Genomic DNA, 55,857 nt, shown 5'->3' with positions numbered 1-55,857 from the left:
AATGTGCTGATTCTAAAGCTTTGCGGTTTGAATAAATGCCGCCCACCAAAGAGCGCCGGATGCCTCCTTGCGCAGGGTCTGTTTATCGCCAATGATAAACGCCTGGGGCAATCGGCTACCGAGGGCTAGGCGGTGGTCTTTGCGACTGGTTGGGGCTGGGTGCTATCCGCGGCCTCACCGGTGGGAGGACACGAAAGTGACCAACCACAATCCGGAGAAGGCCGGTCGCATCGCCGATCCGGCCAGAATCGCGCACACCTCGCAGCCTGGGGCCGCAGGAACGGTCGCCCCTGAATTTGCGCTCTCCCCCGACCCGCTCCTCAGCCTGCAACCTGACGGCACGATTCTCAGCGTCAACCAGCGTGCTGCCGAGATGTTCAGTTGCCATGGCCGGCTGATGATCGGTGCCCATATTGGCGCCTTTCTGGAAGGTTTGCCTGACACTGACGCCAAGCCCTCCATTGCCCGCCTGATGGAAGCCCTCAGCACCGGCGACGGAACACCCATCGAGACGGTGGCGCACAAGCTCAGTGGCGACAGTGTGCCCGTTGAAATCACCACGGCCCTGCATCACCAGGGCGACCAACCGATCATCATCGCCGCGATCCGTGACATCACCCACAGAAAGCAGAACGAGCGTGTATTGACCAAGGCAAAGGAGCAGGCTGAACGTGCCAACGTCGCCAAGCTCGATTTCCTCGGCCAGCTCTCGCACGAACTGCGCACACCGTTGGCCGCCATCATCGGCTTCGGAGAGGTCATGCGCGACGAGATGTTCGGGCCTATGGGGGTAAAACTTTATCAGACCTATGCCGCCGACATCTGCAAGAGCGGCCGGCAGTTGGCCGACGTGGTTGAACGGATCATCGACGTGACCCGGCTGGAAGGCCGCATGGCGGTCGCCCATACGCGCACGGCCGACCTCGCTGAAATTGTCGATCGCGTCCTCGCTACGCATGCCGCCGCCGCTGCGATACAGGGCGTTCGCCTCACCCACAATCTGCGGCGCGGCAGCATTCCCGTCGTGCTGGACGATGAAACGCTTGAAAAGATGATCGGCCATGTCGTCGAGAATGCCATCAAGCACAATCGCTTCGGCGGCAAGGTCGAGATCGCCGGCGCCGTGCAGGCCGCCAGGGAAAGCGATGCCGCGCAGGTTCTCCTCACGGTGACCGACAACGGCCCCGGGTTCCAGACGGATCAACTGCGCCAGTTGCAGAACTCGATCGATTCCAATCAGCACCAGAACAGCGGCGGCTTGTCCCTCTGCGGTGCCTTCCTGCACCTCATCGGTGGCAAGCTGTCGATCAGCAGCGCTCCCAATCTGGGGACGACGGCCACGCTTCAGTTTCCGCAGCGCTATGACGGCCGCTGGCGCCCCTGAAATGAAAAACCCCGCTGCCGGAAGCAGCGGGGTTCCCCACAGGACTTGTCGGAAAGTCTGGCTTAGGCCACTTCGGCCTTCGGCGACTGGTCGGTGATCGCGGCGTTCTTTTCCGCGGCCGCCTGCAGTTCCTTGTCGCGGGATGCCGCAACCTGCTTCAGGCGCGCCATCACCGAGCCTGTGCCGGCCGGGATCAAGCGACCGACGATGACGTTTTCCTTGAGACCGATCAGCGTGTCGACGCGGCCCGAAACCGAGGCTTCGGTGAGGACACGGGTGGTCTCCTGGAACGACGCCGCCGAGATGAACGAACGGGTCTGCAGGCTGGCCTTGGTGATGCCGAGCAGCACCGGCTTCGCGGTGGCGAGGCGGCCGCCTTCCTTGAGGACCTTCTCGTTCTCGATCTCCAGTTCCGTGCGGTCGATCTGCTCGCCGGCAAGGAACGTGGTGTCGCCCGGATCGCCCACTTCGACCTTCTGCAGCATCTGACGAACGATCACTTCGATGTGCTTGTCGTTGATCTTCACGCCCTGCAGACGATAGACCTCCTGGATCTCGTTGATGAGATAGGAAGCCAGCGCTTCGATGCCCAGCACGTTGAGAATGTCGTGCGGCACGGGGCTGCCGTCCATGAGAAGATCGCCCTTCTGGACGTAATCGCCTTCCTGGACCGAGATGTGCTTGCCCTTCGGGATCAAATACTCTACCGGCTCGACGCTGGCATCATCCGACACGACGACGATGCGGCGCTTGGCCTTGTAGTCCTTGCCGAATTCGACGCGACCGGCGCTTTCGCTGATGATCGCGTAATCCTTGGGCTTGCGGGCCTCGAAGAGTTCGGCGACACGCGGCAGACCGCCGGTGATGTCACGCGTCTTCGAGCTCTCGCGCGGGATACGGGCCAGCACGTCACCGGCGCGGACATGCGCACCGTTCTCGACCGACAGAATGGCGTCGACCGACATGAAGTAGCGAGCTTCCACGCCGTTCGGCAGGGTCACCACATTGCCCTTGTCGTCGCGTAGCGTCACGCGCGGACGCAGGTCCGCACCACGCGGCTGCTGCTTCCAGTCGACGACGACGCGGCTGGAAATACCGGTCGTTTCGTCGAGCACTTCGCGCATCGACAGGCCTTCGACCAGGTCGATGTAGTTCACGATGCCTTCTTTTTCGGTGATGATCGGCAGCGTGTAGGGATCCCATTCCGCGAGCTTCTGGCCCTTGGTCACCTTGGCGCCGTGATCCTGGATCAGCTTGGCGCCATAGGGCACGCGGTGACGCGCGCGTTCGCGACCCTGATCGTCGACCAGGACGATTTCGCAGTTACGGCCCATGACGACGGGGATGCCGTCGCTGTTCATGACGATGTTGCGGTTCTTCACCTGCACTTCGCCATTATAGGTCGCTTCAATCGCCGACTGTTCGGCACCACGCTGTGCCGCACCGCCGATGTGGAAGGTACGCATGGTAAGCTGCGTACCCGGCTCACCGATCGACTGCGCGGCGATGACGCCGATGGCTTCGCCGATATTGACCGGCGTACCGCGGGCGAGGTCGCGGCCATAGCAGGCGGCGCACACGCTGGTCTTGGTATCGCAGGTCAACACCGAGCGGATTTTCACAGTGTCGACACCGGCGCGTTCGATTTCGTCCGCCATCGGCTCGTCGATGAGGACGCCGCGGGCGGCAATGACACGACCCGAGAGCGGATCCTTCACGTCGGCCGCGACGGTGCGGCCGAGGATGCGCTCGGACAGCGCCGCGATCGTTTCGCCGCCTTCGACCACCGCCTTCACGGTGAGGCCGTTTTCGGTGCCGCAATCGAGTTCGGTGATGATGGCGTCCTGGGCGACGTCGACCAGACGACGCGTCAGGTAACCGGAGTTCGCCGTCTTCAACGCGGTGTCGGCCAGACCCTTACGGGCGCCGTGGGTCGAGTTGAAGTACTCGAGCACCGAGAGGCCTTCCTTGAAGTTCGCGATGATCGGCGTTTCGATGATTTCGCCCGACGGCTTGGCCATCAGGCCGCGCATGCCGGCGAGCTGCTTGATCTGGGCGGCAGAGCCACGGGCGCCGGAATGGGCCATCATGAACACCGAGTTGATGCCCTTGCCGGTCGATTCCTTGGACATGACTTTCATCATTTCCTCGGCCACGCGCTCGGTGCAGTTCGACCAGACGTCGACGACCTTGTTGTACTTTTCACCCTGGGTGATGAGACCGTCCTGATACTGCTGCTCGTATTCCTTCACCTTCTGCTGGGCATCGGCGACGAGCTTCTTCTTCGCTTCGGGGATGATCATGTCATCCTTGCCGAAGGAGATGCCGGCCTTGCAAGCCTGGGCAAAGCCGAGACCCATAATGCGGTCGGCGAAAATGACCGTCTCTTTCTGGCCGCAATGACGATAGACGGAGTCGATCACGTTGGTGATCTCCTTCTTCGTCAACACGCGGTTGATGAGCGCAAACGGCAGGTTCGGATGGCGCGGCAGCACTTCCGACAGGATCATACGGCCAGGCGTCGTCTGCACGATGCGCACGACCGGCGCACCTTTCTCGTCGACGGTCTTCAAGCGCGCCTTGATCGGCGTATGCAGGGTGATGACCTTGGCTTCCAACGCGTGCTGGATTTCGCCGATATCGGCAAACGCCATGCCTTCGCCGGGTTCCCCCTTGCCTTCCATCGTCAGGTAATAGAGGCCCAGAACGATATCCTGGCTGGGGACGATGATCGGCTTGCCGTTGGCAGGGCTGAGGATGTTGTTGGTCGACATCATCAGCACGCGCGCTTCGAGCTGGCTTTCCAGCGACAGCGGCACGTGGACCGCCATCTGGTCACCGTCGAAGTCGGCGTTGAAGGCGGTGCAGACCAGCGGATGCAGCTGGATGGCCTTGCCTTCGATCAGCACCGGCTCGAAAGCCTGGATGCCGAGGCGGTGCAGCGTCGGCGCGCGGTTGAGCATCACCGGATGCTCGCGAATGACCTCTTCAAGGATATCCCAGACCTCGGGACGTTCCTTTTCGACCATGCGCTTGGCGGCCTTGATGGTCGAGGCCATGCCGTAGATCTCGAGCTTCGAATAGATGAACGGCTTGAACAGTTCGAGCGCCATCTTCTTCGGCAGGCCGCATTGATGCAGCTTCAGTTCAGGACCGACGACGATGACCGAACGGCCGGAATAGTCGACGCGCTTGCCGAGCAGGTTCTGACGGAAGCGGCCCTGCTTGCCCTTCAGCATGTCGGAGAGCGACTTCAGCGGGCGCTTGTTGGCGCCGGTGATGACGCGGCCGCGACGGCCGTTGTCAAAGAGAGCGTCGACCGCTTCCTGCAGCATGCGCTTTTCGTTGCGCACGATGATGTCCGGCGCCTTCAGCTCGATGAGGCGCTTCAGGCGGTTGTTGCGGTTGATGACGCGACGATAGAGATCGTTGAGATCCGAGGTCGCAAAGCGGCCGCCGTCGAGCGGCACCAGCGGACGCAGTTCCGGCGGAATGACCGGAATAACGTCCATGATCATCCACTCAGGCTTCGAACCGGATTCGAGGAAGGCGTCGACCAGTTTGAGGCGCTTCACCAGCTTCTTGCGCTTGGCCTCCGACGCGGTTTCACGCAGCTCGACCTTCATCGTCTCGCGCTCGTCGGCGAGATCGAGCGAGGAGAGCATGCCCTTCAGGGCTTCGGCGCCGATACCGGCCTGGAACGCGTCCTGGCCGTATTCATCCTGGGCGTCGAGATACTGTTCCTCATTGAGCAGCTGATGCTGCTTCAAGGGCGTCAGGCCCGGCTCGATGACGACGTAGTTTTCGAAATAGAGAATGCGCTCGAGATCCTTCAGCGTCATATCGAGCAGCAGGCCGATACGGCTGGGGAGCGATTTCAGGAACCAGATATGCGCCACGGGCGAAGCCAGCTCGATGTGGCCCATGCGCTCGCGCCGGACCTTCGAGAGCGTCACTTCCACGCCGCACTTTTCGCAGACGATGCCGCGATACTTCATGCGCTTGTACTTGCCGCACAAGCATTCGTAATCCTTGATCGGACCGAAAATGCGGGCGCAGAACAGGCCGTCGCGCTCCGGCTTGAAAGTCCGGTAGTTGATGGTTTCCGGCTTCTTGATCTCGCCGAACGACCACGAGCGGATCCGCTCCGGGCTCGCGATCGAGATGCGGATATTGTCGAAGGTCTGCGGGCCCTGGGGCTGTCCGAAAACGCTCATCAGCTCTTGATTCATTGCCATCTCCTTCCGCTGCTCTCCCGGCGGGCATCACCCGCCGGGATCAAGCAGCTATCCGATTTAGTAGTCGTTCTGCGTCAATTCGACATTGAGGCCGAGCGAGCGGAGTTCCTTCACGAGGACGTTGAAGCTCTCCGGGATGCCGGACTCGAAATTGTCGTCGCCACGAACGATGGCTTCGTAGGTCTTGGTACGACCGGAAACGTCGTCGGACTTCACCGTCAGCATTTCCTGCAGCGTGTAGGCGGCGCCATAGGCTTCGAGGGCCCAGACTTCCATTTCGCCGAAGCGCTGGCCGCCGAACTGCGCCTTGCCGCCCAGCGGTTGCTGGGTCACGAGGCTGTACGGACCGATCGAACGCGCGTGAATCTTGTCGTCGACCAAGTGGTGGAGCTTCAGCATGTAGATGTAGCCCACGGTCACCTTGCGCTCGAACACGTCGCCCGTGCGGCCGTCGATCAGCGTCACCTGGCCGGAGCTCGAAAGCCCCGCCTTGGTCAGCATCTCGACGATGTCCTCTTCGCGCGCGCCGTCAAAGACGGGCGTTGCGATGTGGACGCCACCGCGCAGGTTGCCGGCGAGTTCCATCAGCTGGTCGTCGGGCAGTTCCATGACTTCGGACTTGTAGGTCTTCTCGCCATAGATGTCCTTCACGGCCTTGCGGAGTTCCGCGTATTTGCCGTTTGAGCGCACCTGGTCGACCATCTCGCCGACCTGACGGCCGAGATTGGCGCAGGCCCAGCCGAGATGGGTCTCGAGGATCTGACCGACGTTCATGCGCGACGGCACGCCCAGCGGGTTGAGGACGATGTCGACCGGACGGCCGTCTTCCAGATAGGGCATGTCTTCGCAAGGAACGATGCGCGAGACGACACCCTTGTTGCCGTGACGGCCGGCCATCTTGTCGCCCGGCTGCAGCTTGCGCTTCACCGCGACGAACACCTTCACCATCTTCATGACGCCCGGCGACAGCTCGTCACCGCGCTGCAGCTTCTCGACCTTGTTTTCGAAACGCTTCTCGAGGGCCGAGACGCTCTCGTTGAACTGCTTCTTCAAGGCCTCGATCTCGGCCATGCGCTTGTCGTTCTTGATGCCGATCTGGCGCCACTGGCCCGGCGTGAACTCCGAGAGCACCTTGTCGGTGATCTTGGTGTCGGCCTTGAGCGTCTTCGGCCCACCGGCCGCGAGCTGGTTGACCAAAAGTTCCTTCAGGCGGCTGTAGAAGTTCCGCTCCAGGATCGCCTTTTCGTCATCGCGGTCCTTGGCAAGACGTTCGATTTCGGCGCGCTCGATGGCGAGCGCACGTTCGTCCTTGTCGACGCCGCGACGCGAGAAGACACGCACTTCGACGATCGTGCCGGAGACTCCCGGCGGCAGGCGCATCGAGGTATCGCGCACGTCCGAGGCCTTTTCGCCGAAGATGGCGCGCAGCAGCTTTTCTTCCGGCGTCATCGGGCTTTCGCCCTTCGGCGTCACCTTGCCGACCAGGATGTCGCCCGGCTTCACCTCGGCACCGATATAGACGATACCGGCTTCGTCGAGGTTCTTGAGCGCTTCTTCACCGACGTTCGGAATGTCGCGGGTGATTTCTTCCTGGCCCAGCTTCGTGTCGCGGGCCATGCATTCGAATTCTTCGATATGGATCGAGGTGAACACGTCGTCGGAGACGATGCGTTCCGAGATCAGGATCGAATCTTCGAAGTTGTAGCCGTTCCACGGCATGAACGCGACCAGCACGTTGCGGCCCAACGCCAACTCGCCGAGCTCGGTCGACGGACCGTCGGCGATGATGTCGCCCTTCTCGATGATGTCGCCGACACGCACCAGCGGGCGCTGGTTGATGCAGGTGTTCTGGTTCGAGCGCTGGAACTTCAGCAGGTTGTAGATGTCGACACCCGGCACCGCCGAATCCGTCTCGCCGGTGGCGCGGATGACGATACGCGTCGCATCGATCTGGTCGACGATGCCGGCGCGCTTGGCGGCGATGGCGACGCCGGAATCGCGTGCCACGGTGCCTTCCATGCCGGTACCGACCAGCGGCGATTCCGCGCGCAGGAGCGGCACGGCCTGACGCTGCATGTTCGAGCCCATGAGCGCGCGGTTGGCGTCATCGTTCTCAAGGAACGGGATGAGCGCCGCGGCGACCGAAACGAGCTGCTTCGGGCTCACGTCGATGAAGTGGATGTCCTCACGACGCGACATGATGAAGTCGCCGCCGCGACGGCAGGAGATGAGGTCGTCGACCAGGCGGCCCTTCGCGTCGAATTGCGCGTTGGCCTGGGCGATCGTGTACTTTCCCTCTTCCATGGCCGAGAGGTAGATCACCTCGTCGGTGACATGGCCCTTCTCCACGCGCCGATACGGGCTTTCGATGAAGCCGTACTGGTTGACGCGGGCGAAGGTCGCCAGGCTGTTGATGAGACCGATATTCGGACCTTCCGGCGTTTCGATCGGGCAGATGCGGCCGTAATGCGTCGGGTGCACGTCGCGCACCTCGAAGCCGGCGCGCTCACGCGTGAGACCACCCGGCCCAAGGGCCGACAGGCGGCGCTTGTGGGTGATTTCCGAAAGCGGGTTGGTCTGATCCATGAACTGGCTGAGCTGCGACGAGCCGAAGAACTCGCGCACCGCAGCGGCAGCGGGCTTGGCGTTGATGAGGTCATGCGGCATGACCGTGTCGATCTCAACCGAGCTCATGCGCTCGCGGATCGCGCGTTCCATGCGCAGCAGGCCCAGACGATACTGGTTCTCCAGCAATTCGCCGACCGAACGCACGCGGCGATTGCCGAGATGGTCGATATCGTCGATTTCGCCACGGCCGTCCTTCAGGTCATGCATGACCGAAAGGATGGCGAGGATGTCTTCCTTGCGGAGAACGCGGACAGTGTCGTCGGCGCCGGCTGGATCGAACTGCTCCTTCGACAGGACCGAAAGACGCGAGTTCATCTTCACGCGGCCAACCGAGGAAAGGTCGTAGCGCTCAAGATCGAAGAACAGGCCGCGGAACAGGGCTTCCGCCGTATCCAGGGTCGGCGGCTCGCCGGGGCGCATGACGCGGTAGATGTCGATGAGCGCTTCTTCGCGGCTCGAATTCTTGTCCGCCTTCAGCGTGTTGCGGATATAGGGGCCGACATTGACATGGTCGATGTTGAGCGTGGCCAATTCCTTGGCGCCGGTCTCTTCGAGCGTCGCCAGCGTCGCCTGGCTGATTTCGTCGCCGGCTTCGATGAGGATTTCGCCCGTCTCTTCATTGACGACGTCGAGGGCCGAGAAGCGGCCGATGATTTCCTCGGGCTGCACCAGCATGTCCTTGAGACCGGCTTCCTGCAGCTTCTTGGCGAGGCGCGGCGTCATCTTGGTGCCGGCTTCGGCGACGACCTTGCCGGTCTTGGCGTCGACCAGATCGGCCACCAGCTTGATGCCCTTGGTGCGCTCGATATCGAACGGCGTGGTCCAGCCCTTCTTGGTCTTCGAGAAGACGACCTGGCTGTAGAAGAAAGCGAGGACCTCTTCGGTCGACATGCCGCCGAAGCGACGATCGTCTTCCGTGAGCTGTTCGCCCTTCTTCACTTTGGCGTCGACAGTCTTGTTCCACAGCGCCAGCAGCAGCGTCGTCGCCGGCAGCTTGCGGCGGCGATCGATGCGCACATAGACCAGATCCTTGGCGTCGAATTCGAAATCGAGCCACGAACCGCGATACGGGATGACGCGCGCGGCAAACAGATACTTGCCGCTGCTATGCGTCTTGCCCTTGTCGTGGTCGAAGAACACGCCGGGGCTGCGGTGCATCTGGGAAACGACGACGCGCTCGGTGCCGGCAACGACAAAGGTGCCGCTATGCGTCATGAGCGGCATGTCGCCCATGTACACATCCTGCTCCTTGATGTCGCGGATGGAGCGGGCGCCGGTTTCCTCGTCATGATCCCAGACGACGAGACGCAGGGTCACCTTCAGCGGCGCGGCAAAAGTCATCCCGCGCTGCTGGCATTCCTCGACGTCGTATTTCGGCTCTTCCAGCTCGTAACGAACGAACTGCAGTTCGGCCTTCTCGGAGAAATCCCGGATCGGGAAGACCGACCGGAATACTTCCTGAAGGCCGGAATTCTGACGCTTTTCCGCAGTCACGCCGACTTGGAGAAACTGATCATAGGAGCTCTTCTGCACCTCGATCAGATTCGGCATGGTGGTGACCTCGGCGATACGGCCAAAGGTCTTGCGGATGCGCTTGCGGCCGGTGAACGACTTCGACATTGACATCCCTCGTCTCAAACTGTGGGGCCAGCGAACAGTGGAAACCCCGCTGCTCGCTCAAATCTCTACCGCCCGTTCCTCTCTTCGGAACTTTCGCCGATCGATCGCATTGAACCGATCCCGGGCGCGGTGGCGGTCACCGCTGCGATCATCTTCGCCGACCCTGGAAGCCGGCGGGCGCCGATCACGAGACGCCCGAAATGGCCGTATCTCTGGAGGCGCGGAAGCGCCGAGCCTTGCGGCCGGCGCTCCCCCACCCCAGAAATCGGCTAACCGAGCTTACTTCAGCTCGACCTTGGCGCCGGCAGCTTCGAGCTTCTTCTTCAGCTCTTCGGCTTCGGCCTTGCCAACGCCTTCCTTCACCGCCTTCGGTGCACCTTCGACGAGGTCCTTGGCTTCCTTCAGGCCGAGACCGGTGATGGCGCGCACTTCCTTGATCACGTTGATCTTGTTGGCGCCGCCATCGACGAGCACGACGTTGAATTCGGTCTTTTCCTCGGCGGCCGGGGCGGCAGCGCCACCAGCGGCAGCAACGGCCACCGGGGCCGCGGCGGAAACGCCCCAAGCTTCTTCGAGCTTCTTCGAAAGCTCAGCAGCTTCGAGCACGGTGAGCTTCGAGAGCTCGTCAACCAGCTTCTGCAAATCAGCCATTTTATTCTCCTAGGCTTAAGTCTTGTTGGGTTCGAACTTCAGTATTGGGTCGCGGATCGGCCTATCAGGCCTCACCCTTCCGGGCGTAAGCGCCAAGAACGCGCGCCAGCTGGCCAGCAGGGGCTCCAGTGACGACGGCCAAACGGGTGGCCGGGGTCTGCAGCATGCCGACGAGTTTCGCACGCAGCTCATCCAGCGACGGCAGGGAGGCCAAGGCCTTGATCCCATCGGCGCCCAAAGTCTGGGTGCCCATCGAGCCCCCGACGATGCTGAGCTTGTCGTTTGTCTTGGCGTACAGCACGGCGACCTTTGCGGCCGCGATCGGATCCGCCGAATAGGCGATGGCCGTCGGGCCCTTGAGGAATTTCCCCAGGTCTTCGTGCTTGGTACCCTTCAGAGCGAGCTGTGCTAGCCGATTTTTGGCGACTTTAAAGCCGGCTCCGGCCGCCCGCATCTTGCGACGCAGGTCAGACACTTCGGCGACGCTCAAGCCGTTCTGCTGGGTAACAACCACCAGATTTGCGGTGTTGAGTGTCTCCTGGAGTTCCGTGACCAGCTTCTCTTTGCCAGATCGGTCCACGTTTCGTCTCCGATTACTAATGACCCCTTGCTCCATCCCCCAATAGTCCGAGGGGGGAACGCGGGACCGGTTACAATTGGACCTTCCGACCCATCTCATCAGTCCTCAATGAAGAGGACGCCCAAGACAGAACCGGAAGCTCCGGTTGACCTGTCCCAGAAGTTCGATCCGAACGAGACACATGCCACATGGGCACCTGCCGGAATTCGGTTCGCCTCTGTCTATTGCAGGCGAAAGGCGGAGCGACCTTCCATTAGTCCCCTACGCCCAGGGGACCTGCAGTCTCGGACAGGGAGATGAACGATTGCTCGTTCATCCTTCAGCGGGGCTCCGGACGAACCGGAGCCCCGCCGAAACTCTGATTACTCGGCTGCCACCAGATTGGCGACGTCGAGCTTCATGCCCGGGCCCATGGTCGAAGCCAGCGACACCTTCTTAATGTAGGTGCCCTTGGCGCCCGCGGGCTTGGCTTTGTTGATCGCGCTGACGAACGCCTTCACGTTGGCAACCAGATCGGCTTCCGAGAAGCTGACCTTGCCGACGCCGGCATGGACGAGACCGGCCTTTTCGGCGCGGAACTCGACCTGGCCGCCCTTGGCCGCTTTCACGGCTTCGGCGACGTCGTTGGTGACAGTGCCGAGCTTCGGGTTCGGCATCAGGCCGCGCGGACCCAGGACCTTACCGAGCTTGCCGACCGTAACCATCATGTCGGGCGTCGCGATGACGCGGTCGAAATCCATCTTGCCGGCCTGGACCTGCTCAGCCAGATCGTCGGCGCCGACCAGATCGGCACCGGCCTTCTTGGCCGCTTCGGCCTTGTCGCCCTTGGCGAACACGGCGACGCGGACGGTCTTGCCCGTGCCGGCCGGGAGCGAAACGACGCCACGGACGTTCTGGTCCGCATGCTTCGGATCGATGCCGAGGTTCATGGCGATTTCGATCGTCTCGTCGAACTTCGTCTTGGCGCGCGCCTTGATCTCCTTCACTGCTTCCTGCAGCGAATAGAACTTGTTCGCGTCGAGACCTTCATAAGCCTTTTTAATGCGCTTGCCGGTCATGATTATTCCTCCACAACCTGCAGGCCCATCGAACGGGCGGAACCGCGGATCATTTCCGCCGCCGCGTCGATGTCATGCGCATTGAGATCGGCCATCTTCTGCTTGGCGATCTCGCGGCACTGGGTCATCGTCACCTTGCCGACGAAGGCGCCGATGCCGGTCGTCTTCGAGCCCTTGTCGATCTTCGCGGCCTTCTTCAGGAAGTAGCTGGCCGGCGGGGTCTTGGTGACGAACGTGAACGAACGGTCGCTGAACGCGGTGATGACCACCGGAATCGGCATGCCCGCTTCCAACTGCTGGGTCGCCGCGTTGAACTCCTTGCAGAACTGCATGATGTTCAAGCCGCGCTGACCAAGTGCAGGACCGACGGGCGGCGACGGATTCGCCTTACCGGCCGGGATCTGCAGCTTAATGTAGCCTTCGATCTTCTTTGCCATGATGAAACCTCGTAATGGGAACCTTCACCCGGTCCCTTGGGGTTTTGTGGTCCGGCCCTGGCTGGCCTCCCACACTCTCAATCCGGCGAAACCGTCACCGGGCGGATAGACAGGCGATCGGGTCGTTAGACCTTTTCGACCTGCGAATACTCAAGCTCGACCGGCGTCGCGCGACCAAAGATTGAAACCGCCACTTTCAGGCGGCCCTTTTCTTCGTCGACTTCCTCGACATGGCCGGTGAAGGAGGTGAACGGACCGTCGTTGACGCGGACCTGCTCGCCCACTTCGAAAATGATTGCGCGCTTCGGGCGCTCGATGCCCTCCTGCACCTGATGCAGGATGCGCTGCGCTTCGGCTTCCGAGATCGGGCTGGGCTTGCCCTTGCCGCCGAGGAAACCAGTGACCTTCGGCGTGTTCATGATCAAGTGCCAGGACTCGTCGGTGAGTTCCATGCGCACCAGGACGTAGCCCGGGAAGAACTTGCGCTCGGCATTCACCTTCGAACCGCGGCGGACTTCGACCACTTCCTCGGTCGGCACCAGCACGTCGGTGATCAGCTCCGCCATGTCCTTCTGCTTGGCCTGTTCGCGGATCGACTCAGCGATCTTGCGCTCAAAGCCGGAATAGACATGGACCACGTACCAACGATGCGCCATGCGCTTTAGCTCCCCAGACCCAGGACCGAGGTGATGCTCCATGAAAGGATGGCATCAACCGCGAGGAAGAAGACGGAAGCCACGGCTACCATCACGAACACCATCGAGGTGGTGATGGTGGTTTCCTTGCGGCTCGGCCAGGTGACTTTCGCCACCTCTGCCCGGACCTGCCGGAAGAACTCCATCGGACTTGTCTTCGCCATCGTTCCGGAACCTGAAATCAGCTTCAAAAAATAACGCGTCGCAGTGGGTGGCAGGGGCAGCAGGGATCGAACCCGCAACCTTCGGTTTTGGAGACCGACGCTCTACCAGTTGAGCTATGCCCCTATTCACTCACTACTAAACCAAACAACTTGCCGGCCCTTGTAACGCCGATCCGGCGACCGCTTGCAGCAGCCGCCGGAGCAGCATTTCCGGGCCTATGGAAGCGGCTATGAAAGCCGCCCCACTCTATCGGGCCTTACTCGACGATCTTGGCGACGACGCCGGCGCCGACGGTACGACCGCCTTCGCGGATGGCGAAGCGCAGGCCTTCATCCATGGCGATCGGGGCGATCAGATTGACCACCATCGAGATGTTGTCGCCGGGCATCACCATTTCGGTGCCTTCCGGCAACTCGACCGTGCCCGTCACGTCCGTCGTGCGGAAGTAGAACTGCGGGCGATAGTTGGAGAAGAACGGCGTGTGACGGCCACCCTCTTCCTTGGTCAGAATGTAGGCTTCCGCCTTGAACTTGGTGTGCGGGGTGATCGAGCCGGGTTTGGCCAGAACCTGGCCGCGCTCGACGTCCTCGCGCTTGGTGCCGCGCAGCAGCGCACCGATGTTGTCACCCGCCTCGCCGCTATCCAGCAGCTTGCGGAACATTTCAACGCCGGTCACCGTCGTCTTCACCGTGGCTTTGAGACCGACGATCTCGACTTCCTCGCCGACCTTCACGATGCCGCGCTCGACGCGACCCGTGACCACCGTGCCGCGACCCGAGATCGAGAACACGTCTTCGATCGGCATCAGGAACGGACGATCCTTCGGACGCTCCGGCTGCGGGATGTATTCGTCAACCGCCGCCATCAGCTTCAGGATCGCGTCATGGCCGAGTTCCGGCTGCTTGTTCTCCAGCGCGCACAGGGCCGAACCGCGGATGATCGGAATCTTGTCGCCCGGGAAATCGTACTTCGACAGCAGCTCGCGCACTTCCAGCTCAACGAGGTCGAGCAGCTCGGCGTCGTCCACCATGTCGCACTTGTTCATGAACACCACCAGCGCCGGCACGCCGACCTGGCGGGCCAGCAGGATGTGCTCGCGCGTCTGCGGCATCGGGCCGTCAGCGGCCGAAACCACCAGAATGGCGCCGTCCATCTGCGCCGCACCCGTGATCATGTTCTTCACGTAGTCGGCATGGCCCGGGCAATCGACGTGGGCGTAGTGGCGGTTCTTCGTCTCGTACTCAACGTGAGCCGTCGAGATCGTGATGCCGCGCGCACGCTCTTCCGGCGCCTTGTCGATCTGGTCGTAGGCCGTGAACGTCGCACCGCCCGTCTCCGCCAGAACCTTCGTGATCGCCGCCGTCAGCGACGTCTTGCCGTGGTCAACGTGGCCGATCGTGCCAACGTTGCAGTGCGGCTTGTTACGCTCAAATTTAGCCTTCGCCATGTCCGTACAATCCTAAGAACCAGAATTGAAATCGTTTCTTCTAAACTCTTCACCTGCCGCGGACCGACCGAAGCAATCGATCCGCCGCGAATCCTTTGGAGCGGGTGACGGGAATCGAACCCGCGTAGCCAGCTTGGAAGGCTGGAGCTCTACCATTGAGCTACACCCGCCCGGTCACCTCGCATCCGTCGCATCGCCACCCGTGAAACACCTGCCGGACCTGGCAAATGCCCATAGGGGAGCTTGGTGGAAGGGGTAGGATTCGAACCTACGTAGGCCGAAGCCAACGGGTTTACAGCCCGTCCCCTTTAGCCACTCGGGCACCCTTCCATCGCGCTCGACTCCGCCTGAGCGGAGACGCGGACTTATGAGCATTTAACCGACCGTGTCAACTTGAAATCACAGCAAAAACTCCCGTTCGCGCCGATTTCGATTCCGGCCCGAAGGGAGTTAGGGTAAAGCTCCGTCTATCGACATAATCATAGAGTCCGCCATGTCCCCGCGCAAGCCATCAAAGCCCCCACAGAAGCACCGGGAAAAGTCCGACGATCGCGGACAACGGCATTTTCAGGGATCGGCGACGAATCAGGGTCGCAATCGCCAAGCCGGCGGTCCGCGCGCTGAAACAAAATTACCATCGCCCGCCGCCGGGGGTGGTCCGGGTGGCTATTGGCTGTTCGGGCATCATGCAGTGGAAGAGGCACTTAAGAACCCGCGCCGGCAAATTCACCGGGTCGTGGCCGCCGGCGACGCAGCTGCGTCATTAGGACGCAATGTCGCCGTGGAGGCCGTCGAGCGCGATTTCATCGACAAACTGGTCGGCCGCGACGTCGTCCACCAGGGCATCGCCGCCCGCGTTTCGCCCCTTCCCGAGACCGACATCTACGAAATCTGCGACCTCGGCCGCAATCGCGAGCAGGCGACGGTGGTGGTGCTGGACCAGGTCACAGATCCGCACAATGTCGGCGCCATCCTGCGCTCGGCCGCGGCTTTTGGTGCCATCGGCATCATCCTCACTGAACGGCATGCGGCCCCCGAAAGCGGCATCCTTGCCAAATCGGCCTCAGGCGCCCTGGAACATGTGCCGCTGGTGCGCGTTACCAACCTCGCCCGCGCCATGGAGGAGTTGAAGGAAGCGGGTTTCTGGTGCATCGGCCTCGCCTCCGAAGCCAAGCAGACACTTTCTTCCATAAAATCAGGCGGTAAGGTAGCACTCTGCCTCGGTGCCGAAGGGGCTGGCCTGCGCCGCCTGACGCGGGAGCATTGCGATCTGCTGGTGCGTCTGCCGACGTCGGGGCCGATCGATCACCTCAATGTGTCGAACGCGGCGGCGATTTCGCTATATGAATTGGCCCGCTGATTTCTCAAGGAATTTCAATGCGCTTCTCCCCCGGCCTCCTGGCCCTCCTGCTCTCGGCGGGCATCGCTTTTGCCCAGAACACCCCCGATTTCCGCGGCGCCTATTTCAACCGGCTCGACCAGCGCAAGACCGGCGGCTTTACACTGGCTGATCTGCAGCGCATTTCCGCCAAGGAATTCAAGCGCATAGATGACAACAAGGATGGCGGCCTGTCGCTCGAGGAATACACCTTCGGCATCCCCTCCGAGCGTCAGGATGCGATCGATTTCTTCACCGCCCGCTTCCAGCGGTCCGACTATAATGGCGACGGCAAGGTCGACTTCACCGAGGATCAGGCCTATTGCGTCGACCTCGTCACCGAGGCGGATACGAACAAGGACGGCATCGTCAGCCGTGACGAGTTCATGGCGGAAGTGAGCAAATAACCGTCGCTATAGAGACACTTTGAGTCTCCGAAAAGGGGTCGTAACCCCCCTTGAATCCCTCCGAAAATACCCCTTATAAGATCTATTGCGAGTTATTCTTACTTGCACCCGCGTCTTCAACAAAGGGTCATCATGCACCAGCTCAGCACCTCTGCCCTCACCCGCCGCGCTTTCGGCGCCCTCTCCTTGGCCGCCATTGCCACCCCCTTCGTGAAACGCACGCACGCTGCCGGAGGTGAGGTGAACATCTACAGCGCCCGCCACTACCCGGCCGACGAGACCCTTTATGCGCTGTTCACCGAGGCGACGGGGATCAAGATCAACATCATCCAGGGCACGGCAGAGGAACTGATGGAGCGCGTGAAGCTGGAGGGTGAGAGCTCGCCAGCCGATGTCTTCGTCACGGTCGATGCCGGCAATCTGTGGCGGGCCCAGGAAGCGGGCGTGTTCCAGCCCACCAAATCGGCGCTGCTCGACGAGAAGATCCCGGCGCACTTCCACGAGCCCGCGGGCCATTGGTTCGGCTTTTCCACCCGCGCCCGCGTCTTCGTCTTCGACAAGACCAAGGTGCGACCTGAGGAGATGAGCAGCTATGAGGATCTCGCCGATCCGAAATGGCGCGGCCGCATCCTCGTGCGCTCGTCCAACAACATCTACAACCAGTCGCTGCTGGCCTCGATCATCGAGCATGACGGGCCTGAGAAGGCGGAGGCCTGGGCCAAGGGCCTGGTCGCCAATTTCGCTCGTAAACCTGAGGGCGGCGACACCGACCAGATCAAGGCGCTGATCGCCGGCGAAGGCGATATCGCCATCAGCAATACCTATTATTTCGCGCGCATGCTGAACGACAAGGACGAGGCGGTGCGCAAGAGCCTCGAGAACCTCGCCGTCTTCTTCCCCAACCAGGCCGATCGTGGCACGCATGTGAATGTCTCGGGCGCCGGCATCGCCGCCTTCGCCCCCAACCGCGACAATGCCCTGGCCTATCTCGAATTCATGGCGTCGCCGCAGGCGCAGGAAATCTTCTCCGGCGCCAATTACGAATACCCGGTGGTGGCCGGCTCAAAAGTCTCCGACACGGTGGCAAGCTGGGGCGATTTCAAACGGGATGAAGTCAACGTCTCGGCGCTGGGGCGCAACAATGCCGCCGCGGTGATGATCATGGACCGCGCGGGCTGGCGCTGAACTCTAGCTATCAAAACGAAAAAGGCCGCCGGTCATTCCGGCGGCCTCATTCAATTCTGGATCGCGCGTCGATCAGACGGTGATGTCGAGACGCTTGGCGCTGGTGCCGCTGACGTCGCCGGATTCCGTGCTTTCCTCGACCACTTCGGTCTTCTTGAGGTCGGCCTCTTCGGCGACACGGTTGTTCTGGCGCTGCACTGCGTTTGTGCTCGCCGTCTGACTGCTCTGCTGTACGCCGGAGAACCGAGCTGCCTCAACACCGGCAGCGACGGCACCGATCTGGCTGATGGCCATGGCCCAGCCTCCTGGTTCGTTAGAGTTACAGGGAAGATTGGACTTCCGGGCGCCAAGCGCAAGCACAATCAGTTACGAATTTAATAGAGTTTTAGGTAATTTTATGACTCGCCTCGTCGACGCCCCTCGACCGTCCTGATTTCGCGGGATATTCTGAAAACCTCGCATCGCGGCTCGGGAACGATATCCGATGGAACTCACACAATCGTCGAATGAAGCGGGCGCAAAAAATCTGGCACTTCTCACGGCCGACCAATGCCAGGATTTCTGGCGGGACGGTTATCTGCTGGTGAAAAACGCGCTGACGCCCAGCGAACTCAAGGCCCTGCAGCAGGAATTCGACGGCTGGGTGGCCGACAGCCGGCAGCATGACAAGCCCTGGGGCGTCATCGCCGACGGTCGCCCGCGCTTCGACCTGGAACCGGGGCACACGGCCGAGCGCCCTGCCCTGCGCCGCGTCAACTCGCCCACGGAAATCTCGGCGCACTACGATCATGTTATGGCGGAGAGCCGCATCCCGGCACTGGTCGCCGACCTCATCGGGCCCAACGTCAAATTCCATCACGCCAAGATCAATTCAAAGCTGCCGGGCGCTGCCACTTTGGTGAAATGGCACCAGGATTTTCCCTTCACGCCGCACAGCAATGACGACCTCGTCACCGCCCTCATCTTTGTCGACGAGGTCACCGCCGAGAACGGCCCGCTTGAGGTATTGCCAAGCTCGCATAAGGGGCCACTTTACGATTTGTGGCACGATGGCCGTTTCACCGGCGCGGTCGACCAGAAGCTCGAAGCCGAATTGCGCGCCAAGTCCGTGCACTGCATCGGCCCAGCCGGCAGCGTCTGCTTCATGCATACGCGCCTGCTGCATGGCTCCGCGCCAAATCGATCGCAACAAGCTCGCACCCTCTTCATCTGCGTCTATTCGGCCGAGGATTCCATTCCGCTTTCGCCCAACCCATTGCCCAGCAGCCATGAGGGGCGCGTCGTGCACGGCAAACGCACCGGCCGCGTGCGCTGCGTCGGCAATGAACTGCCGCTGCCGCAATTGCCCAAACAAGCTTCCTTCTTCGCCCAGCAAGCCGCGACCTATGACGGCTGAGCTTTCACAGGATCACAGGTTCCCATGACAGATGCTGACGATGCCACCCTGCGCCGCATCCTGGAGCGGACCAAGATCATCGCCCTGGTCGGGGCCAGCCCGAAACCGGAGCGGCCGAGCCATGGTGTGATGCGCTTTCTGCAGCGCTTCGGCTACCGCGTCATTCCGGTCAACCCGGGCCTTGCAGGGCAGATCCTGAACGGCGAGCGCGTCTATGCCCGTGTCGCCGACATTCCGGAAGCCAAGGCCGGGCAGATCGATCTGGTCGACATCTTCCGCAATTCCGATGCCGCGCTCGAACCCACGCGCGAGGCGATCGCGGTAGGCGCCAAGACGGTCTGGATGCAATTAGGCGTCGTCAACGAACCCGCCGCCGCTGAAGCCCGTGCGGCCGGTCTCGACGTGGTGATGGATCACTGCCCGGCTATCGAGATTCCCAGATTGGGAATTACAGCAAAAGCAGGCTGAAGCCTCGACCCGAGGCGCACCGATGCCGCGAGCTTCGCGGCACGAGCCGGCAATCCCATCCATCTTTCAAGCCAGCAGCCAGCCGCCAATTAGCACGCGGTCCTGGATCAGGGTTGAACGTTGGTATAGACAAGCCCGCCGCCACCGCCATCCTTGGCGCTGGCCATTGATTGCGTTATGGTTGTTGCATTCGGGGATGAGTTGTTGAGGGAAGTAATGACGCGGGTAACAAGTACCGCCAGCGCCGCCGAGCGGCCGAGCGATATCGAACTTGGCTGGCTGGCGAAGGGGCTGAAACAGCCCGGCGGCAAGCTGCCGCTGTTCGACGAATGGGGCCAGAAGGTCAACGAGCGCACGATCCGCGCCTGCATCGACCATGGCTGGGCCGAACCCTGGTTCACCAATCCCCTCAAGCCTGACTGGCTGGTCTGCAAACTGACCGATGCCGGCCGCCGCGCAGTCGAAGCGAAGAATCACTAGCATAAGTCTGAGGCCCTAGCGGGTCCGTTCGGATCGCGCCTATGATCCTGGAAGCCGCTTCTCGGTGGCCCGTTGCCGCCGGTGAGTGACGCCCCTTAGATCGCTGACGATGAGCGCAGCAGATCCAGATGCAGGGGATCGTCGAGGCGGTTGAAGAGACTGCCATCCTGGGCTGCGGCACTGATGCGCTCTGCGGCCGCCGATTTTCTTTCGTCACCATCGGCCCCTTCCTCACGACCGACCGGCAGGGCCGCGAGGGTTACCAGCATCAAGGGCGACAGCAGGCTGCCGACCTTGCCCAGACCGCTGCTGCCCGACGCGTCGGCCAAGACCGTATCGCTGGGACGGGCGTTCGCGACCGTGCGGAAATTACCGAAGAAGGCGGCGTTGGGGCTGACCGGCAGCGAGGTTGCCAGGGCGACGATCGCGTTGCTGTCGCTATCATTGACGGCGACAAGGGTATCGTTCGTAACGGCAGTGGGCGTCGAATTGCCTTCGAGCGAGGCGTAGGCTGCCATATCCGCATCCATCGACGCCGCGAACTTGTCGTAGATTTCAGAGACCGTCTTGGCACGGCCACCCTCGGTATAGAAGACGTTCCGGTTCGCGGCCGCCGCCTTGGGGAACAGGCCGGCGCCGGTGCGCTCGGGGCTTTCTTCCATCGTGCGCAGGAATTTGAGCGCGCCGCTGAGCCCCAGAAAATGGGCCATGTAGAGGTCGGTGCCGTTGACATCGCGCCCGAGCTTTTCTTCGAGCTTGGCCTTGTTGTCGGCGGCATGTTCGGCGGCCATGGCGGCGGCGAAGGTCGGGTCGCGGCGAAGCTCGAGGATCTCCTTGCGCAAGGCCGGGTCGGTTACCGTGAAATGACCATCGGAGCGGCGCGTGATTTCGGCGGCGAGGTCGCCTTTGCCATATTCCGCGCCATGATTCTTCACGACCCCCAGCCAGGTCTGCTCGACGAACTGATAGAGGCCGGCGGCCGATGACGTCTTGGCCTGGGCGGCGGGATCGAAGCTGCTTTCGCGGTTGGCCTGGGCCATCAGGTAGGAGAACTCGACCCCGGTCGAAAGGCTCGCCTGCTGAATGCCGGCAAGAACGTCGGAGCGGATTGAGAGGTCTTGGCCGGTAGCGTTGGTGACAGTCACAAGGGGCGTCATGGCATCACCTGCCACGTATCGGGGCGGAAATAGCCGAAGACGGCCCCGGAAAGTACCGGCGAACGCCGACCCGCACAGGTCTGCGACACGGCATTTCTTGCCGAGCTAGCACCTGATATGTCCGCCATCCGAGCCATCAGAACAGTGCTTTCCCATCCAAAAGGGGGATTTGTCGCTTTCCTAAGCCACATCTGAGCAATCGGCGTGCCAAGTGAATCGGCCGGGCTAATCGAACCACCCGACCATTCCGTGGGCCCGGGAAGCTTGTCCCTGCTCGCAGGGCGGGGTTAACATTATGCCTGCCCAACCTCCGCAAGAAAAAATGCCTGACGAGGTGCCGTGAACCCGGAAGACTTCCATCGCATCGTCTTCGAGAGCGCGGATATCGGCATCTATATGACTGCCCATAGCGGCCGGCTGCTGTCCGTCAACGCGGCGCTTGCGGCGATGTTCGGTTATGCCTCCCCCGATGCCATGCTGGCGGCGGTCGGTTCCGACGCGGCGCCGCTCTATGCCGATCCCGGTCAGCGGGCGCGGCTGCTGGAGAAGATGAAAGTCACGGGGCATCTCAGCAACGACATCAGCGAAATGGTCCGGCCCGACGGCGGGCATCTGTGGATATCGGAATCCGCCTCAATGCATGCGGAAGGTACGCAGCCGCCCGTCATGATCGGCACCGTCATCGACATCACGGCCTTGGTCAACTCAGAAAAAGCCCTGCGCGCGGCCGAGGAGCGCTATCGCGGCCTGTTCGAGAATGCGCTCGACGGCACCTACATCACCAGCCTCGACGGGCACATGATCAGCGCCAACCAGGCATTGGCCAGGATCAACGGCTATGACACGCCCGAGGAACTGATCAACGCGGTCAACGATATCGCGGTCGAATGGTATGTCGATCCCAGCCGGCGCGATGCGTTCGTACACGCCGTCGAACGCGACGGTATCGTGCGCAACTTCGAATCCGAAATCTATCGCCACAAGACGCGCGAGCGCATCTGGATATCCGAGAACGCCCGCGTGGTGCGCGATGCCAAAGGACTGCCGCAGCATTACGAGGGCACGGTCGAAGACATCACAGAACGTAAGAATTTCGAGCGGCAGCTGATGATGGCGCGGCGCGAAGCCGAAACGTCGAACCGGGCAAAGACGGAATTTCTGGCCAGCATGAGCCATGAGCTGCGCACGCCGCTTAATGCCATCATGGGCTTTTCCGAGCTCATCGCGCTGATGACGCGCGATGGTCAGGGCCAGCCGCGCATCAATGAATATGCACAGGATATCCACGCCAGCGCGCGCATCCTCTTTCGGCTGATCGAAGAGATCCTCGACTACTCGAAGCTTGAATCTGGCAAGGCCACCATCGAGGAGGATGAGGTCAATCTGGGGGAGATCGTGCGGCAATGCGCCACCATGATCGCGACGCGCGCCGCCAAGGGTCAGGTGACCCTATCGCTCGATCTGCCGGCGGACCTGCCGCGCGTGCGGGGCGACTACCGCCGGCTGCTGCAGATCGTCCTCAATCTGCTGACCAATGCCGTGAAGTTCACACCGCCCGGGGGCGGTATTGCCGTGAGCGCGGCGCTGGAAGCAGACGGTGGGCTCAGCCTCACCGTGACCGATACCGGGATCGGGATCCCCGCCAAGGATCTGGAACGCGTGTTCGAGCCCTTCGTCCAGGTCAACCGGTCGGCCTTCCACCAGCAGGAGGGAACGGGGCTGGGCCTGGCCATCTGCCGCAGCCTGATCGAGCTGCATCAGGGGCGAATCGAGATCCGGAGCCAGCCCAGCGAAGGCACGTCAGTCCGCGTATTCCTGCCACCGAACCGGATCATGGCCCGTATCGTGGCCGAGCCTGAGGGCGAAACGGCGCATCACCGGCCGGCCGTTCTGCACCAGCAAGATCAAGGGTGACGGCCGACCGGCGAACAGCCAATGGTTTCAATTTTTAGGGGATCAGCGTGCGCTCCAGGGGCCGGCATAGGGATGCAGATTGCCGGTGCAATAATCGGCATTGGTGATCATGCCATTACCGCTGCAATTCGTATCAAAGATGCGGCTTTCGGCGCAGGCTGTCAGCAGGAGCAACGCGCCGACAAGGATAAGTTGTGAATGCTTCATCATGGAAACCTCCAGCGAACCAATTTGAGTATTCCCGGCGGCCTTACCTTTGCGAGTCAGAGCCGCACAAGAACACTACCAATAAATTTCCAGTAACACCGGCCCCAACACCTGCCGCTTGCGAAAGTTGCGTTCTGGATGAAATAGTTCGCATAGCATGATAAATTAACTACATTTATGGTTCTTAGGCGAAGCGGGAACGAGGGGCGTTCCGCGCCTGCGGACCCAGAGACTAGATGGCTGGATGACCAAGATCGACATGGAGCCACCTTTCGACATTCCGGAGCCGCGCCTGCGGTCGCTGTATGACTACTGGCACAGCAAGATGCATGGCGACTCCCTGCCCGCCCGGACCGATATCGATCCGCTCGAGATGAAGCAGTGGTTGGGCAATCTGATGCTGATCGAGTTTCATGGCGACGTCTCGGACTACCAAATCCGGCTCGACGGTACCAATCTCGAGCATTATTACGGCACGCGCCGTACCGGCTTCGGGGTCGAGAAATTGACCAGTGAAGACGAACGACGGTTGCTGATGGAGCAGTACAGCGCCGTGCTCGATGCCAAGCAGCCGGCCTATTACGAAGCGGATTTCACCAACAGCGACGGCGTCTATTCGCGCCAGGCCAAGCTGATCCTGCCGCTCTCGGCTGACAAGGAGCGCGTCGACATGGTGCTGGTGGGGATCTATTTCCGTTCCACCGAGCAGGGCGATTTCGCCTAAGCGCCGCTGCTAACCGCGAACGATGTAGTCCCGCAACGATTCAGCTTCCCGCTCGGCATCTTCAACGCGGCGCTTAACCACGTCGCCGATTGAGATCATGCCGATGATCCGGCCATTGCTGCGCACGGGCAGATGGCGAAAGCGCCGCTGGGTCATCAACGCCATGGTGCTGGCCACGGAATCCTCGGGGCTACAGCAGACCACCGATGTCGTCATGAGGGTCGATACCGTGCGGCCCAGAACCCCAGCGCCTTCGCGGGCGATCTGCCGAACGATGTCACGTTCCGAAACGATGCCGACCATTTCGCCACTCCCGGCCAGGACGGGCACCGCGCCGATATTCTCGCGCGTCAGGATTGCGGCCACATCGGCGAGGCTGTCGCTATCTTTGACGGAGATCAGCCGATCCGGCTTTTGCTTGAGGATGCTCGCAACTGTCATCGCAGCCACCTCTCTTTCAGACTGAAGGATCAGTCACTGGATAAGAGCGTAGCGTGGTTTACCGATAACGCAATATTTTTGCGCAAGCTAGATGACGCGCGGCAGTCAGTCCTAGGGGCGCTTACCCCAGACCCGTCTTCTTGCCACCCTCGACGGTTTCGTCCTCTGCGACAGGGTCCTCGTCGCCCGCATCCGCAGCGTCGCCCTCGTCGATGTCGATCTCATCTTCGTCGTCGTCATCGCCGGAATCGTCGTCGGAATCGTCGTCCTCATCCGCTTCAGCTTCATCCGCGTCTTCGTCGGATTCTTCGTCTTCGTCCTCGTCATCCTCGTCGAGGTCATCTTCGTCTTCGTCATCCTCGGCGGCGGGATCGATCGCTTCTTCGTGTTCTTCCGCAGGTGCGAAGACGCCGGTCGCCTCCTCGTCCCCTTCGGCGCGGGCGAGCAGTTCGGCCTCATAAGCGTCATCGGCCAGGCGTTCTTCGACCAAGGCCTCATTCGGCGCCGGTTCCTCGGCTTCTTCCTCGTCGGCAATGGGCTCCGGCTCGCCCCGCAGTTCGATGGCGGCGGCTTCTTCTTCGTCGGCGGCGCCATCAGGCGGCAGGACCTGCGTGCCCTGGGTGCCCAGAGTGGAGATGGCCGAGCGGGAATCGAGAAGGCCCGCGGCGCGCAATTCTTCCATGCCGGGCAAGGCTTCGCAGCTTTCCAGGCTGAAATGTTCCAGGAAGCCGGTGGTGGTGCCCCAGGTGACCGGACGGCCCGGCGTCTCGCGCCGACCGGTCGGCTTGATCCAATCGGCTTCGAGCAGTGAGTCCAGCGTGCCTTTCGAAATGGCGACGCCCCGGATCTCTTCGATCTCGGCGCGGGTCACCGGCTGGTGATAGGCGATGATGGCCAGGGTCTCGACAGCGGCGCGGGTCAGCTTGCGCACCACCTTGCGCTCGATCGACATGCGGTGCGACAGATCCGGCGCCGTACGGAACGCCCAGCGCCCTTCAAACTGCATGAGGTTCACGCCGCGATTGGCATAATGGGCCTGAAGTTCCGCCAGCAGCCCCTTGACGTCGGCATCGTCCGGCAGGCGTTGCGCCATCACTTTTTCGGTCAGCGGTTCCGAGGCAGCGAACAGGACGGCTTCCAGGAAGCGCAGGGTCTCGAATCTATCTTCACTCATGATGACGTCACTTCACTGGGGGATAGGCTGGCGGACGGGTCGGCCCGCTTCATGTAGATGGGGCCGAACAGACCGTCCTGGCGCAGGTTGATGATGCCGGAGCGCGCCAGTTCCAACGAGGCCGCGAAGGTCGCGGCTACGGCCGCGCGCCGCTGCAGCGGCTGCTTCAGGCCATCAGGCAGGAAGTTCTGCAGGATGGTCCAGTCCAGCGTGTGGCCGATGATATCGCCGATCCGCTTTAAGGCATCGTCCATGGAGAACAGGTTAAGCGGCTGGATCTGCAGCATACCTTCGCGACGACGGCCGGGATGCGTGCCGTAGGCCTTGAGAAGCTCATGCAGCGAAAGCTCGAAGACCGGAATGTCGACGATCTTCAGCGGTTCGGACATGCCGCGGGTGAAGGTGTCGCGACCGAGCTGCGGCAGGTTCATCATCGCCTGCCCGGCTTTCTGCATCGCCTCAAGGCGCTGCAGCTGGAAAGCCAGGGCGGCGGCCAGCTCGACGCCGGTCGGCTCGCCATCAGCCGGCGGCTCGGGCAACAGCAGGCGCGACTTGAGATAAGCGAGCCACGCCGCCATGACGAGATAATCCGCCGCCAGTTCCAGGCGCAGCTTGCGGGCATGATTGATGAAAGAAAGGTATTGGTCGGCAAGCTCGAGGATCGAGATCTTCTTGAGGTCGACCTTCTGCTCGCGCGCCAGGGTCAGGAGAATGTCGATCGGCCCTTCATAGCCGTCGAGGTCGAGGCGCAACTCTCCATCGTCATTGGCCGCGACCGGGGGGGCCTCATCGCCGACGGGCTCGCTCGGCGGCTCCTGGGCGGCAGCTTCCTGGGAGGGCGTCTCATCTGCGGGCACGGGGGTGTCATCGGCGACAGCAGGTGTCTCCGGCGTTTCCGTCTCGTCATCGACAATCCAAGACGCCATCAGCCCTTCAGCCCCGTCAGGGTTACAACAAGATGCAGGAGATAGTCGGAAGCCGGCCCCAAAATCCAGCTTAAAATATTGAGATCCATACCCATCTGCGTCCCGACCAGGGGCAGCAGGAAGATGAGGCCGAGAAGGATGATCATGCCGTATCGCTCGGTCCGGAAGAACGGCCGCGCCAGGCTAGGCGGCAGCAATCCGCCAAGGACCCGGCCGCCATCCAGCGGCAGCAAAGGCAACATGTTAAAAAGAGCCAGCATCACATTGAGACGCAATGAGTTTATCAGCGTCTGAACCGACCATTCGGCAAACCATTCCGGCGCCAGGACGGCCGCATGGATGAGCAGCGCCGAAATGACGGCAAGGATCATGTTGCTGGTCGGTCCGGCCAGGGCGACCAGGGCTGAATCCCGGCGGAAGTTCTTGAGGCGCCGGAAATTGACCGGCACAGGCTTCGCGTAGCCAAAGAGGAAGCCGCTGCCGGTGAGCAGCAACAGGCCAGGCAGGATTACCGTGCCGAACGGGTCGACATGCTTCAGGGGATTGAAGGTCACCCGCCCCTGCAGAAAGGCCGTGTCATCGCCCAGGCGCCAGGCGACGAAGGCATGTGAGGCCTCGTGCAACGTGATGGCCAACAGCACGGGCAGCGCCCAAGTCGTGGCGATCTGCACCAAGCTGCCGAAATCGAGTCCGTTCAAGGAAGGCTCCTGAGAGTGCCGGTTTAACAGCCGCACCCTTTTCCGCTCTTATTTCACAATTTCAAGCCATTAAGGCTGAGAGCTCAGCTTTGAGATCAGCTTGGTCGAAATCCGGATCGGCGTTGAGGCGTCGCTGGCCCTGTTCATATCGGGCAAGGCCGGCGGAAGACAAGGGCTTGGTCCCGCGCAGAACCCGCTCCATTTCCGTCATATCCCCATTGCAATGCAGGACCACGTCGCAGCCGGCTTCGAGACTGGCCTGCGCCAGTTCGTCGAGGCCACCCTTGAGCGCCTTCATCGACAGATCGTCGGAGAGCAGCAGGCCGGAGAAGCCGATCTCGCCACGGATGATCTCGGCAATCACGGTCCGACTCAGGGTTGCCGGCTGGTCCGGATCGAGGGCCGTGTAGATGATATGCGCCGTCATGGCCCAGGGAATGTCATGGAGCGCCCGGAACGGGACAAAATCGGATTCGGCCAGCGTGTCGAAATCGGTATCGACCCGCGGCAGGTCGAAATGGCTATCGACCATGGAGCGGCCGTGGCCGGGAATATGCTTGATGATCGGCATGACCCCACCGGCAAGCAGCCCTTCGGCGGCAGCCCGGCCAAGATCGGCAACCAGATAGGGGTCCGTGCCGAAAGCGCGGTCGCCAATGATGTCATGCGCGCCGACCATGCGGACGTCGACCAGAGGCGCGCAATCGACGTTGATGCCCAGCGCGCGCATCTCTCCGGCCATGAGTTCATGGTTGACGCGAACAGCCTCCGCCGCCCGAGCCCGGTCCGTTGCGGCGATGGCGCCGAACTTGTCGGCCGCCGGCGGATGGCGCCAATGCGGGGCCTTGAGCCGCGCCACGCGACCGCCTTCCTGATCGATCAGGATCGGCGCATCCGGCCGCCCGATTGTCGCGCGCAAATCGTCGGTCAGACGTTTGGCCTGCGCCGGGTCCACCAGGTTGCGCGCAAAGACAATGAAGCCCAACGGATCGGCCGCGCGGAAGAACTCCCTCTCCGCCGCGGTCAATTCAGGCCCGGCGCAGCCCAAGATTGCTGCCAAAGGCATTCGACTCTCCCAGATGTATCGCTTTAATTTGCGACGATACAGGCTTGATTTTTTTGCTTTAACTTGGCGCAGAGCTGCTTTGCGCTGGCCTTATCCTGCAGCGGGCCGGCTTGGATGCGGTAATAGACTTCGCTCGCCGTCTTGTTGAACCGCTCGACATGCAAAGTGAGCCCGCCCAGGAGTTCCGGGTTGGCTTTCTGGATGCGCGCCCATTCCTTCTGTGCCGCCGCCTCGCTTTTCACGGCCGCAAGCTGGATGCGCGCGGAACCAGTCACCGTGGGCTCCGCCGCCGGCGCCGCGGCAGGTGCGGCTTCGGCCGGGGCCTGTTCGGCGGGAGCCGCCTCAGCCGCTGCCGTCTGGGTATCGGCGGCCGGCGCGCCTTCGGCTGGCGCATTTTCAGCCGTTGCCGGTACCGCCGTTTCGGCCGCGCTAGGCACGTCGCCCGGCGCCGGAACCGTCGGGGCCGGGACCGATGGAATGGCATCGACAGCGGGGGCCGGCACCGTCGGCACAGCAGTCCCGGCATCCGCCGCGGGCGCTGTCTCAGGCGTCGCCGGCGCCTCCACTGGCGGGGTCGCCGGCTGTTCAGGCGCGGGGAGGACCGTCTCGCCCTCAGCCGGTGCACCGGTGCTCTCGCCATTGAGAATGGCGACATCCTGGTTCGGCACTTCCAACCCGCCTTCGTCGGCAGGCTTTACTTTCTCAGGCGAACTGTCGGCTGTGATGACCGGCACCGGCTCATTGCCGGGCTCGCCGCCACCGCTCCAGAACCAGAAGCCGACCAGGGCGATCACCAGGACGCCACCGGCGAGCAAGCGATTGCGAAAACGCCGGCGGCTTTTGGCAGCTTCGGCCTCGGCATCCGAAATATCAGCCAAGGGCGGCGCCCCGATGCCGGCCAGCAGATCCGGCTGTTCGGAGAGTTTCAACCCGGTCATGCGCGCAAACGGGGTGTCGACGCCCTCGCCTGCCGGCTTGCTGTGACCGAGCGCCATGCTGGGATCCGGCGCCGTCAATGTCGGCCCCACCTCGAACAACGCTTCGCCGGACGTCAAACCATGTTCGGCACCCGCCTCAGCAACCGGCTCACCGCCGGCCGCAGGGCCACCCACAGGTGTTTCGACCGGCGCCGCTGTCGCGGCTGGCGGTGTCGGCGCCAGTTCGCCACGCAGCCGGCTGAGGGCGGCGGCGACATTGGCCTGGATCTGGTCTGGGCGGGGTGGTTCCGTCGTCATCTAACGCTGTCCTTGACGCCATAAGTCGGGGGCCGGCGAAAAACGCCGAGCCAAGCTGGAATCAAACCAGCAATAGTCCGAGTCGGTCAAGCCACAGGCCGGTGATCACCCAGCTTAAAGCATAGATTTGCTTAGGATTTTTCTGAAACAAGCGCACGGTCGCCGAACAGCTTGGCATGGCATTCCAGAGCGAATTTGTCGGTCATGCCGGCGATATAGTCGGCCACCACCCGCGCGCGCGCGCGCCGGTCGCCATGATCCGCTTCCCGCGACCATTCCGGCGGCAGCAATTCCGGCTCGTCGAGATGGCGCAGGAACAGGTCGGTCACCACAGTCTTTGCCTGGGCCATGGTGCGGTTGATGCGCTCATGCCGGTACATGCGCTGGAAGAGGAACTTCTTGAGGCCGATGTCATTGCCACGCATCGCATCTGAGAAAGCGATGACCGGCTCCGTGCGGCGACGCAGATCGGCCACGCTTGAGAGATTACCGGCCGAGATCCGACGCGCGCTTTCGCTCAGCACGTCGCTGACCATCACGTTGATCATGCGCCGCACCGATTCATGGATCATCCGGGTCTGCTCAAGACCGGGATAGAGCGTCGCCACCTCGGCAAACACCGGCCCCGCCAGCGGCACATCGCGGAGGTCTTCGATCACAAACAGGCCAGCGCGCAAACCGTCATCGATGTCGTGGTTATTGTAGGCGATATCGTCGGAAAGAGCCGCTACCTGCGCCTCGGCGCTGGCAAAACCGTCAAGTTCGAGTGACCAGGCGCGGTCGAAGGCGGCGATCGTTTCCGGGACACCCTGGGCGAGGTTGCGGGCACCGGCATGGGGTCCGCGCAAGGGGCCGTTATGCTTGACGATCCCCTCCAGCATCTCCCAGGTCAGATTGAGACCGTCGAACCCGGCATAGCGACGTTCCAACGAGGTCAGGACGCGGAAGGTCTGCTCGTTATGATCGAAGCCGCCCAGCTCGACCATGCAGGCATTCAGGGCCTCTTCGCCGGCATGGCCGAAGGGCGGATGACCGAGATCGTGCGCAAGCGCCAAGGCTTCGGCCAAATCCTCGTTCAGGCCCAAGACCCGGGCGATGGTGCGCGCGATCTGCGCCACTTCCAGGCTGTGGGTCAGCCGCGTCCGGTAGTGGTCGCCCTCGTGATAAACGAAGACCTGGGTCTTGTGCTTCAGGCGCCGGAACGCCGCCGAATGCACCACCCGGTCGCGGTCGCGCTGATAGACCGAGCGCATCGGGCTCTCGGTCTCGGCGATCAGGCGGCCGCGGGTTTCGGCGGGATTGCAGGCAATAGGAGCAAACGACATGATCGGACCCTAACAGGCGCTCCAGAGCATGACTATTACAGAAATCGGCCTATCGCCTCTCGCCGGCGGGCGAAAAAACATAGTCCGTGTAAGGGCATAGATGCCAGCCATGCAATGCCGGCGTTTGACATTCGGCCACGACGCCCTAAATACTTGGGCAAGTTCCCGCACCAACCGAAGTGACAGCCATGCCCGACACCGCCGAAGCGACGCGCCAGGTTACCGTCAGCGAAAGTGCCGCCAAACGCATTGCCGCCCTGATTGCGATGGAAGGCGATGCCGATCTGATGTTGCGCTTGTCCGTTTCAGGGGGCGGCTGTTCCGGTTTCCAATATGGCTTCACCTTCGACAAATCGGTTCAGCAGGACGACCGCATCTTTGAACGCGACGGCGTCAAGGTGGTGATCGACGACACCTCGCTCGATCTCCTCACCGGATCGGAAGTGGATTTTGTCGAGGATCTGGTCGGCGCATCGTTCCAGGTACGCAACCCCAACGCCACGTCGAGTTGCGGCTGCGGCAGTTCCTTCTCCGTCTGACCTGATCCATTCCGGTGAAGATCGCAACCTTTAACGTCAACTCGCTGCGCGCGCGGCTGGCCAATGTGTTGGACTGGCTGCGCGAGGCGTCGCCGGACGTGGCCCTGCTGCAGGAAATCAAATGCACCACGGCGGAGTTTCCGCGCCTGGAAATCGAGGCGCTCGGCTACCATGCCGAGGCCTTCGGCCAGAAGACCTATAACGGCGTCGCCATCCTCTCAAAGACAAAATTCAAGGTGGAACACAGCGCCCTGCCCGGCAACGATGCCGATGAGCAGGCGCGTTACCTCGAGGCGGTGGTTGCCGTGCCGCACGGCACGCGCTGGAAGCATGTCCGCATCGCCACAATCTATCTGCCCAACGGCAATCCGGTCGAGAGTGAGAAGTATCCTTATAAGCTCGCCTGGATGGAGCGCCTCAAGCGCCATGCGGCCGAGTTGCTGAAGCTGGAGCAGCCCACCATTCTCGGCGGCGATTACAATGTCATCCCGACAGATGCCGATGTCTACGATCCGGCAGCCTGGGCCGAGGACGCCCTCGCCCGCCCACAGACTCGCGCCAAGTTCCGCGAGATTCTCAATCTCGGCTATACAGATGCCTTCCACCATCTGCATCCGGAAGGGCATCGCTATACGTTCTGGGATTATCAGGCGGGACGCTGGCAGCGCGACGAAGGCTTGCGCATCGATCATCTGCTGCTCTCACCACAGGCAGCCGATTGCCTGGTGGCTTGCGAGATCGATCGATCCCCACGCGGTCGCGAAAAACCCAGCGACCACACGCCGATCTGGTGCGAATTGAAGCTTTAGGGACGGCGCCAACCTCAACTCATCGTCATTGCCGGGCTTGACCCGGCAATCCACCGTTGCACTGGAAAGAGTGGATGCCCGGGTCAAGCCCGGGCACGACGCATAAGCAGCTTTAGAATTCGGTGACCAGCTGCGAGACTCGCTCGTGATCGGCGGGGAAATCGACTTCGCCCCACAGGCTGCCTTCGATATTGCAGGTCTCGACCTGGTGATGCTCGGCGATCTGGCCGATGGCGCGCAGATACCACCACTTCACGCCTTCCGGCGTATACATCAGCGATTCGAGCGTGTCGGTGAAGAGCTTGGGGCCATCGCCGCGGAAGAGCAGCATGCCGATCGATTCGCCATTGGTGCGCTCCGGCGGCAAGGTCTTGCCGATCTCCAGAAGACGCGTGCCCTTGAGGTGCACCTTCATGTCGTCGGAGTCATAGGACTCCTTCTTGTCGATGGTGACGGTGATCGGCGCCTGTGGGCTCGCCATCAGCTTCTGGAAGATCTTCGGCTCGATGACGGTGTCGCCATTGAGGATGACAAAGTCGGTCGCCATCTCGTGACGCGCCATCCAGCAGGAGGCGAGATTGTCGGCAAGCTTGTAGAACGGATTGTAGATGGTGCGGATCTTGAGCTTCGGGCCTTCCAGCTTCTTCAGCAGCGCCACCACATCCTGCGCATGATAGCCGACGACGACCGCGATCTCGTCGACACCGCCCTGGGTCAGCGCCCAGATCTGCCATTCGATCAGCGTCTTGTCGCCCAAGGGGAGGAGGCATTTCGGCCGCCCTTCGGTCAATGGCAACAGTCGCGAACCCTGGCCCGCGCTCAAAATGACGGCCTTCATGGAAACTCCGATAGCTTGCGTGTCCGAGCCGGTCGCCCGGGCAGGAACTTGGCGGAAAGGATGACAATTGGATTGGCGCCGGAGAATCTTGGATGTGAGCCCCGCTGTCAACCCCTGCGCGGCATTGGTGCGACAATTGGCTTCCCTGAAATTCGACGTAGAATCAGTTGTTTGAGGAGCCACGGAAAGATGAAGAAAGCTGTTGGCATCCGACCGGGGGTTCTGCTATATGCTGCCCCATCGCGCCGGGCTCGAGGGCTCTGGCAGCGTATTCCTCGATAGCTCAGTTGGTAGAGCGTCGGACTGTTAATCCGCAGGTCGCTGGTTCGAGTCCAGCTCGAGGAGCCAATTCGAACGGGCCGGAACACCCCAGGGTGCTCCGGCCCGTTTCGCTTTGGGGTCTTACGCCGGCAGAAATGGGACCATATCGATCCGCGTGTTGCGCTCCGTCACCAGCATCTGGCCAGCCGGCACCTCGTGCCAGCAGCGCTGGTCATCGTCGAGCGGCTCCGAGACGACCAGCAACTGATCGTCCTCATACCGCCAATAGAGAGAGGGCGGCGTTTCGTCGGTGGCGAAGCGGACTGCAAAGATCTCGGCACCGTTGGTGAAGACCGAGGTAAAGCGCAGCGGCTCGGCGATGTTCGCCTGCTTCATCAGTTCGACCACGGCTGCCAGCGCCTTCTGCGCCGCGCCCATCGGATCACGATCAAGGCCGAGGGATAGCATCAGATAGAAGATCAATTCGCTGTCAGTCGTGCCGAGGCGATGGACGTAATAGGCATCGTCGACCAGGGCTTCGATCTTGCGGCGGATACGATCGTAGCCGCCAACCTGGCCGTTATGCATGAACAGCCATTTGCCGTGACTGAAGGGATGGCAATTGGCCCGCGACGTCGCGGTCCCGGTCGACGCGCGCACATGCGCCAGGAACAGGCCTGAGCGTATCTGATGGGCGATCGAGCGCAGATTGGCATCGTTCCAGGCCGGGAGAATGTCCCGGTAGGTTCCGGGCACCGGGCGTTCGGCATACCAGCCGATGCCGAAGCCGTCGCCATTGGTCGTCACATGGCTGCGGCGCGCGTTGAGACTCTGATGAATGAGCGAGTTCTCCGTCTCGAAAATCACCCGGTCGAGATAGATCGGCTCGCCGCAATAGGTCAGCCAGCGGCACATGAATTCCTGTTCTCCCACAGAATGTCGATTGCCGTCAGTTCACGCGGTGCTCTCATAGTGCGGCACCTCGATCAACCGACGCGTTCCGGCGGCCACGTCGTAGATATGAAACGAATCCATGTTGCGTCCATAGAGGTGGAGGCTGACGCAGGTCTGCCGCTCAAGCGGCACACCGGTCATGTGGATGTGGTCGGGATTGGGCACGAAACTGGAAATCGCCGAGGGGCTGAGCAGGGTGACGCCGCCACGCTTCAGGGCGATGCCGGAATTGCCATGGATCTCGCCCGCGACGGACATGTAGGAGCGTTCCTCCAGCATGCCGCGGACGACGCCGACAACGCCCCAACTACCGTGATCATGAACCGGCGTCCACTGGCCCGGCAGCCAGACGAGGGAGAAGAGCGACAAATCCCCTTTCGGACAGATGTAGATGGCGTTGCGCGCATAGTGGTCGGGATCCGACCTGAAATGCTCTTCCGAGAGAAAGGTGTCGGCATCGGCGATCAGCGCATGCATCAACGGGGGAATGGCGGTGACCCTATCGTGCGGCTCGGGCTTTTCGCCGATCACGGCGTTGCACTGGGCGATGAAATTGGTCAGAGACTCATGCATGATTTACCTCGGTTAAAGCCGAGTGGCTCGCCATGGACCGGGTGCCAAACCGGGCAAAATCGGCCGCGATCCCGCCGACCGCTGCTGTCGCCCAGGACCCTTCCATGCCTAGTCCCTCCGCCAAGATGCGGCAAATCTGAAGAATTGCCCTGATTCCCGCAAGGCTATCTGTGAAATAGTTAAAGAGATATCAAAGAGATAAGGCGGAGCACCCATTTCCGGTCTCGCTGGCATGCTGCATGCTTGGCTTGGAGCAGCCAGACCACTTTTCGGGACCAATCCGATGCGCCTCTCTCATCTGCCCCTCCTCTTGCTGCTGAGTGCCGCCGCCTGCACCTCGACCGAGATGATGGCCAAACCCGACATCACCGCCAGGGTCGACCAGCCGCCGGAAGCAATGGCGAATTGCCTGGCGCAGGCGCTGGCAAATGAATTTCGCGGGGCCGCCCCGGATCTGCTCTTCTTCGGGCCAAAGGCCGAGATCAGCGTTTATGCCCCGCGCGGTGGGCTCATTGCCTTTGTCACGGTCGAGCCTCACCCCAATAACAAGGCGTTGGTGAAGTTCTACAATGGCGACCTCTATTGGCCGACCCATCAGGTGAGCGGCGTGTTCCCGGACATGGCGCGTGACAATTGGCACCGGGCCGATGCCGCCATAAAAGCCTGCGTGCCCACCACCGCCGGCATGCCGGTGGCTTCGCCGTTGCCGGCTTCCTGAGCGCCGAATTGCAGCCCCAAGGGGCCCGGTCAGGCTCATCCCCGCAGAACGTATCAACCGGGGGAGCAGCCGTGATCGGCAAAGAGATTCTGGCCGCCTTGGGCCTCTAGGTCGCCATCCTCTCTTCCGGCCAATTGCTGTTCAAGAAAGCGGCGCAGAATGCCGGCACCATCGGCATCACGCTCACAATCTCCGGCTTGGTCGTCGTCGCGCGCTAGACCGCGAGGATGCCGCCCTCCTGCAACACCGTGACTTTCAGCGCATCGTCGGCGCCGGATATGCCGTAGACCGGGATGGCCGGCAGGCTGTTGTAGACAAAGGGCGTCGAGAAATAATAGGCGGCGGTGTCGTGCAGCATCACGAAGTCGCCGGGCTCCAGCAGCGGCAGAGCCCTGGCATGAGCCACGACATCGCCGGCGAAACAGCATGGCCCGGCCACATCCTGCACCACCTTCGGGCCGGATTTCGGCCGCGCCTGCGCATCGAGGGCACTCACACGAATCTTCCACAATTCCGGCATGAAAACGGTACGCGTCGCTACCTGGGCGCCGGCATGGGTGATGGCGATAGGATGCCCGCCCTGCTCCTTCGTGTATTCGACACGGGCCAGGATGAAGCCGGCCTTGGCAAGCACTGAACGGCCGAATTCGGTGATGACACGGAATTCGCCTGAGAAGAGATCCGGCACAGCCTTGCGCAAGGCCGCGACGTAATCGGCAAAGCTCGGCGTCACCTCGTCGCTGGCGAAATTGACCGGCAGGCCGCCGCCGATATCGAGGGTCGCGATCTGCTTACGGCCCAGGCGCGCATTGATTTCATGCGCCAGGCCGAAGGTCTTGGCGATGCCCGCGGCGATGAGGTCGAGAGGACAACCTTGCGAACCGACATGCGTGTGCAGCGCATTGAGCCAGGGGCGCGCCGCGTAGGCGTCGAAGATGCGCTGGCGGTTGTCGCCGTCCTCAAGACCGATGCCGAATTTGGAACTCAAGGTCGCTGTGCTCATGGCGGCGATGGCGCCACCGCCCACCTGCGGGTTGATACGCAGGCCGATGATCGAAGCGGACTTGTTCTTGGCAAGCCACGCGTCGACCCGGGCCAGTTCCTGGAAATTGTCGATGTTGAGGGTGGCGCCATGGGACAGCGCCGCATCGATCTCCCAATTGGTTTTGGCCGGGCTGTCGAACACGATCTCGCCGCCGAGGAAGCCGGCCTTTACCGCCGCCTGATATTCGCCGGGGCTCGCCACTTCGCAGGCCATGCCCCATTTGCGCACCAAATCCAGCACGGCCGGCATGGTGTTGGCCTTGGCCGCGAAGGCATGCGTGAAGAAATTGGGAAAGGACGAACGCAGGTCATGGATCGTCGCATAAAGCGCGTCCGTGTCGATGATGCCGATCAGCGGCGCATCCTCGACCAGCAATCCATCTTGATAGGCGCGCGCGGCAATCGCGGCCTTGCGCGGCGATATGGTGTCATCCATCCCCGGTCATCCCTTGAGACGCAAATTCCAGGGCGTCATAGAGACGGCAAAGAGGAAAGAAAGGCAACCCTATTGACGTAATCGCTGCCCTGCAGCTTCGGCATGGCCCACTGGGAAAAGGTTGTTCTCAGCCGTCTATCACCGCCTGGATATGGCGGCCGAAATCAGGCCTGCCCATCAGCTTCTTGCAGCGCTCGAAGCGGTTTACCGCATAGGCCCAGAAATCATCCGCCGGGTTCTGATTGACGTGCTGGATGATGCCCCATAGCGTCCACAACAGGTCGCACATCGCCTTATAGAGCACCATGCGACCACGGTCGGTCGTCGGCACCTTTCCGCCGAAATAGGCCTCGAGCAGCACCTCGTCCTGCTCCGGGCCGAAGGCGGCCTCGACCGAGACATCGCCCAGATCCCACATCGGGTCGTTGTTGCCGGCATATTCCCAATCGATCACATGAACCATCTTCCCGGTGTCCAGAAAGTTCTCGGCCAAGGGATCGCAATGGCAGGGCGTCAGGGGCAATGACCGGACACCGAGGGCGCGACGCACACTCTCCGCGTCACGCTTCACATCATGATATCCGTCCGGCAACGGCGCCGACTTCTTCTCCAGGATGCCGAGATATTCATCGATCATCTGGAACAGCTCGAAGCGGTTGAGGAACGGCCTGCCGCAATCATGCACCTTGCGCAGCGCTTCGGCCGAACGCCGGACAGAGCCCAGATCCTTGAAACGTTCAGCATTCATCGTCTGCGCGCCTTCGATAAAGCCGGCCAGTTGCACGCCGTCGGTCTCGTCGAAGAAGATCAGCGGCGCATTGACCTCGATATCGGAGGTGACGCGGGCAGCATGCGCTTCATTCCTGCGGGATATGTATTCACTTGTTCCTTCCCCGGGAATGCGCAAGACGAACTTTCCCTTGGGCGTGCCGAGCAGATAGTTACGGTTGGTGAGGCCACCGAGTCTTTCAGTTTGCACCTCGCTCACACCCAGGCCAGCCAGCAATGGAATGCGGCGCATCGCATCGCCAATGAGCTTTTCGTCTCCCATCCTCTCCCCCTCAAGCCTTCAAGCGTTCATTCTTGGGATCATAGAGCGGCCCGTCATGACGCGTCGCCGCCGATTGTTCGGTGAAGGATTCGACGACAAATCCCTGCTGGTCGCAGAGGTTGACCGGCAGATAGGCATAGGCAACCGATTTGCCCAGCGTGTAGCTGAAATTGCCGCTGGTGGTGACGCCCACTACCTTCTCCTCTCGAATCACGGCCTCGCCGCCATAGAGGGGCAACGGCTTTTCCAGAGTGAAGGTACAGAGCCTTTGCTTGACGCCCTCCGCCTTCTGCCGTGCCAGCACCTCGCGCCCAAAGAAATCGCCCTTCTTCAGATTGACACGGAAGCCGAGCCCGGCCTCGTAGGGCGAGTAGTCCGGTGTGATGTCGGACGACCAATAGAGATAGCCCTTCTCCATGCGCAAGGAATCGATGGCACGGTAGCCGACGTCACGGATGCCGTGCGCGTCGCCAGCTTCGCGCAGCACGTCATAGACATGGGCCGCATATTCGGTGGGCACATGCAGTTCCCAACCGAGTTCGCCGACAAAGCCGATACGGATCGCCAGCACTGGCGCCGCACCCACGGTGATCTGCCGGCAAGTCGAGAAGGGAAAAGCCGCATTGGAAACATCTTCCTCCGCCACCGACGACAGCACATCACGCGACTTCGGGCCGCAAAGGTTGATCACGGCGCGGGCCGAGGTCACGTCGACAATCTGCACCGAGCCGTCGCGCGGCAGATGGCTTTCGATCCATTGCTTGTCGTGAAGGCCGAAGGCGCTGCCCGTGACAAAGTAGAAGCGGTCCGCCGCTATCCTTGAGAAAGTGAGATCGCATTCGATCCCGCCTTTTGGATTGCAGAGCTGGGTATAGATGGTGCTGCCGACCGGCTTGTCCATGTCGGAGACGGCCAGCTTCTGCAGGGCCGCGCCAGCACCCGGACCGATGATCTCATACTTGGCGAAAGATGTCTGGTCGATGAGGGCCACACCTTCGCGCACGGCCTTGTGTTCCGCCCCGACATGGGTAAACCAATTGGTCTTGGCCCGATCGAAGGCCGGTTCATCGGCGGATTTGACGCCGGCGGGTGCAAACCAATTCGGCCGTTCCCAGCCGCCGCGCGATCCGAAGACGGCTCCCCTGCCCCTCAGCGTTTCATAGAGAGGTGAACGACGAATGCCGCGCATCGTCTCATGCTCGTCGCCCGGGCGGTGCAGCTTGTAGTGATGGCCGTAAAGTTCCACCGCGCGGGGATACATGAAATGACGCGTATTGTGATGGAAATTGAAGCGCCGCACGTCAAGCGGCCACAGATTGAGGCTCGGTGAACCGTCGACGATCCATTCCGCCATCATGCGCCCCGCGCCGCCACCGGCTGCGATTCCGTAAAGGAAACCAGCCGAGACGAAGAAATTATCGAGCTCGGGCGACTTCCCCATGACGAAATCAGAATCAGCGGAATACGGAATCGGCCCGTTGATCAGCTGACGAACGCCCACAGTATTGATGATCGGCGTGCGTTTGCCACCGAGCTGCGCCAGCATTTCAAAACGTTCGAAGTTGCCCGGCAGCAATTCCTGGGCGAAATGTTTTGGAATACCGCCCGGTGCGAATGGCAAGGTATTGGGTTCGTAGCCGCCGATCACCAGACCACGGACTTCCGGTTTGTAATAGACCAGATGATCTGGGTCACGCATGGTCGGCATGCGCTTGGGCACATCCGGCAGCGGGTCGGTGATGAGATATTGATGTTCGACAGCAAAGCTTGGCACGCGGATGCCCGCCATCTCGCCGATCTCATGCCCCCACATGCCGGCGCAATTGACGACCAGATCACAGCTCCACTCGCCTTTGTCGGTCTTCACCACGCTGACGCGGCGGTTCTCGACTGTCATGCCGGTGACCCGTTCGCCGACGATGATGCGCGCACCCTTGTCCTTGGCCCCCTTCGCCAGGGCCTGGCAGACGCCTGCAGGGTCGATATACCCGTCAGAGGGGATGTAAACCGCCGAGCGCACATCCTCTGTGCTCATGATCGGGAAAAGATCCTGCGCTTCCTTGGGCGACAGCTCCAGCATCTCCAGACCGAAACTCTTGGCCATGGTGAGCGAGCGCTTGTTTTCCATCTCGCGTTCGCTGGAGCAGGCCAGGCGCAGACTGCCATACTTCTTCCAGTCGATAGACATGCCCGTCTCGGCTTCAAGCTTGTCATAGAGCTCGACCGAATGGCGCAGCATGCGCGTCACATTGCGTGAGGATCGCAACTGACCGACGAGGCCAGCGGCGTGCCATGTGGCGCCATGGGTGATGCCGCTCTTCTCCAGGATCACCACATCCTTCTTGCCCATCCGCGTCAGATGATAGGCGATGGAACAGCCGATGATACCGGCACCAATGATCAAGATTTCCGCGTGTTGCCGCCCGGTCATCGTCTTCTGTAGCTCCGTTTCAAGAGGTAAAATGGCTCAAGCTGGCTCGGCAATGAGGAGCTCGACGTCGTGGCGTTCGAGTTCATCGCCGAGCGGGCCGGTCGGCTTCTGGTCGGCCACCAGAAGATCGACATCGGCAAAACCGACCGCCGCCACCAGGCAACGCCGGCCGAATTTGCTGTGATCGGCACCGACGATGACCCGTTCGGCATGGCCCAGGACCGAGCGCGAAACGTCCGCTTCGCACAAGTGATTGTCCATGACACCGAGATTCGCATCGAGGCCGGAGGCGCTGATGATCGCCGTCTTGACCATGAATTGCTGCAGGAAGGCGATGGCTGCCGGGCCGAAAGCGGCGCTGTCATCGGCGCGCAATTCGCCGCCGGCCAGATAGACCCGGTTGCCCTCGCCTGTGCTGAGATGCTGCGCGATCGGTGCGGAATTGGTGACGATTGTCAGATTGCGGCGGCCTTTCAGCGCCTGCGCCACATAGATGTTGGTCGAACCGGTATCGAGAAAGACCGATTCCCCGTCGCTGATCTCGTCGGCGATCGCGAGCGCAATCGCCTGTTTGGCAGCCATATTGTCCAGCATGCGCCGCTGCAGCGGCTGGTCATCGCTGCGATCCCGCCAACGCACATTGCCGTGACTCTTTTCGACCAGGCCCTTGGCCGACAGCAATCGCAGATCGCGCCGGATCGTCTCGCCGGAAACATCAAGCGCCTCAGCCAGCTGCGTCACCGCGAGCAGCTGGTCGCGCCGCAGCACCTCCATGATGCGCGCCTGCCGGCTGTTCAGTCGCAGGTCGGAAAGAGCTTCGAGTTCTTTTGCCATATCTTCTTCCCGGACCTTAGCCATGGGCACTGATATTGACCAGCCCTAACCGCTGGCGAGTCTTTTGGGCGGCCGCGGCGGCGAGACGGTCGAGGATTATTCCCAGAAAGGCGACACACAGCCCGGCGACAATGCCGCGACCAGAATCCGCCTTGGTGAGGGCGATATAGACTTCCTGACCAAGGTCGCGCGTGCCGACGAGCGCCGTGATCACCAGCATGCTGAGAGCCAGCAGGATCACCTGATTGATTCCGAGCATGATTTCCGGCAGCGCCAGCGGTACCTGGACGCGCCACAGGATCTGGCGCGGTGTCGAGCCCATGGCCCGCGCCGCCTCGATCACTTGTGGTGAGACATTGCGCAGGCCGTGAGCGGTATAGCGGATCGCCGGCGTAACGGCGAACAGGATGATCGCGATCATGGCGGTGACGTCACCGACACGGAACAGCATCACGACCGGAATTAGATAGACGAAGGTCGGCAGAGTCTGAAGCGTATCGACAAGGGCCGTCGTCACCCGGTTTGCCCAATCGCTGCGCGACGACCAGGCGCCGATCGGGATGCCGATCAATGCAGCAATCACAGCGGAAATGGCGCAAAGATAGACCGAGATCGTGGCCTTCTCCCATTGCCCCACGATCAGGACGAAGGCAATCAATGATGCAATCAACAGCGCCAGTTTGCGGCCACCGAGTTGCCAACCGGCCAGGCTGAGGCCAACGAGTATGGCGAACCAGGGAGCTGCCACGAGCGCCTGCTTTACCGGGTTCATCAGATTGAGGAGCAACCAGGTCCGCACCGCTTCGATCGCATCGAAGAAGTTGATGTTGATCCATTTGATGATTTCATTGAGTGAATCGCCAAGGGTAACAACCAGACTTTTCGGCACATCGGCAAATGCAGGTACATAGACACTCAGCAAAGTGGTCAGGCAGATCCAGGCGATTCCTGCCACCAGATAGGGGTGGCGTCGTCCAAAAGGCAGTCCGACAATTTGGGGGCGCGCTTGCTGCGCCGCCGCGGCCTGACTGATGCGATCGAGACTGACAGCAATGGCCACAATAGCCATGCCAGCAACGGCGCCCTTGCCAATGTCGCCCTGCCGCAGGGCCAGCAGCACGTCGTAGCCCAACCCGCCGGCACCGATCATCGAAGCGATAATCACCATGTTCAGGGTCATCATGATGACCTGATTGACGCCGACCATCAGAAGCGCACGGGAACTGGGAATCATGATTCGCCAGAGCTTCTGTCGTGGCGAGCAGCCGGCCATGTTGCCGAAATCGAGCACTTCCTCCGGCACAGCCCCCAAGGCGAGGACCGTGGCACGGACCATCGGCGGCGAAGCAAAGATGACAGTGGCGACCAGTGCCGGCACCGGGCCGGATCCGAACAGCAGCAGGACGGGCACCAGATAGGCAAAGGAGGGCATCGTCTGCATGAGATCAAGCGAGGGCTGGATGATCCACATCGCCAATCTCTTGTGCCGGAAAGCCAGAATGCCGAAGCCGAGCCCCAGCGCCACCGCGATCGGCACACAGACGATCACGGATGCGAGCGTCAACATCGCGCCGTTCCATTGGCCGAACAGAGCGATGTAGAGGAAGCAGCCGAAGGCCGTCAGTGCCGTGCGCGCCCCGCCATAGGCATAGCCGATCAGGGTGACGGCGCCGATGATTCCCACCCAGGAGAGGCGCGGAAACAACACGGCATCATTTGGCGCCAGCACGCCTTTGGCCAGAACGGCAATGGCTGCTCTCAGCGGAACGTCGAGGATCGCAGCAAGGCCGCGCGTGATGAACTGGATATGTGCGACAAGCCATTTGGACCCGATGCCGATCCATTTGGTCAGCCCCAACTCCCATTTGTCCGGATATTTGACGAGCGGCGCAAGGCTGTCACGCAGCAGCCAGAGAATGACCACGCCGACAAGAAAGCCAAGCCAGATCAGCGGCCAGGGTGAGCGCCGCTCATGGGTTCCGATGGCTGCCATCTCGACGCTCATTGCCGCGATCCGCGTTCCAGCAAGATGTCGAGGACCGATTGCGGCGTAACCTCACCGACTACCTTCCCGCTGCCATCGCGCACGGCAAAGGGCCGACCCGCACCGATGACGCGCGGCGCAATGGCGACGATCTTGTCGCGCGCCGAAACCTCGCCGGCGACGGTGGCGCCACTTCGGGGCTGCATGATCCGGCTGACGCTGACAACCTTGGCCCGGTCGACATCACCGGTGAACTCGGCGACATAGTCGGTGGCGGGATTGAGCACCAGATCCTCAGGCGTTCCCAATTGCACGACCGCACCGTCCTTCATGATGGCGATGCGGTCGGCGAGGCGGATCGCTTCGTCGAAATCGTGGGTCACGAAGACGATGGTCTTCTTGAGGACGCTTTGCAGGCGTTGCAATTCGGTCTGCATTTCGCGGCGGATGAGCGGGTCGAGCGCCGAAAAGGGCTCGTCAAGGAACCACAATTCCGGATTCGCCGCGAGCGACCGGGCAATGCCGACGCGCTGCTGCTGGCCGCCCGACAGCTGTCGGGGAAAATTGAGTTCCTTGCCCTTGAGGCCAACCAGTTCCAGCACCTCGCGCGCGCGCTGCTGGCGCTCTGCCTTGCCGACTTTCTGTAGAGACAAAGGAAAGGCGACGTTATCGAGAACGGTGAGATGCGGCAACAGGGCGAAATGCTGGAACACCATGCCCATCTTGTGGCGGCGGATCTCGATCAGTTCCTGCGGATTCGCGTCGAGCAGATTCCGTTCCTCGAACATCACCGCGCCGGCGCTCGGTTCGATGAGGCGCGAGAGGCAGCGCAGCAACGTCGATTTGCCGGAACCGGACAGGCCCATCAGCACGAAGATCTCGCCTTCGCGGACATCGAGCGTGACGTCGCGCACCGCGGCCATCAGACCCCGTGCGGCCAGTTGCGCCGTCGACAGTTCGTTGATCTCGGGCGCCTCGAAGCGCCGATCCGCATTGACGCCGAACAATTTCCAGACATTTTGGCAGGAGAGTTTCACGGGACCAAGCCCGCCCCTCTCCTCCGCTAGCGATATGTTGAGCGCATCCATGGGCGCTTCACTTGGCACCATCATTCATCCCGGAAAATAAATGGCCGGGCCGCACGAGAAACGGCCCGGCCAGTTTAGGGAATCGAGCCTACTGGGCCCACTGCTTGATTTTGTCCTGATTGGCGGCGATCCAGGCATCCGCCACTTCGTCGAGCGACTTCTTATCGAGATCGACCTGACCAATGAGCGCATTCATCTCATCATCCGAGAATTTCATGTTCTTGGCGATCTTGTGCGCCACAGGCCATTTCTCGGCAAAGCCCTTCCAGGAATATTTATAGATCTCGCCATGCGGCTTGCCGCAATCATAGGCCTTGTCGGGGTTCGAGCCCCAGGCGGGATCGCTGTAGCATTCCGGCGTCCATTCCGGAAATTGCACCCATTCGCCCTTGTACTTGGCCGGCGCCCAATGCGGCGTGTAGATCCACAGGATGATCGGCGCCTGGCGCTGATAGGCCGATTCAAGCTCGGCAAACATGGCAGCATCGGTGCCGGCGTGAACGACTTCGAACGGCAGGTCGAGGGCTTCGACACGCTCGTCGTCAAAGCCGCCCCAGGTGACCGGCCCGCCCAGATAGCGACCCTTTGGAGCCGTTTCGGGAGTCGAGAAGGCCTCGGCACAGCCCTTCAAGGCTTCCCAATTGGGAAGGCCTGGGCACTTTTCCTTCATGTATTCAGGAAACCACCATTCTTCCTTGGCCTTGGGACCGATGGGTCCGAGGTTTTCCGTTTCGCCTGAGGCATCCGCATCGGCCATCGCTTCGCGCGCGGTGGTGTCCCAATATTCCATACCGATGGTGAGGTCGCCGGTGCGCAAGCCGGTCTGGATGCTGGCGAGATAATCGGACGTCACCAGTTCGGTGTTGTAGCCGTAGGATTTCAGAATCTTGGCGAGAATCGTCGCGTTCAGATTGACGCTGGTCCAATCAAAGAGCGCGATCTTGATGGGGTCGGTGCTTTCCGGCCCTTCGGCCGCGGCAGGCATCACCCCGAAACCGGCACCCATGGCCAAAGCCAAAGCGGCGCCCATCGCCTTGCGGCGGAAGGTCATCGTCATTCCACGTCTCCCGGTTTGCCTCGAACGGCCCTGTTACTCAGGGCGCTGTGTATTAGTTCAAAAATTTAGCCACAGGCCTAAATCGTTCGCAAGCCAATTGTGCGATTTTCGTGGAAACGATGTTGATTTGACCACGGGTTCAAAACTGCCAAGCAAAAGGGCCGACCCGCGACATCCGCGGATCGGCCCTCTGGGTAACCGTGATGTAAGAAGGGTCAGGCGGCTTGACTGCCGGCGACACCCTTGTCCTTGAGCAGCTGCTGCAGCTCGCCCGATTCATACATCTCGCGGACGATGTCGCAGCCACCGACAAACTCGCCCTTCACATAGAGCTGAGGAATGGTCGGCCAGCTGGCGAATTCCTTGATGCCCTGGCGGAGGCTCGGATCCTGCAGAATATCGATGCCTTTGAACTTCACGCCCAGATGGCTCAGCACCTGCACGACGGCGGCGGAGAAACCGCATTGCGGGAAGACCGGCGTGCCCTTCATGTAGAGCACGACGTCGTTGCTGCCGATATCGTCGCGAATACGGTCGAAAACGGGGTTGTCACTCATAGCTGGCAGGTCCTTTCTGTCTTTGCTCGCGATATGGCGGCAATCCAGGGCAATGTCAATTGTCGAGGCTGATCACGGGTTCAGCCGCTCGTTCCGCATTCTGCCGCCGGAACAGCCACGGCGCCAGTGAGAAGACGGCGAGCCCCACCCAAATCGCCGCAAAGGTGAGACCATGTGTCACGGTGAAGGGCTCGCCATAGGCCAGAACTGCCAGACTGACCTGGACCGTCGGGTTGAGATATTGCATGAGGCCCAGCGATGTGAGGTCCAGGCGATTGGCCGCTCCGGCGAAAAACAGCAATGGAATTGTGGTTATGACGCCAAGGCCGACAATCAGGATCTGGTCCTGCCAGATGCCGTCCAGGAAATGCCCCTGCCCGGTTCGCTCCAGCCAGATCATGTGAGCGAGCGCCAGGGGAAGCAGCATCAGCGTCTCGGCAAAGAGGCCCAGCATCGCCGGCAGCTTCAGCATCTTGCGACAGAGCCCGTAGATGGCGAAAGTTCCCGCCAACGACAGCGCGATCCAGGGCAGCCTGCCGAAGGCCAAGGTCGTGAGCGCCACACCGATCGCCACAATGACAAGACCGGCGAATTGCACCCGGCTCATCCGCTCCTTGAAGACGAGGACGCCAAGGGCAACGCTCAGCAGCGGACAGATGAAATAGCCGAGCCCAGCCTCAAGGGCCTGCCCACCGGCCACGGCCCAGATGAAGATCAGCCAGTTCGAGGCGAGAAACAGGGATGAAACGAGGAGCCCGACGAGCTTGCGCCGATTGCGGAAGAGCTGGATCACTTCCTGTCGCGGCACCAGAATGCCCGTGCCCAAAGCGGTCAGCACCAGCGACCAGATGATGCGATGGTCCAGCACTTCCGGCGGTGACATGAAGGACGTCACCCGGAAATAGAGGGACATCAGCCCCCAGCTGAGATAGGCCCCGGCGGCATAAGCCAAGCCCGCGCGGTAGGCCGAATGACGCGGCATGATGAAGTGGCTGTCCGATCCGCCCCAATTCTCGGGGGCAGTTATGCGTCAGGCCGCAGGTGCCGAGGTCTGCAGAGCGAGCGCGTGCAGCTCATCGCCCATCTTGCCGCGAAGGGCTGCATAGACGATCTGATGCTGCTGCACCCGCGATTTGCCGATGAAGGCCGAGGAAACGACTTGCGCGGCATAGTGGTCGCCATCGCCACGCAGATCCTCAATGTTCACCTGCGCATCCGGCAAGGCTTCCTTGATAAGCCGCGCGATTTCACTTGCTTCCATGGCCATGGCCATCAACTCCCGTAACTTTACGCCGCACCCATCAGGGTTGGCAGGAATGCTTCATGCGATTGCTTGAGATCCTGGATCGTCATCTTGCGGCCGTCCAGCACCACGGCATCGCCCCCAGTCTCACCGATCTTCTCGATCGGCACACCGGCCGCCTTCGCCTTGGCTTCGATACCGGCCGCGGCAGCAGACGGGACAGCGATCACATAGCGCGCCTGATCTTCGCCAAACCAGTAGCCATGCGACGGCACGTCGGTTTGCGGCGTCGTCAGCGTGACACCCACCTGACCGGCCATTGCCATTTCGGCGACAGCCACCAGCAAGCCGCCATCGGCGACATCGTGACAAGTCGTGATGTCGCCGGCCACGATCAAGCCGCGGAGGAAATCACCATTGCGGCGCTCTGCCTTGAGATCGACCGGCGGTGGCGCGCCCTCTTCGCGGCCCTGCGTTTCGCGCAAATAGATCGACTGGCCGAGCCAACCTTTGCTTTCGCCGACGACCAACACCACTTGCCCCGCCGCCTTGAATGCAACGGTTGCCATGCGGTCGATATTCTTCAGAACACCCACGCCGCCGATGGTCGGGGTCGGCAGAATGCCCTTGCCGTTCGTCTCGTTATAGAGCGAGACGTTGCCGGAAATGACCGGATAGTCGAGAGCGCGGCAAGCATCGGCCATGCCTTCGATCGACAGGGCGAACTGGCCCATGATCTCGGGGCGTTGCGGATTGCCGAAGTTCATATTGTCGGTGATAGCAAGCGGGGTCGCCCCCACGGCCGTGATATTGCGCCAGCTCTCGGCCACAGCCTGCGCGCCGCCTTGCTTGGGGTCGGCAAAGACATAGCGTGGCGTGCAATCGGAGCTCATTGCCAGCGCCTTGCCGGCAACGCCCGGCACGCGCACGACCGCCGCATCGCCACCCGGGCGCTGTGCTGTGTTGCCCATGACGAGGTGGTCGTATTGCTCCCACACCCAGCGACGACTGGCGAGGTCGGGTGATCCGACAAGCGTCTTCAGGGCCGCCAACAAATCGTTCGGCGCCGGTACATCCTTGGCATTGATGACGGCCTGCGCCGGTGTGGGAACCCAGGGTCGCTCGTAGACCGGCGCCTTGTCGACCAGCGGTGCCACCGGCATGTCGGCCTGCACCTTGCCGTCTTTCTTGAGGACGAGGTGGCCGGTGTCGGTGAGCACGCCGATCTCGGCAAAGTCCAGTTCCCATTTGGTGAAGATGGCCCGGGCCTTCTCCATCGCCGCCGGTTTCAGGACCATGAGCATGCGCTCCTGGCTTTCCGACAGCATGATCTCGTAGGCCGTCATCCTGGTTTCGCGCACCGGCACTTTGTCGAGATCAAGTTCAATGCCTAGGCCGCCCTTCGACGACATTTCGACCGATGACGAGGTGAGGCCGGCCGCCCCCATATCCTGGATGGCGACAATTGCGTCGGTCGCCATCAATTCCAGGCAGGCTTCGAGCAGCAGCTTTTCCGTAAAGGGATCACCGACCTGCACGGTCGGGCGCTTTTCCTCCGAATCCTCGGTGAATTCAGCCGAGGCCATGGTGGCGCCATGGATACCGTCGCGGCCGGTCTTGGCACCCACATAGATCACCGGATTGCCGACGCCCGCAGCCGCCGAATAGAAGATCTTGTCCGTGTCGGCGAGGCCCACCGTCATCGCATTGACGAGGATGTTGCCGTTATAGCTGGGGTGAAAATTGACCTCTCCACCCACCGTCGGCACGCCCATGCAATTGCCGTAGCCGCCGATACCGGCAACGACACCGCTGATCAGATGGCGCGTTTTCGGATCGTTCGGTTCGCCGAAACGCAAAGCGTTCAGATTGGCGATCGGGCGCGCGCCCATGGTGAAGACATCGCGCATGATGCCGCCGACCCCGGTCGCCGCCCCCTGATAGGGCTCGATGAAGCTCGGATGATTGTGGCTTTCCATTTTGAAGATGGCAGCCTGACCGTCGCCGATATCGATGACACCGGCATTCTCACCCGGCCCCTGAATGACCCAGGGGGCCTTGGTCGGCAGCTTCTTCAGATGCACACGGGATGATTTGTAAGAGCAATGCTCCGACCACATGACCGAGAAGATGCCGAGTTCGGTCATCGTCGGTTCGCGGCCCATGATCTCAAGCACCAGCTTGTATTCGTCGGCGCTGAGGCCGTGCTCGGCGACGACTTCCGGGGTAATCTTGGACACACTCACGACACGGCCTCCACCAGGCTGTGGAACAAAGCCTTGCCGTCGGTCGAACCGTGGATCGGCTCGATCGCATTCTCGGGATGTGGCATCAGCCCCAGCACATTGCGTTTCTTATTGAGGATGCCCGCGATATGACGGGTCGATCCGTTCGGATTGTAGTTGGTGTCAAGGCGACCTTCGGGACCGCAATAGCGGAAGGCGATGCGGTCCTCGGCTTCAAGCTCATCCAACGTCCGCGCATCGGCAAAGTAGTTGCCATCATGATGCGCCACCGGAATAGAGAGCACCTGGCCCTTCTTGTATCCGGAGGTAAAGCGCGAATTCGCCGTCTCCACACGGAGACCTACGTTGCGGCAGACGAATTTGAGATTGGCGTTACGCAGCAGGACACCCGGCAGGAGCCCCGCTTCGGTAATGATCTGGAAACCGTTGCAGACGCCGATCACGGCCATGCCCTGCTCGGCCCGCGCCTTCACTTCGCGCAGGACAGGCGAATTGGCGGCGATGGCGCCGCAGCGCAGATAGTCGCCATAGGAAAAGCCGCCGGGCACCAGGACCAGATCGACCTTGGGAAGCGAGGTGTCACGATGCCAGACCATGATCGGCTCGCGCCCCATCGCCTGGGTCAGCGCCGCCTTGGCATCGTTCTCGCGATTGGAACCTGGGAATACGACGATCGCCGCCTTCATAGCTCAGTCCACCAGATCGATGGCGTAATTCTCGATGACCGTATTGGCCAGCAGCTTGCCGCACATCTGGTCGACGGCAGCTTTGGCCTTGGCCTTATCGCTTTCCTTGAGGTCGACTTCGATATACTTCCCCTGACGGACGTCATCGACGCTGTCGAAGCCCAGTGCGTGCAGCGCGTTGGCGATGGCACGGCCCTGTGGATCGAGCACGCCGGATTTAAGGGTAATGTGGATGCGGGCCTTCATGACGCTCCCTTTATCGCAAGATAATCAGAACAAAATCTCAACACCTGGAACGAATGGGGCGCCAGAAAGGCGCCCCATTCATCTGGGCAAATGCCCTATTGCATCGTACTCGGGCCCTTCATATCGCGCGGCCCGCCTTCCGGCAGAATCCCGAGCCGGCGCGCGACTTCCTGGTAGGCCTCCTCGACATTGCCGAGGTCGCGGCGGAAGCGGTCCTTGTCCAGCTTCTCGCCGGTCTTGACGTCCCACAGGCGGCAATTGTCGGGGCTGATTTCATCGGCAAGGACGATGCGCATTTCTTCATTTTCGTATAGCCGGCCGAATTCCAGCTTGAAATCGACCAGACGCAGGCCGACGCCAAGCATCAGGCCCGTAAGGAAGTCGTTGACGCGCAAGGACAGCGCCAGCATCTCATCGAGATCCTGCGGCATTGCCCAGTTGAACGCGGTGATATGCTCTTCCGACACCATCGGGTCGCCGAGCTCATCCGACTTGAAATAATATTCGATGATCGAGCGCGGCAGCTGCGTCCCCTCGGCGATGCCCAGGCGTTTGGCCAACGACCCGGCAGCCACGTTGCGCACCACCACTTCGAGCGGGATGATTTCGACCTCACGGACCAGCTGCTCGCGCATGTTGAGCCGGCGCACAAAATGGGTCGGAACGCCGATCTCGCCCAGCCTCACCATCAGGTATTCGGAAATGCGGTTATTCAGCACCCCCTTACCGGTGATGGTGCCGCGCTTCTGGTTGTTGAAGGCCGTGGCGTCGTCCTTGAAATATTGCACCAGCGTACCCGGCTCCGGCCCTTCGAACAGGACCTTGGCCTTGCCTTCATAAATGCGGCGCCGGCGCGACATTTGGGGTTCTCCAATACTGCTAGCCGCGGCCGGCTCGACTCTTGCCAACCGCGCTACCGAGATTCGGCCCTCTTCTAGCAGCATGGGCACCGCAATACAATGATTGCAGGCCGTTCCGACAAGGCCTCATTGTTCTAATATTATCAATATTAATCAATGCGTTAAAGAGAGACCTGCGTAAGCAGACTGGCAGCCAGCAGAATGCTGCCTATGGCAATGACGAAAACCGGTCCGGAGAGGGCCAGCCAACGGCCGGTTCGCCCCCCTTCCGGCAGACGGACTGTCACCTGATGTCGCAGCAGGATGCTCGCGACCCCCAGCCCCGCCAGGGTCAGGCCCATGCCAAGGGCAATGGCCGTCGCCATGGCAATGCCTGCCAGCAGCAAGCCGTTCGCCATAGTGAATAGCAGGATCAGTATGGCGCCCGAACAAGGGACGAAACCTGCCGCCAGTGCCAGCGCTCGCTGCTCCAGCGGCGCATGGCTATGGAACCAGCCGGTATTACCGGCATGGCAGGAATGCGCGTGCCCATGATCGTCGCATCCGGCGTGGTCGTGATGGGGGTGATCGTGCCCGCCCCTCGCCCAGTCACGCAGCATCATCAGGCCAATGAGGACAATCGCGCCATAGCTGGTAACCCGCAGCCAGAGAAATTCATTCGTGGGAGAAACCAGGCTCTTCTCAAAGATGAGACGGGCAATCCCGACCACCACGACCGCGCCCATCACATGGCTGACGGCAATCCACCCCGCCATCGCCACACCCCGCCAAGGCCGCGCTGCCCTCCCCAGGAAGTAGCCGATGACCACCGTCTTGCCGTGGCCGGGGCCCAGGGCGTGAAACACGCCATAAAGAAAGGCCACTGCCAGCCCGCCCCACAGCGCGCCCCTTTCCTCACCTCGCTTGATTGCCATAAGCCGATCGTTGATGGCGCGATTGACCGAGCGCTGCAAGCTGACGAAAGTCCGGCCGATGCTCGTGATGATGCCAGAAGCAGCCGCAGGCGGCGGCGCGGCCGAAGCCCCGCTGTCGACCGGTTTGGCAAAGGGAGAGGCGGTCTCTTGCGCTGACGCCGGCCAAGACAACATGAGCGCAATCATCAGACAGGCAACGGCGGCAAGAATTTTCATTGGCACGTCATCGTCACAATTTGCGGAATGACGAAGCCCCCGAAATAGGCGTGCTCGGGATCGTCAGCGACTTTTGCGCCGCAGCCGGCGCTGCCACCTTCGACCTCTACCGGGCTCTGCTGGGCGAGCAGAACTTCGACGTAGTATTCCTGGTCATAGATGGAAACGGCAATCGTCTCTTGTCGCGGGTTGATTGGATGCGGCAGCCGGTAGGTAAAGACAAACCGCGCCGCGCCATCGGTAATATCCGCTTTGAAGTCAGCCGGTTCCATTTTGCCGAGATCCTTGCCGGCAAGATAAACATAGGTGAAATAGCGAAAAGCGGCGAGATTGGGCAGCGTGCCTGCCTTCAATTGCTCGCTTTCTGCCGGGCTGAACTGCCGGTCGCCATCCGAGTCATATTGGCTCAGCAGATCCTCTGTAAAAATCTCGTCAAACCGCCAGTCCGTACGAAAACCGGAGACTTTCCCGTCTGCCAGAAAAAAGGTCAGACGGTTGTCGATGAAGACATGCGGATGAGCGTGCGCAAATTGCGGCCAAAACGACGTCAGGATCAGCGCGATCGGCAACAGGGCATGACGCATCGACGGGGTCGCCATCTTCTCGGCCAGAAAGGGAGCCAAGGTTTACGTCACTTCAGCGCCCGCAGCAATTCCTGCTGGTTGTGCCTGTAGAGCGAAATCAGATCACTTGCAGGTCCATCGGCTGCCGACAGGGCGTCAGAGTAAAGATCACCGCCGATAGTGACGCCTGTATCCCCGGCAAGACTTTCGACAAAGCGTGGATCGTTCATGTTTTCGATGAAGACAGCTTTGATATGGCCCGACTTTATCTGCTCGACAATCTGCTTCAGATCCTGGGCGGAAGGCTCGGATTCCGTGCTGACGCCCTGGACACCAATGAAATCGATGCCATAGGCATGGCCGAAATACTGGAAGGCATCGTGCGAGGTCAGGATGCGCTTCTTTTCTGCCGGTAGCGCACCGAGGGAAGCTGTCAGTTCGGAATTGAGCGTGCGGAATTGCGCCCTGAGGGCTTCGGCGTTGGATTGGAAGTCCGCTGCATGCTCCGGTGCCACCTTGGCGAGGCCGGCAGCGATATTGTCGATGTAGGTCAGCACCAGCCTAGGGTCCTGAAAAGCGTGCGGATCGGCCGCGCCATGGCCATGGTCGTGGTCTTCATCATTCGCATGCCCTTCCTCGGACTCTTCCGTCGAGGCCAGCGGCTCGATGCCCGTCGTGGCAATTACCAGATTGCCCTTGAATGCAGCTGCATCAATCAGCCGCTCCAGCCATGGCTCGAAACCGAGGCCGTTTGCGACAAGCAGTTGGGCACCGGCAACAGCGCGCTGCGCGTCCGCCGTCGGTTCGAAGGCATGGGCATCCTCATTCGCGCCGACCAGGGTCGTAAGGGCGATGGCATCGCCACCGATCTTCTGGGTGAGGTCGGCGAGGATGCTGAAAGTGGCGACCACGGCCACTTTGTCCGCCGCTCTTGCCGCGGGCTGGCAGAGCAAGACAAAGCCAACCAACATAAACGCCATCCCAAGAAGCCGCCGCATCATCAAGCCTCAATATGCAATGTTATACTATAACATATCTAGCGCGCGACGATGCGGCCCGCAAGTGCTTTTGCTGCAATCAGCCGAGATCGATATCCACCCAGCTTTGAGTCTCAGGCCGGCCGCCCAGAAAACGCCACCGCGGCAAGCGGTCCGAATGGTTCACCGACGGCAAGGCCATCAGTGATGAGGAAACCGTGCCAAAGCCGGTGTTCGATACGATATGCATGGCGTCGAAGACGTCTCCGCCCGGCTCATGCTCGCGCGATTGCAGCAAATCGACCCAGGCATTCCATTCCCCGGCTTCCGGGTCGGGGGCCGCCGCCGCGCGCCAACGCGGGAGAAAATGGCGCGTACGCGGACTGCTCATATCGTTGAGGTCCATGGCCGTGATCATGGAAAGGCCCGGCGGCAACTGCACCGCTTCGATTTCCTGCCCCAGATTGCGCAGCCAATAAGCATGCGTATTGTCGGCCACAACCATGTTGAAGGGTCGGTAAGCGCCGGCGTCCAATTCCTGGAGCATGGCGACCGCCGCCTCGGCATCGGCAAAGTCGAGTGCATCGAGGACCAACTCGCCACGCGAGCGTTTGCCCGGTTGCGGCCCAAGCGTATTACGACGGTTGAGAATGCCGGCAACCACCCCGAAATCGTTGATGCCCAGCCAGGACCCGCCCGCCAGGACATCGCGCCCGGCAACCACCTCCGGCCGGTCCGACCAATGCCGCGACGGTGGATCCCAGGGCCGCTCATGCATCTCGTCTCGGTTGCTGGCGATGAGAATCGGCCAGTCATGATCCGGTCGGGAAAGAATGATGACACTACACATGAGCCCAACCGGCTGAAAACGTTGAAACTTGTAAGAGCGGCGCGCGGCGCCTATTAGACTTGACTGGAAGGCCCCGGCCAACCATTTTTCCATCGAGTTAGTATTGTTTCAGAACCAGTCAAGGGATTGCACGGGTATGACCACTTTCAGCGAGCGCGAAGCCGCCTTCGAGAGCAAATTCAAGCATGACAAGGAGTTGGAGTTCAAAGTGAACAGCCGCCGTAACAAGCTGCTGGGTCTCTGGGCAGCACAGCTCCTGGGCATTGATGGTGCCGAAGCGGAGGCTTATGCCAAGAACGTGGTCGCTTCCGACTTTGACAAGCCCGGTGACCAAGACGTGCTGCACAAGGTGCTGAACGATTTCAAGGCGAAGAATGTCGACGTCAGCGAGCATCGCCTGCGCAAGCAGATGGACGAACTGCTTCTGGCCGCCAAGCAGCAGATCATGACCGAAGTGAAGCTCTGAGACTGCTAGAAGCGGCGGATCAACACCGCCACTTCACGATCGATTTCAAAATTGCAGCGGCGATAGAGCTCTATCGCCGCTGCATTCGTATCCACCACCGTCAATGTCATCGGGGCGTCATTCCGCCCGTTCGTCACCAGGCAGCGCCGCGCTTCATCCATCACCAACCTGCCGATACCACGGCCTTTCTGGCCGCCAGCACGCACCACCGCATTAATGTAGTTGTCGGGTTCGGTGTAGCGCAGCAGACCAATCCCCTGCCCGTTCTCGATCAGAATGCGCGCACGAATGCCTGATTGCTGCAGATAGCGGCGAATCTCCTCGGGCCTGGG

Annotated in this window: 54 protein-coding genes and 4 tRNA genes (1 of these 58 running past the window's edge); 14 read left to right on the top strand and 44 right to left on the bottom strand. The window is 61.4% G+C overall.

The genetic code is table 11. The annotated features are described in order from the left end of the window. Positions 1-196 precede the first annotated feature (196 nt). The gene (locus tag ACE3OA_RS06095; RefSeq protein ID WP_374308949.1) at positions 197-1,384 is read left to right on the top strand and encodes an ATP-binding protein; all 1,188 of its coding nucleotides are present in this window, start codon (positions 197-199) and stop codon (positions 1,382-1,384) included. Between the two features lie 62 nt (positions 1,385-1,446). On the opposite strand, the gene rpoC is transcribed toward ACE3OA_RS06095, so the two are convergent. The 12 genes from rpoC to ACE3OA_RS06035 form a co-directional block, all read right to left on the bottom strand. Continuing rightward, a complete protein-coding gene (rpoC, locus tag ACE3OA_RS06090) occupies positions 1,447-5,616 on the bottom strand; it encodes a DNA-directed RNA polymerase subunit beta' (RefSeq protein ID WP_374308947.1) in 4,170 nt (1,389 codons plus the stop codon). Positions 5,617-5,679: 63 nt separating this feature from the next. Further along, a complete protein-coding gene (rpoB, locus tag ACE3OA_RS06085) occupies positions 5,680-9,870 on the bottom strand; it encodes a DNA-directed RNA polymerase subunit beta (RefSeq protein WP_374308945.1) in 4,191 nt (1,396 codons plus the stop codon). Between the two features lie 279 nt (positions 9,871-10,149). Continuing rightward, positions 10,150-10,521, bottom strand: a complete 372-nt coding sequence (rplL, locus tag ACE3OA_RS06080) for a 50S ribosomal protein L7/L12 (protein ID WP_374308942.1) — start codon at positions 10,519-10,521, stop codon at positions 10,150-10,152. Positions 10,522-10,585: 64 nt separating this feature from the next. Next, positions 10,586-11,101 carry a 50S ribosomal protein L10 gene (gene rplJ, locus ACE3OA_RS06075; protein ID WP_374308940.1) on the bottom strand — a complete coding sequence of 172 codons (516 nt, stop codon included), beginning with the start codon at positions 11,099-11,101 and terminating at the stop codon, positions 10,586-10,588. A 362-nt stretch (positions 11,102-11,463) separates the two neighbouring features. Next, positions 11,464-12,165: a 50S ribosomal protein L1 gene (gene rplA, locus ACE3OA_RS06070; RefSeq protein WP_374309228.1), complete on the bottom strand. Its 702-nt coding sequence runs from the start codon at positions 12,163-12,165 to the stop codon at positions 11,464-11,466. Continuing rightward, on the bottom strand, positions 12,162-12,596 hold the full coding sequence (gene rplK / locus ACE3OA_RS06065; protein WP_374308938.1) for a 50S ribosomal protein L11: 435 nt from the start codon (positions 12,594-12,596) through the stop codon (positions 12,162-12,164). Before rplK ends, rplA begins: the two co-directional genes overlap by 4 nt. Positions 12,597-12,721: 125 nt before the next feature. Then, entirely contained in the window at positions 12,722-13,252 is a 531-nt protein-coding gene (gene nusG, locus ACE3OA_RS06060; RefSeq protein WP_374308936.1) for a transcription termination/antitermination protein NusG, read from the bottom strand. A 5-nt stretch (positions 13,253-13,257) separates the two neighbouring features. Then, the gene (secE, locus tag ACE3OA_RS06055; protein WP_374308934.1) at positions 13,258-13,455 is read right to left on the bottom strand and encodes a preprotein translocase subunit SecE; all 198 of its coding nucleotides are present in this window, start codon (positions 13,453-13,455) and stop codon (positions 13,258-13,260) included. Positions 13,456-13,503: 48 nt separating this feature from the next. After that, a tRNA-Trp gene (locus tag ACE3OA_RS06050) sits at positions 13,504-13,579 on the bottom strand. 133 nt (positions 13,580-13,712) lie between these two features. Next, positions 13,713-14,903 (bottom strand): elongation factor Tu, encoded by a 1,191-nt coding sequence (gene tuf / locus ACE3OA_RS06045; protein ID WP_374308932.1) that lies wholly within the window; start codon positions 14,901-14,903, stop codon positions 13,713-13,715. Between the two features lie 96 nt (positions 14,904-14,999). After that, positions 15,000-15,073: transfer RNA gene (locus tag ACE3OA_RS06040), tRNA-Gly, on the bottom strand. Between the two features lie 74 nt (positions 15,074-15,147). Further along, positions 15,148-15,233: transfer RNA gene (locus ACE3OA_RS06035), tRNA-Tyr, on the bottom strand. A gap of 163 nt (positions 15,234-15,396) precedes the next feature. Between ACE3OA_RS06035 and rlmB the strand changes: the two genes are divergently transcribed. The 3 genes from rlmB (at position 15,397) to ACE3OA_RS06020 (ending at position 17,873) form a co-directional block, all read left to right on the top strand. After that, a complete protein-coding gene (gene rlmB, locus ACE3OA_RS06030) occupies positions 15,397-16,263 on the top strand; it encodes a 23S rRNA (guanosine(2251)-2'-O)-methyltransferase RlmB (protein ID WP_374308930.1) in 867 nt (288 codons plus the stop codon). 17 nt (positions 16,264-16,280) lie between these two features. Then, the gene (locus tag ACE3OA_RS06025) at positions 16,281-16,688 is read left to right on the top strand and encodes an EF-hand domain-containing protein (RefSeq protein ID WP_374308928.1); all 408 of its coding nucleotides are present in this window, start codon (positions 16,281-16,283) and stop codon (positions 16,686-16,688) included. Between the two features lie 132 nt (positions 16,689-16,820). Then, positions 16,821-17,873 carry a Fe(3+) ABC transporter substrate-binding protein gene (locus tag ACE3OA_RS06020; protein WP_374308926.1) on the top strand — a complete coding sequence of 351 codons (1,053 nt, stop codon included), beginning with the start codon at positions 16,821-16,823 and terminating at the stop codon, positions 17,871-17,873. A gap of 72 nt (positions 17,874-17,945) precedes the next feature. On the opposite strand, the gene ACE3OA_RS06015 is transcribed toward ACE3OA_RS06020, so the two are convergent. Further along, complete coding sequence (locus ACE3OA_RS06015; protein ID WP_374308924.1) at positions 17,946-18,167, bottom strand: hypothetical protein; 222 nt, start codon at positions 18,165-18,167, stop codon at positions 17,946-17,948. 190 nt (positions 18,168-18,357) lie between these two features. Here ACE3OA_RS06015 and ACE3OA_RS06010 point away from each other — a divergent pair, with 190 nt between their 5' ends. The 3 genes from ACE3OA_RS06010 to ACE3OA_RS06000 all read left to right on the top strand — a co-directional run bounded on the left by ACE3OA_RS06010 (position 18,358) and on the right by ACE3OA_RS06000 (position 20,217). Continuing rightward, positions 18,358-19,269 carry a phytanoyl-CoA dioxygenase family protein gene (locus tag ACE3OA_RS06010; RefSeq protein WP_374308922.1) on the top strand — a complete coding sequence of 304 codons (912 nt, stop codon included), beginning with the start codon at positions 18,358-18,360 and terminating at the stop codon, positions 19,267-19,269. A 24-nt stretch (positions 19,270-19,293) separates the two neighbouring features. Continuing rightward, entirely contained in the window at positions 19,294-19,737 is a 444-nt protein-coding gene (locus ACE3OA_RS06005; RefSeq protein ID WP_374308920.1) for a CoA-binding protein, read from the top strand. Between the two features lie 216 nt (positions 19,738-19,953). Further along, positions 19,954-20,217, top strand: coding sequence for a hypothetical protein (locus ACE3OA_RS06000; protein ID WP_374308918.1), 264 nt, complete (start codon positions 19,954-19,956; stop codon positions 20,215-20,217). A 95-nt stretch (positions 20,218-20,312) separates the two neighbouring features. On the opposite strand, the gene ACE3OA_RS05995 is transcribed toward ACE3OA_RS06000, so the two are convergent. Beyond that, positions 20,313-21,374, bottom strand: a complete 1,062-nt coding sequence (locus ACE3OA_RS05995) for a transglycosylase SLT domain-containing protein (RefSeq protein ID WP_374308916.1) — start codon at positions 21,372-21,374, stop codon at positions 20,313-20,315. A gap of 339 nt (positions 21,375-21,713) precedes the next feature. Between ACE3OA_RS05995 and ACE3OA_RS05990 the strand changes: the two genes are divergently transcribed. Next, on the top strand, positions 21,714-23,288 hold the full coding sequence (locus ACE3OA_RS05990; protein ID WP_374308914.1) for an ATP-binding protein: 1,575 nt from the start codon (positions 21,714-21,716) through the stop codon (positions 23,286-23,288). A 42-nt stretch (positions 23,289-23,330) separates the two neighbouring features. Here ACE3OA_RS05990 and ACE3OA_RS05985 read toward each other — a convergent pair whose 3' ends face one another. Continuing rightward, positions 23,331-23,498, bottom strand: a complete 168-nt coding sequence (locus tag ACE3OA_RS05985; RefSeq protein WP_374308912.1) for a hypothetical protein — start codon at positions 23,496-23,498, stop codon at positions 23,331-23,333. 241 nt (positions 23,499-23,739) lie between these two features. Here ACE3OA_RS05985 and ACE3OA_RS05980 point away from each other — a divergent pair, with 241 nt between their 5' ends. After that, the gene (locus tag ACE3OA_RS05980; RefSeq protein ID WP_374308910.1) at positions 23,740-24,219 is read left to right on the top strand and encodes a PAS domain-containing protein; all 480 of its coding nucleotides are present in this window, start codon (positions 23,740-23,742) and stop codon (positions 24,217-24,219) included. Positions 24,220-24,228: 9 nt separating this feature from the next. On the opposite strand, the gene ACE3OA_RS05975 is transcribed toward ACE3OA_RS05980, so the two are convergent. The 7 genes from ACE3OA_RS05975 to ACE3OA_RS05945 form a co-directional block, all read right to left on the bottom strand. Next, positions 24,229-24,660 (bottom strand): CBS domain-containing protein, encoded by a 432-nt coding sequence (locus tag ACE3OA_RS05975; protein WP_374308908.1) that lies wholly within the window; start codon positions 24,658-24,660, stop codon positions 24,229-24,231. Between the two features lie 121 nt (positions 24,661-24,781). After that, the gene (scpB, locus tag ACE3OA_RS05970; RefSeq protein ID WP_374308906.1) at positions 24,782-25,834 is read right to left on the bottom strand and encodes an SMC-Scp complex subunit ScpB; all 1,053 of its coding nucleotides are present in this window, start codon (positions 25,832-25,834) and stop codon (positions 24,782-24,784) included. After that, the gene (locus ACE3OA_RS05965; RefSeq protein ID WP_374308904.1) at positions 25,831-26,760 is read right to left on the bottom strand and encodes a ScpA family protein; all 930 of its coding nucleotides are present in this window, start codon (positions 26,758-26,760) and stop codon (positions 25,831-25,833) included. Before ACE3OA_RS05965 ends, scpB begins: the two co-directional genes overlap by 4 nt. Then, complete coding sequence (locus tag ACE3OA_RS05960) at positions 26,760-27,458, bottom strand: site-2 protease family protein (protein ID WP_374308902.1); 699 nt, start codon at positions 27,456-27,458, stop codon at positions 26,760-26,762. The genes ACE3OA_RS05965 and ACE3OA_RS05960 overlap by 1 nt, the downstream gene beginning before the upstream one ends. 61 nt (positions 27,459-27,519) lie before the next feature. Further along, complete coding sequence (nagZ, locus tag ACE3OA_RS05955) at positions 27,520-28,524, bottom strand: beta-N-acetylhexosaminidase (protein WP_374308900.1); 1,005 nt, start codon at positions 28,522-28,524, stop codon at positions 27,520-27,522. Between the two features lie 23 nt (positions 28,525-28,547). Further along, a complete protein-coding gene (locus tag ACE3OA_RS05950; RefSeq protein WP_374308898.1) occupies positions 28,548-29,759 on the bottom strand; it encodes an SPOR domain-containing protein in 1,212 nt (403 codons plus the stop codon). Positions 29,760-29,890: 131 nt separating this feature from the next. After that, on the bottom strand, positions 29,891-31,084 hold the full coding sequence (locus tag ACE3OA_RS05945; RefSeq protein ID WP_374308896.1) for a deoxyguanosinetriphosphate triphosphohydrolase: 1,194 nt from the start codon (positions 31,082-31,084) through the stop codon (positions 29,891-29,893). A 188-nt stretch (positions 31,085-31,272) separates the two neighbouring features. On the opposite strand from ACE3OA_RS05945, the gene erpA reads away from it, so the two are divergent. Further along, positions 31,273-31,623, top strand: coding sequence for an iron-sulfur cluster insertion protein ErpA (erpA, locus tag ACE3OA_RS05940; RefSeq protein WP_374308894.1), 351 nt, complete (start codon positions 31,273-31,275; stop codon positions 31,621-31,623). Positions 31,624-31,637: 14 nt separating this feature from the next. After that, on the top strand, positions 31,638-32,432 hold the full coding sequence (gene xth, locus ACE3OA_RS05935) for an exodeoxyribonuclease III (protein ID WP_374308892.1): 795 nt from the start codon (positions 31,638-31,640) through the stop codon (positions 32,430-32,432). Positions 32,433-32,544: 112 nt separating this feature from the next. Here xth and ACE3OA_RS05930 read toward each other — a convergent pair whose 3' ends face one another. Then, on the bottom strand, positions 32,545-33,270 hold the full coding sequence (locus ACE3OA_RS05930; protein ID WP_374308890.1) for a sugar phosphate nucleotidyltransferase: 726 nt from the start codon (positions 33,268-33,270) through the stop codon (positions 32,545-32,547). 272 nt (positions 33,271-33,542) lie between these two features. On the opposite strand from ACE3OA_RS05930, the gene ACE3OA_RS05925 reads away from it, so the two are divergent. Beyond that, a tRNA-Asn gene (locus tag ACE3OA_RS05925) sits at positions 33,543-33,618 on the top strand. Positions 33,619-33,672: 54 nt separating this feature from the next. Here ACE3OA_RS05925 and ACE3OA_RS05920 read toward each other — a convergent pair. Next, the gene (locus ACE3OA_RS05920) at positions 33,673-34,446 is read right to left on the bottom strand and encodes a class II glutamine amidotransferase (RefSeq protein ID WP_374308888.1); all 774 of its coding nucleotides are present in this window, start codon (positions 34,444-34,446) and stop codon (positions 33,673-33,675) included. Between the two features lie 39 nt (positions 34,447-34,485). Next, positions 34,486-35,058, bottom strand: a complete 573-nt coding sequence (locus ACE3OA_RS05915) for a hypothetical protein (RefSeq protein ID WP_374308886.1) — start codon at positions 35,056-35,058, stop codon at positions 34,486-34,488. A 283-nt stretch (positions 35,059-35,341) separates the two neighbouring features. Here ACE3OA_RS05915 and ACE3OA_RS05910 point away from each other — a divergent pair, with 283 nt between their 5' ends. Then, on the top strand, positions 35,342-35,776 hold the full coding sequence (locus ACE3OA_RS05910; RefSeq protein ID WP_374308884.1) for a hypothetical protein: 435 nt from the start codon (positions 35,342-35,344) through the stop codon (positions 35,774-35,776). A gap of 214 nt (positions 35,777-35,990) precedes the next feature. Here the strand turns inward: ACE3OA_RS05910 and ACE3OA_RS05905 are convergent, their stop codons facing one another. From ACE3OA_RS05905 to ACE3OA_RS05820, 18 genes are all read right to left on the bottom strand, one after another. After that, the gene (locus ACE3OA_RS05905) at positions 35,991-37,256 is read right to left on the bottom strand and encodes a hypothetical protein (RefSeq protein WP_374308882.1); all 1,266 of its coding nucleotides are present in this window, start codon (positions 37,254-37,256) and stop codon (positions 35,991-35,993) included. Positions 37,257-37,383: 127 nt separating this feature from the next. Beyond that, positions 37,384-38,307, bottom strand: a complete 924-nt coding sequence (locus tag ACE3OA_RS05900; protein ID WP_374308880.1) for a phosphotransferase — start codon at positions 38,305-38,307, stop codon at positions 37,384-37,386. Between the two features lie 10 nt (positions 38,308-38,317). After that, entirely contained in the window at positions 38,318-40,738 is a 2,421-nt protein-coding gene (locus ACE3OA_RS05895; RefSeq protein WP_374308878.1) for an FAD-dependent oxidoreductase, read from the bottom strand. Positions 40,739-40,774: 36 nt separating this feature from the next. Next, entirely contained in the window at positions 40,775-41,572 is a 798-nt protein-coding gene (locus ACE3OA_RS05890; RefSeq protein ID WP_374308876.1) for a DeoR/GlpR family DNA-binding transcription regulator, read from the bottom strand. A gap of 16 nt (positions 41,573-41,588) precedes the next feature. Then, positions 41,589-43,577, bottom strand: coding sequence for an ABC transporter permease (locus tag ACE3OA_RS05885; protein ID WP_374308874.1), 1,989 nt, complete (start codon positions 43,575-43,577; stop codon positions 41,589-41,591). Continuing rightward, entirely contained in the window at positions 43,574-44,668 is a 1,095-nt protein-coding gene (locus ACE3OA_RS05880) for a glycine betaine/L-proline ABC transporter ATP-binding protein (protein WP_374308872.1), read from the bottom strand. The genes ACE3OA_RS05885 and ACE3OA_RS05880 overlap by 4 nt, the downstream gene beginning before the upstream one ends. A 64-nt stretch (positions 44,669-44,732) precedes the next feature. Further along, positions 44,733-45,701, bottom strand: a complete 969-nt coding sequence (locus ACE3OA_RS05875) for an ABC transporter substrate-binding protein (RefSeq protein ID WP_374308870.1) — start codon at positions 45,699-45,701, stop codon at positions 44,733-44,735. A 215-nt stretch (positions 45,702-45,916) separates the two neighbouring features. Further along, positions 45,917-46,258, bottom strand: coding sequence for a Grx4 family monothiol glutaredoxin (gene grxD / locus ACE3OA_RS05870; protein ID WP_374308868.1), 342 nt, complete (start codon positions 46,256-46,258; stop codon positions 45,917-45,919). Positions 46,259-46,313: 55 nt separating this feature from the next. Next, complete coding sequence (gene rarD, locus ACE3OA_RS05865; protein ID WP_374308866.1) at positions 46,314-47,240, bottom strand: EamA family transporter RarD; 927 nt, start codon at positions 47,238-47,240, stop codon at positions 46,314-46,316. 48 nt (positions 47,241-47,288) lie between these two features. Continuing rightward, a complete protein-coding gene (locus tag ACE3OA_RS05860) occupies positions 47,289-47,525 on the bottom strand; it encodes a BolA family protein (protein ID WP_374308864.1) in 237 nt (78 codons plus the stop codon). A gap of 20 nt (positions 47,526-47,545) precedes the next feature. Further along, positions 47,546-49,741 carry a phosphoribosylformylglycinamidine synthase subunit PurL gene (gene purL, locus ACE3OA_RS05855; protein WP_374309226.1) on the bottom strand — a complete coding sequence of 732 codons (2,196 nt, stop codon included), beginning with the start codon at positions 49,739-49,741 and terminating at the stop codon, positions 47,546-47,548. 2 nt (positions 49,742-49,743) lie between these two features. Beyond that, positions 49,744-50,433: a phosphoribosylformylglycinamidine synthase subunit PurQ gene (gene purQ, locus ACE3OA_RS05850; protein ID WP_374308862.1), complete on the bottom strand. Its 690-nt coding sequence runs from the start codon at positions 50,431-50,433 to the stop codon at positions 49,744-49,746. Between the two features lie 3 nt (positions 50,434-50,436). After that, positions 50,437-50,679: a phosphoribosylformylglycinamidine synthase subunit PurS gene (purS, locus tag ACE3OA_RS05845; protein WP_374308860.1), complete on the bottom strand. Its 243-nt coding sequence runs from the start codon at positions 50,677-50,679 to the stop codon at positions 50,437-50,439. Between the two features lie 95 nt (positions 50,680-50,774). Continuing rightward, a complete protein-coding gene (gene purC / locus ACE3OA_RS05840; RefSeq protein ID WP_374308858.1) occupies positions 50,775-51,539 on the bottom strand; it encodes a phosphoribosylaminoimidazolesuccinocarboxamide synthase in 765 nt (254 codons plus the stop codon). Between the two features lie 161 nt (positions 51,540-51,700). Further along, positions 51,701-52,669, bottom strand: a complete 969-nt coding sequence (locus ACE3OA_RS05835) for a nickel/cobalt transporter (protein ID WP_374308856.1) — start codon at positions 52,667-52,669, stop codon at positions 51,701-51,703. Continuing rightward, on the bottom strand, positions 52,666-53,292 hold the full coding sequence (locus tag ACE3OA_RS05830; protein ID WP_374308854.1) for a DUF1007 family protein: 627 nt from the start codon (positions 53,290-53,292) through the stop codon (positions 52,666-52,668). Before ACE3OA_RS05830 ends, ACE3OA_RS05835 begins: the two co-directional genes overlap by 4 nt. Positions 53,293-53,300: 8 nt before the next feature. After that, positions 53,301-54,203: a metal ABC transporter solute-binding protein, Zn/Mn family gene (locus ACE3OA_RS05825; RefSeq protein WP_374308852.1), complete on the bottom strand. Its 903-nt coding sequence runs from the start codon at positions 54,201-54,203 to the stop codon at positions 53,301-53,303. Between the two features lie 106 nt (positions 54,204-54,309). After that, on the bottom strand, positions 54,310-55,059 hold the full coding sequence (locus ACE3OA_RS05820; protein WP_374308850.1) for an NRDE family protein: 750 nt from the start codon (positions 55,057-55,059) through the stop codon (positions 54,310-54,312). 136 nt (positions 55,060-55,195) lie between these two features. On the opposite strand from ACE3OA_RS05820, the gene ACE3OA_RS05815 reads away from it, so the two are divergent. After that, positions 55,196-55,525 carry a DUF1476 domain-containing protein gene (locus ACE3OA_RS05815; protein WP_374308848.1) on the top strand — a complete coding sequence of 110 codons (330 nt, stop codon included), beginning with the start codon at positions 55,196-55,198 and terminating at the stop codon, positions 55,523-55,525. A 5-nt stretch (positions 55,526-55,530) separates the two neighbouring features. Here the strand turns inward: ACE3OA_RS05815 and ACE3OA_RS05810 are convergent, their stop codons facing one another. After that, positions 55,531-55,857 carry the end of a GNAT family N-acetyltransferase gene (locus ACE3OA_RS05810; protein WP_374308846.1) on the bottom strand. Its footprint extends 534 nt past the window's final position, so only the last 327 of its 861 coding nucleotides appear in the window; its start codon lies beyond the right edge, outside the window; its stop codon occupies positions 55,531-55,533.

It is taken from the genome of Dongia sp. (genome assembly GCF_041906375.1).
Taxonomy (GTDB): domain Bacteria; phylum Pseudomonadota; class Alphaproteobacteria; order Dongiales; family Dongiaceae; genus Dongia.
This window is presented reverse-complemented; position numbering and strand designations above follow the sequence as displayed.

What these genes read in the sequence shown, in the direction of transcription:
- rpoC (WP_374308947.1), bottom strand. Translation starts at nt 5,616, where the DNA reads ATGAATCAAGAGCTGATGAGCGTTTTCGGACAGCCCCAGGGCCCGCAG.
- rpoB (WP_374308945.1), bottom strand. Translation starts at nt 9,870, where the DNA reads ATGTCGAAGTCGTTCACCGGCCGCAAGCGCATCCGCAAGACCTTTGGC.
- rplL (WP_374308942.1), bottom strand. Translation starts at nt 10,521, where the DNA reads ATGGCTGATTTGCAGAAGCTGGTTGACGAGCTCTCGAAGCTCACCGTG.
- rplK (WP_374308938.1), bottom strand. Translation starts at nt 12,596, where the DNA reads ATGGCAAAGAAGATCGAAGGCTACATTAAGCTGCAGATCCCGGCCGGT.
- nusG (WP_374308936.1), bottom strand. Translation starts at nt 13,252, where the DNA reads ATGGCGCATCGTTGGTACGTGGTCCATGTCTATTCCGGCTTTGAGCGC.
- secE (WP_374308934.1), bottom strand. Translation starts at nt 13,455, where the DNA reads ATGGCGAAGACAAGTCCGATGGAGTTCTTCCGGCAGGTCCGGGCAGAG.
- tuf (WP_374308932.1), bottom strand. Translation starts at nt 14,903, where the DNA reads ATGGCGAAGGCTAAATTTGAGCGTAACAAGCCGCACTGCAACGTTGGC.
- rlmB (WP_374308930.1), top strand. Translation starts at nt 15,397, where the DNA reads ATGTCCCCGCGCAAGCCATCAAAGCCCCCACAGAAGCACCGGGAAAAG.
- ACE3OA_RS06025 (WP_374308928.1), top strand. Translation starts at nt 16,281, where the DNA reads ATGCGCTTCTCCCCCGGCCTCCTGGCCCTCCTGCTCTCGGCGGGCATC.
- ACE3OA_RS06020 (WP_374308926.1), top strand. Translation starts at nt 16,821, where the DNA reads ATGCACCAGCTCAGCACCTCTGCCCTCACCCGCCGCGCTTTCGGCGCC.
- ACE3OA_RS06015 (WP_374308924.1), bottom strand. Translation starts at nt 18,167, where the DNA reads ATGGCCATCAGCCAGATCGGTGCCGTCGCTGCCGGTGTTGAGGCAGCT.
- ACE3OA_RS06010 (WP_374308922.1), top strand. Translation starts at nt 18,358, where the DNA reads ATGGAACTCACACAATCGTCGAATGAAGCGGGCGCAAAAAATCTGGCA.
- ACE3OA_RS06005 (WP_374308920.1), top strand. Translation starts at nt 19,294, where the DNA reads ATGACAGATGCTGACGATGCCACCCTGCGCCGCATCCTGGAGCGGACC.
- ACE3OA_RS06000 (WP_374308918.1), top strand. Translation starts at nt 19,954, where the DNA reads ATGACGCGGGTAACAAGTACCGCCAGCGCCGCCGAGCGGCCGAGCGAT.
- ACE3OA_RS05995 (WP_374308916.1), bottom strand. Translation starts at nt 21,374, where the DNA reads ATGACGCCCCTTGTGACTGTCACCAACGCTACCGGCCAAGACCTCTCA.
- ACE3OA_RS05985 (WP_374308912.1), bottom strand. Translation starts at nt 23,498, where the DNA reads ATGATGAAGCATTCACAACTTATCCTTGTCGGCGCGTTGCTCCTGCTG.
- ACE3OA_RS05980 (WP_374308910.1), top strand. Translation starts at nt 23,740, where the DNA reads ATGACCAAGATCGACATGGAGCCACCTTTCGACATTCCGGAGCCGCGC.
- ACE3OA_RS05975 (WP_374308908.1), bottom strand. Translation starts at nt 24,660, where the DNA reads ATGACAGTTGCGAGCATCCTCAAGCAAAAGCCGGATCGGCTGATCTCC.
- scpB (WP_374308906.1), bottom strand. Translation starts at nt 25,834, where the DNA reads ATGAGTGAAGATAGATTCGAGACCCTGCGCTTCCTGGAAGCCGTCCTG.
- ACE3OA_RS05965 (WP_374308904.1), bottom strand. Translation starts at nt 26,760, where the DNA reads ATGGCGTCTTGGATTGTCGATGACGAGACGGAAACGCCGGAGACACCT.
- nagZ (WP_374308900.1), bottom strand. Translation starts at nt 28,524, where the DNA reads ATGCCTTTGGCAGCAATCTTGGGCTGCGCCGGGCCTGAATTGACCGCG.
- ACE3OA_RS05950 (WP_374308898.1), bottom strand. Translation starts at nt 29,759, where the DNA reads ATGACGACGGAACCACCCCGCCCAGACCAGATCCAGGCCAATGTCGCC.
- ACE3OA_RS05945 (WP_374308896.1), bottom strand. Translation starts at nt 31,084, where the DNA reads ATGTCGTTTGCTCCTATTGCCTGCAATCCCGCCGAAACCCGCGGCCGC.
- erpA (WP_374308894.1), top strand. Translation starts at nt 31,273, where the DNA reads ATGCCCGACACCGCCGAAGCGACGCGCCAGGTTACCGTCAGCGAAAGT.
- ACE3OA_RS05930 (WP_374308890.1), bottom strand. Translation starts at nt 33,270, where the DNA reads ATGAAGGCCGTCATTTTGAGCGCGGGCCAGGGTTCGCGACTGTTGCCA.
- ACE3OA_RS05920 (WP_374308888.1), bottom strand. Translation starts at nt 34,446, where the DNA reads ATGTGCCGCTGGCTGACCTATTGCGGCGAGCCGATCTATCTCGACCGG.
- ACE3OA_RS05915 (WP_374308886.1), bottom strand. Translation starts at nt 35,058, where the DNA reads ATGCATGAGTCTCTGACCAATTTCATCGCCCAGTGCAACGCCGTGATC.
- ACE3OA_RS05910 (WP_374308884.1), top strand. Translation starts at nt 35,342, where the DNA reads ATGCGCCTCTCTCATCTGCCCCTCCTCTTGCTGCTGAGTGCCGCCGCC.
- ACE3OA_RS05905 (WP_374308882.1), bottom strand. Translation starts at nt 37,256, where the DNA reads ATGGATGACACCATATCGCCGCGCAAGGCCGCGATTGCCGCGCGCGCC.
- ACE3OA_RS05900 (WP_374308880.1), bottom strand. Translation starts at nt 38,307, where the DNA reads ATGGGAGACGAAAAGCTCATTGGCGATGCGATGCGCCGCATTCCATTG.
- ACE3OA_RS05895 (WP_374308878.1), bottom strand. Translation starts at nt 40,738, where the DNA reads ATGACCGGGCGGCAACACGCGGAAATCTTGATCATTGGTGCCGGTATC.
- ACE3OA_RS05890 (WP_374308876.1), bottom strand. Translation starts at nt 41,572, where the DNA reads ATGGCAAAAGAACTCGAAGCTCTTTCCGACCTGCGACTGAACAGCCGG.
- ACE3OA_RS05885 (WP_374308874.1), bottom strand. Translation starts at nt 43,577, where the DNA reads ATGAGCGTCGAGATGGCAGCCATCGGAACCCATGAGCGGCGCTCACCC.
- ACE3OA_RS05880 (WP_374308872.1), bottom strand. Translation starts at nt 44,668, where the DNA reads ATGATGGTGCCAAGTGAAGCGCCCATGGATGCGCTCAACATATCGCTA.
- ACE3OA_RS05875 (WP_374308870.1), bottom strand. Translation starts at nt 45,701, where the DNA reads ATGACGATGACCTTCCGCCGCAAGGCGATGGGCGCCGCTTTGGCTTTG.
- grxD (WP_374308868.1), bottom strand. Translation starts at nt 46,258, where the DNA reads ATGAGTGACAACCCCGTTTTCGACCGTATTCGCGACGATATCGGCAGC.
- rarD (WP_374308866.1), bottom strand. Translation starts at nt 47,240, where the DNA reads ATGCCGCGTCATTCGGCCTACCGCGCGGGCTTGGCTTATGCCGCCGGG.
- ACE3OA_RS05860 (WP_374308864.1), bottom strand. Translation starts at nt 47,525, where the DNA reads ATGGCCATGGAAGCAAGTGAAATCGCGCGGCTTATCAAGGAAGCCTTG.
- purQ (WP_374308862.1), bottom strand. Translation starts at nt 50,433, where the DNA reads ATGAAGGCGGCGATCGTCGTATTCCCAGGTTCCAATCGCGAGAACGAT.
- purS (WP_374308860.1), bottom strand. Translation starts at nt 50,679, where the DNA reads ATGAAGGCCCGCATCCACATTACCCTTAAATCCGGCGTGCTCGATCCA.
- purC (WP_374308858.1), bottom strand. Translation starts at nt 51,539, where the DNA reads ATGTCGCGCCGGCGCCGCATTTATGAAGGCAAGGCCAAGGTCCTGTTC.
- ACE3OA_RS05835 (WP_374308856.1), bottom strand. Translation starts at nt 52,669, where the DNA reads ATGAAAATTCTTGCCGCCGTTGCCTGTCTGATGATTGCGCTCATGTTG.
- ACE3OA_RS05825 (WP_374308852.1), bottom strand. Translation starts at nt 54,203, where the DNA reads ATGTTGGTTGGCTTTGTCTTGCTCTGCCAGCCCGCGGCAAGAGCGGCG.
- ACE3OA_RS05820 (WP_374308850.1), bottom strand. Translation starts at nt 55,059, where the DNA reads ATGTGTAGTGTCATCATTCTTTCCCGACCGGATCATGACTGGCCGATT.
- ACE3OA_RS05815 (WP_374308848.1), top strand. Translation starts at nt 55,196, where the DNA reads ATGACCACTTTCAGCGAGCGCGAAGCCGCCTTCGAGAGCAAATTCAAG.